This is a genomic window from Pseudomonas sp. SWI7 (assembly GCF_006351945.1).
GTDB lineage: Bacteria > Pseudomonadota > Gammaproteobacteria > Pseudomonadales > Pseudomonadaceae > Aquipseudomonas > Aquipseudomonas fulva.
This window is the reverse complement of sequence record NZ_CP040930.1, coordinates 1,950,738-2,003,350: the sequence shown is the minus strand read 5'-3', so window position 1 is coordinate 2,003,350 and position 52,613 is coordinate 1,950,738. Positions and strand designations below refer to the sequence as shown.

Annotated in this window: 68 protein-coding genes (2 of these 68 cut by a window edge); 42 read left to right on the top strand and 26 right to left on the bottom strand. The window is 60.5% G+C overall.

Going from position 1 to position 52,613, the window contains the following annotated elements; all coding sequences use genetic code 11:
• From FH041_RS09130 to cysB, 3 genes are all read left to right on the top strand, one after another.
• On the top strand, window positions 1–780 hold the 3' portion of the coding sequence (locus FH041_RS09130; RefSeq protein ID WP_110606824.1) for a putative 2-dehydropantoate 2-reductase. 174 nt of this gene lie to the left of the window's left edge; 780 of the gene's 954 nt are visible here — the last part of the coding sequence; the start codon falls outside the window, past its left edge; its stop codon occupies window positions 778–780.
• A gap of 90 nt (window positions 781–870) precedes the next feature.
• On the top strand, window positions 871–1,368 hold the full coding sequence (locus FH041_RS09125) for a universal stress protein (protein ID WP_104926060.1): 498 nt from the start codon (window positions 871–873) through the stop codon (window positions 1,366–1,368).
• 126 nt (window positions 1,369–1,494) lie between these two features.
• Complete coding sequence (gene cysB / locus FH041_RS09120; RefSeq protein WP_023536044.1) at window positions 1,495–2,469, top strand: HTH-type transcriptional regulator CysB; 975 nt, start codon at window positions 1,495–1,497, stop codon at window positions 2,467–2,469.
• Between the two features lie 53 nt (window positions 2,470–2,522).
• On the opposite strand, the gene FH041_RS09115 is transcribed toward cysB, so the two are convergent.
• The 5 genes from FH041_RS09115 to FH041_RS09095 form a co-directional block, all read right to left on the bottom strand.
• Window positions 2,523–3,257, bottom strand: coding sequence for a phosphoadenylyl-sulfate reductase (locus tag FH041_RS09115; protein ID WP_027914605.1), 735 nt, complete (start codon window positions 3,255–3,257; stop codon window positions 2,523–2,525).
• A gap of 120 nt (window positions 3,258–3,377) precedes the next feature.
• Entirely contained in the window at window positions 3,378–4,721 is a 1,344-nt protein-coding gene (pabB, locus tag FH041_RS09110) for an aminodeoxychorismate synthase component I (RefSeq protein ID WP_088522998.1), read from the bottom strand.
• 121 nt (window positions 4,722–4,842) lie between these two features.
• Window positions 4,843–5,823 carry an alpha-L-glutamate ligase-like protein gene (locus FH041_RS09105; protein WP_023536214.1) on the bottom strand — a complete coding sequence of 327 codons (981 nt, stop codon included), beginning with the start codon at window positions 5,821–5,823 and terminating at the stop codon, window positions 4,843–4,845.
• Entirely contained in the window at window positions 5,823–7,358 is a 1,536-nt protein-coding gene (locus FH041_RS09100; RefSeq protein WP_027914607.1) for an inactive transglutaminase family protein, read from the bottom strand. Before FH041_RS09100 ends, FH041_RS09105 begins: the two co-directional genes overlap by 1 nt.
• A 5-nt stretch (window positions 7,359–7,363) precedes the next feature.
• Window positions 7,364–7,900, bottom strand: coding sequence for an ATP-dependent zinc protease (locus FH041_RS09095; RefSeq protein WP_027914608.1), 537 nt, complete (start codon window positions 7,898–7,900; stop codon window positions 7,364–7,366).
• 294 nt (window positions 7,901–8,194) lie between these two features.
• Here FH041_RS09095 and FH041_RS09090 point away from each other — a divergent pair, with 294 nt between their 5' ends.
• The 5 genes from FH041_RS09090 (at window position 8,195) to prpF (ending at window position 14,977) form a co-directional block, all read left to right on the top strand.
• The gene (locus FH041_RS09090; protein WP_028686937.1) at window positions 8,195–8,911 is read left to right on the top strand and encodes a GntR family transcriptional regulator; all 717 of its coding nucleotides are present in this window, start codon (window positions 8,195–8,197) and stop codon (window positions 8,909–8,911) included.
• Complete coding sequence (gene prpB / locus FH041_RS09085; protein ID WP_028686938.1) at window positions 8,908–9,798, top strand: methylisocitrate lyase; 891 nt, start codon at window positions 8,908–8,910, stop codon at window positions 9,796–9,798. Before FH041_RS09090 ends, prpB begins: the two co-directional genes overlap by 4 nt.
• 95 nt (window positions 9,799–9,893) lie before the next feature.
• On the top strand, window positions 9,894–11,021 hold the full coding sequence (gene prpC, locus FH041_RS09080) for a 2-methylcitrate synthase (protein WP_027914611.1): 1,128 nt from the start codon (window positions 9,894–9,896) through the stop codon (window positions 11,019–11,021).
• Between the two features lie 105 nt (window positions 11,022–11,126).
• On the top strand, window positions 11,127–13,718 hold the full coding sequence (gene acnD, locus FH041_RS09075; RefSeq protein ID WP_027914612.1) for a Fe/S-dependent 2-methylisocitrate dehydratase AcnD: 2,592 nt from the start codon (window positions 11,127–11,129) through the stop codon (window positions 13,716–13,718).
• Between the two features lie 68 nt (window positions 13,719–13,786).
• A complete protein-coding gene (gene prpF / locus FH041_RS09070; RefSeq protein WP_028686939.1) occupies window positions 13,787–14,977 on the top strand; it encodes a 2-methylaconitate cis-trans isomerase PrpF in 1,191 nt (396 codons plus the stop codon).
• 143 nt (window positions 14,978–15,120) lie between these two features.
• On the opposite strand, the gene acnB is transcribed toward prpF, so the two are convergent.
• On the bottom strand, window positions 15,121–17,730 hold the full coding sequence (acnB, locus tag FH041_RS09065; RefSeq protein ID WP_028686940.1) for a bifunctional aconitate hydratase 2/2-methylisocitrate dehydratase: 2,610 nt from the start codon (window positions 17,728–17,730) through the stop codon (window positions 15,121–15,123).
• Window positions 17,731–18,134: 404 nt separating this feature from the next.
• On the opposite strand from acnB, the gene FH041_RS09060 reads away from it, so the two are divergent.
• Window positions 18,135–18,602, top strand: coding sequence for a DUF1289 domain-containing protein (locus FH041_RS09060; protein WP_023536066.1), 468 nt, complete (start codon window positions 18,135–18,137; stop codon window positions 18,600–18,602).
• 198 nt (window positions 18,603–18,800) lie between these two features.
• Window positions 18,801–20,039 carry a hypothetical protein gene (locus FH041_RS09055; protein ID WP_140174447.1) on the top strand — a complete coding sequence of 413 codons (1,239 nt, stop codon included), beginning with the start codon at window positions 18,801–18,803 and terminating at the stop codon, window positions 20,037–20,039.
• 108 nt (window positions 20,040–20,147) lie between these two features.
• Here the strand turns inward: FH041_RS09055 and queD are convergent, their stop codons facing one another.
• From queD to FH041_RS22860, 10 genes are all read right to left on the bottom strand, one after another.
• Window positions 20,148–20,504, bottom strand: coding sequence for a 6-carboxytetrahydropterin synthase QueD (gene queD / locus FH041_RS09050; RefSeq protein WP_033695042.1), 357 nt, complete (start codon window positions 20,502–20,504; stop codon window positions 20,148–20,150).
• A 63-nt stretch (window positions 20,505–20,567) separates the two neighbouring features.
• Window positions 20,568–20,780, bottom strand: a complete 213-nt coding sequence (locus FH041_RS09045) for an AlpA family transcriptional regulator (protein ID WP_132579024.1) — start codon at window positions 20,778–20,780, stop codon at window positions 20,568–20,570.
• 25 nt (window positions 20,781–20,805) lie between these two features.
• Window positions 20,806–20,982 (bottom strand): hypothetical protein, encoded by a 177-nt coding sequence (locus FH041_RS22745; protein WP_168199531.1) that lies wholly within the window; start codon window positions 20,980–20,982, stop codon window positions 20,806–20,808.
• Window positions 20,979–21,212, bottom strand: a complete 234-nt coding sequence (locus tag FH041_RS09040; protein WP_140174445.1) for a hypothetical protein — start codon at window positions 21,210–21,212, stop codon at window positions 20,979–20,981. The genes FH041_RS22745 and FH041_RS09040 overlap by 4 nt, the downstream gene beginning before the upstream one ends.
• A gap of 51 nt (window positions 21,213–21,263) precedes the next feature.
• A complete protein-coding gene (locus tag FH041_RS09035) occupies window positions 21,264–21,701 on the bottom strand; it encodes a class I SAM-dependent methyltransferase (protein WP_140175111.1) in 438 nt (145 codons plus the stop codon).
• Between the two features lie 38 nt (window positions 21,702–21,739).
• Entirely contained in the window at window positions 21,740–22,159 is a 420-nt protein-coding gene (locus FH041_RS09030; RefSeq protein ID WP_140174444.1) for a phage protein NinX family protein, read from the bottom strand.
• Window positions 22,156–22,347, bottom strand: a complete 192-nt coding sequence (locus tag FH041_RS09025; RefSeq protein ID WP_140174443.1) for a DUF551 domain-containing protein — start codon at window positions 22,345–22,347, stop codon at window positions 22,156–22,158. Before FH041_RS09025 ends, FH041_RS09030 begins: the two co-directional genes overlap by 4 nt.
• Window positions 22,344–22,637: a hypothetical protein gene (locus FH041_RS09020; protein WP_140174442.1), complete on the bottom strand. Its 294-nt coding sequence runs from the start codon at window positions 22,635–22,637 to the stop codon at window positions 22,344–22,346. The genes FH041_RS09025 and FH041_RS09020 overlap by 4 nt, the downstream gene beginning before the upstream one ends.
• Window positions 22,634–22,930 carry a hypothetical protein gene (locus FH041_RS09015; RefSeq protein WP_140174441.1) on the bottom strand — a complete coding sequence of 99 codons (297 nt, stop codon included), beginning with the start codon at window positions 22,928–22,930 and terminating at the stop codon, window positions 22,634–22,636. The genes FH041_RS09020 and FH041_RS09015 overlap by 4 nt, the downstream gene beginning before the upstream one ends.
• A complete protein-coding gene (locus tag FH041_RS22860; RefSeq protein WP_177438163.1) occupies window positions 22,927–23,199 on the bottom strand; it encodes a hypothetical protein in 273 nt (90 codons plus the stop codon). The genes FH041_RS09015 and FH041_RS22860 overlap by 4 nt, the downstream gene beginning before the upstream one ends.
• 511 nt (window positions 23,200–23,710) lie before the next feature.
• Here FH041_RS22860 and FH041_RS09005 point away from each other — a divergent pair.
• On the top strand, window positions 23,711–23,914 hold the full coding sequence (locus FH041_RS09005; RefSeq protein WP_140174439.1) for a hypothetical protein: 204 nt from the start codon (window positions 23,711–23,713) through the stop codon (window positions 23,912–23,914).
• Between the two features lie 550 nt (window positions 23,915–24,464).
• Here the strand turns inward: FH041_RS09005 and FH041_RS08995 are convergent.
• A complete protein-coding gene (locus tag FH041_RS08995; RefSeq protein ID WP_140174438.1) occupies window positions 24,465–25,472 on the bottom strand; it encodes a DNA cytosine methyltransferase in 1,008 nt (335 codons plus the stop codon).
• Between the two features lie 122 nt (window positions 25,473–25,594).
• Between FH041_RS08995 and FH041_RS22740 the strand changes: the two genes are divergently transcribed.
• On the top strand, window positions 25,595–25,765 hold the full coding sequence (locus FH041_RS22740) for a hypothetical protein (protein WP_168199530.1): 171 nt from the start codon (window positions 25,595–25,597) through the stop codon (window positions 25,763–25,765).
• 74 nt (window positions 25,766–25,839) lie between these two features.
• Here the strand turns inward: FH041_RS22740 and FH041_RS08990 are convergent, their stop codons facing one another.
• The gene (locus FH041_RS08990; protein WP_230375094.1) at window positions 25,840–26,391 is read right to left on the bottom strand and encodes a hypothetical protein; all 552 of its coding nucleotides are present in this window, start codon (window positions 26,389–26,391) and stop codon (window positions 25,840–25,842) included.
• 104 nt (window positions 26,392–26,495) lie between these two features.
• On the opposite strand from FH041_RS08990, the gene FH041_RS08985 reads away from it, so the two are divergent.
• The gene (locus FH041_RS08985) at window positions 26,496–27,110 is read left to right on the top strand and encodes a hypothetical protein (protein ID WP_140174436.1); all 615 of its coding nucleotides are present in this window, start codon (window positions 26,496–26,498) and stop codon (window positions 27,108–27,110) included.
• A gap of 97 nt (window positions 27,111–27,207) precedes the next feature.
• On the opposite strand, the gene FH041_RS08980 is transcribed toward FH041_RS08985, so the two are convergent.
• The 8 genes from FH041_RS08980 to FH041_RS08950 all read right to left on the bottom strand — a co-directional run bounded on the left by FH041_RS08980 (window position 27,208) and on the right by FH041_RS08950 (window position 30,751).
• Entirely contained in the window at window positions 27,208–27,456 is a 249-nt protein-coding gene (locus FH041_RS08980) for a hypothetical protein (RefSeq protein WP_140174435.1), read from the bottom strand.
• Between the two features lie 81 nt (window positions 27,457–27,537).
• On the bottom strand, window positions 27,538–27,702 hold the full coding sequence (locus FH041_RS22735) for a hypothetical protein (protein ID WP_168199529.1): 165 nt from the start codon (window positions 27,700–27,702) through the stop codon (window positions 27,538–27,540).
• Between the two features lie 2 nt (window positions 27,703–27,704).
• The gene (locus tag FH041_RS08975) at window positions 27,705–28,202 is read right to left on the bottom strand and encodes a single-stranded DNA-binding protein (RefSeq protein WP_023535856.1); all 498 of its coding nucleotides are present in this window, start codon (window positions 28,200–28,202) and stop codon (window positions 27,705–27,707) included.
• Window positions 28,199–28,537, bottom strand: coding sequence for a hypothetical protein (locus tag FH041_RS08970; protein ID WP_140174434.1), 339 nt, complete (start codon window positions 28,535–28,537; stop codon window positions 28,199–28,201). The genes FH041_RS08975 and FH041_RS08970 overlap by 4 nt, the downstream gene beginning before the upstream one ends.
• Before the next feature lie 19 nt (window positions 28,538–28,556).
• Window positions 28,557–28,940 (bottom strand): response regulator transcription factor, encoded by a 384-nt coding sequence (locus FH041_RS08965; RefSeq protein WP_023535468.1) that lies wholly within the window; start codon window positions 28,938–28,940, stop codon window positions 28,557–28,559.
• 190 nt (window positions 28,941–29,130) lie between these two features.
• Window positions 29,131–29,325 (bottom strand): hypothetical protein, encoded by a 195-nt coding sequence (locus tag FH041_RS08960; protein ID WP_140174433.1) that lies wholly within the window; start codon window positions 29,323–29,325, stop codon window positions 29,131–29,133.
• Window positions 29,322–29,759, bottom strand: a complete 438-nt coding sequence (locus tag FH041_RS08955; RefSeq protein ID WP_103469392.1) for a tellurite resistance TerB family protein — start codon at window positions 29,757–29,759, stop codon at window positions 29,322–29,324. The genes FH041_RS08960 and FH041_RS08955 overlap by 4 nt, the downstream gene beginning before the upstream one ends.
• A gap of 335 nt (window positions 29,760–30,094) precedes the next feature.
• Window positions 30,095–30,751, bottom strand: coding sequence for a LexA family transcriptional regulator (locus tag FH041_RS08950; RefSeq protein WP_140174432.1), 657 nt, complete (start codon window positions 30,749–30,751; stop codon window positions 30,095–30,097).
• A gap of 98 nt (window positions 30,752–30,849) precedes the next feature.
• Here FH041_RS08950 and FH041_RS08945 point away from each other — a divergent pair, with 98 nt between their 5' ends.
• From FH041_RS08945 to FH041_RS08805, 29 genes are all read left to right on the top strand, one after another.
• Window positions 30,850–31,050: a hypothetical protein gene (locus FH041_RS08945; protein WP_140174431.1), complete on the top strand. Its 201-nt coding sequence runs from the start codon at window positions 30,850–30,852 to the stop codon at window positions 31,048–31,050.
• Between the two features lie 146 nt (window positions 31,051–31,196).
• The gene (locus tag FH041_RS08940; protein ID WP_140174430.1) at window positions 31,197–32,054 is read left to right on the top strand and encodes a replication protein; all 858 of its coding nucleotides are present in this window, start codon (window positions 31,197–31,199) and stop codon (window positions 32,052–32,054) included.
• Window positions 32,044–32,856, top strand: coding sequence for an ATP-binding protein (locus FH041_RS08935; RefSeq protein ID WP_140174429.1), 813 nt, complete (start codon window positions 32,044–32,046; stop codon window positions 32,854–32,856). Before FH041_RS08940 ends, FH041_RS08935 begins: the two co-directional genes overlap by 11 nt.
• A 2-nt stretch (window positions 32,857–32,858) precedes the next feature.
• Window positions 32,859–33,155 carry a DUF1364 domain-containing protein gene (locus FH041_RS08930; RefSeq protein WP_140174428.1) on the top strand — a complete coding sequence of 99 codons (297 nt, stop codon included), beginning with the start codon at window positions 32,859–32,861 and terminating at the stop codon, window positions 33,153–33,155.
• The gene (locus FH041_RS08925) at window positions 33,152–33,580 is read left to right on the top strand and encodes a VRR-NUC domain-containing protein (RefSeq protein WP_140174427.1); all 429 of its coding nucleotides are present in this window, start codon (window positions 33,152–33,154) and stop codon (window positions 33,578–33,580) included. The genes FH041_RS08930 and FH041_RS08925 overlap by 4 nt, the downstream gene beginning before the upstream one ends.
• Window positions 33,577–34,866 (top strand): site-specific integrase, encoded by a 1,290-nt coding sequence (locus FH041_RS08920; RefSeq protein ID WP_140174426.1) that lies wholly within the window; start codon window positions 33,577–33,579, stop codon window positions 34,864–34,866. Before FH041_RS08925 ends, FH041_RS08920 begins: the two co-directional genes overlap by 4 nt.
• Window positions 34,863–35,150 (top strand): hypothetical protein, encoded by a 288-nt coding sequence (locus FH041_RS08915; RefSeq protein ID WP_140174425.1) that lies wholly within the window; start codon window positions 34,863–34,865, stop codon window positions 35,148–35,150. Before FH041_RS08920 ends, FH041_RS08915 begins: the two co-directional genes overlap by 4 nt.
• Window positions 35,147–35,464 (top strand): hypothetical protein, encoded by a 318-nt coding sequence (locus FH041_RS08910; protein ID WP_140174424.1) that lies wholly within the window; start codon window positions 35,147–35,149, stop codon window positions 35,462–35,464. Before FH041_RS08915 ends, FH041_RS08910 begins: the two co-directional genes overlap by 4 nt.
• 9 nt (window positions 35,465–35,473) lie before the next feature.
• Entirely contained in the window at window positions 35,474–35,815 is a 342-nt protein-coding gene (locus FH041_RS08905; RefSeq protein ID WP_023535490.1) for an antiterminator Q family protein, read from the top strand.
• Between the two features lie 129 nt (window positions 35,816–35,944).
• The gene (locus FH041_RS08900; RefSeq protein WP_140174423.1) at window positions 35,945–36,319 is read left to right on the top strand and encodes a putative holin; all 375 of its coding nucleotides are present in this window, start codon (window positions 35,945–35,947) and stop codon (window positions 36,317–36,319) included.
• Window positions 36,320–36,601, top strand: a complete 282-nt coding sequence (locus tag FH041_RS08895; protein WP_140174422.1) for a phage holin family protein — start codon at window positions 36,320–36,322, stop codon at window positions 36,599–36,601. It abuts the gene before it with no gap.
• A complete protein-coding gene (locus FH041_RS08890; RefSeq protein WP_140174421.1) occupies window positions 36,601–36,936 on the top strand; it encodes an HNH endonuclease in 336 nt (111 codons plus the stop codon). The genes FH041_RS08895 and FH041_RS08890 overlap by 1 nt, the downstream gene beginning before the upstream one ends.
• Before the next feature lie 163 nt (window positions 36,937–37,099).
• Window positions 37,100–37,645, top strand: coding sequence for a terminase small subunit (locus FH041_RS08885; protein ID WP_140174420.1), 546 nt, complete (start codon window positions 37,100–37,102; stop codon window positions 37,643–37,645).
• On the top strand, window positions 37,642–39,330 hold the full coding sequence (locus FH041_RS08880) for a terminase large subunit (RefSeq protein ID WP_140174419.1): 1,689 nt from the start codon (window positions 37,642–37,644) through the stop codon (window positions 39,328–39,330). Before FH041_RS08885 ends, FH041_RS08880 begins: the two co-directional genes overlap by 4 nt.
• 2 nt (window positions 39,331–39,332) lie before the next feature.
• Window positions 39,333–40,547, top strand: a complete 1,215-nt coding sequence (locus tag FH041_RS08875; protein ID WP_140174418.1) for a phage portal protein — start codon at window positions 39,333–39,335, stop codon at window positions 40,545–40,547.
• Window positions 40,534–41,175, top strand: a complete 642-nt coding sequence (locus FH041_RS08870) for an HK97 family phage prohead protease (protein ID WP_023535512.1) — start codon at window positions 40,534–40,536, stop codon at window positions 41,173–41,175. Before FH041_RS08875 ends, FH041_RS08870 begins: the two co-directional genes overlap by 14 nt.
• Window positions 41,172–42,374 (top strand): phage major capsid protein, encoded by a 1,203-nt coding sequence (locus FH041_RS08865; RefSeq protein ID WP_023535494.1) that lies wholly within the window; start codon window positions 41,172–41,174, stop codon window positions 42,372–42,374. Before FH041_RS08870 ends, FH041_RS08865 begins: the two co-directional genes overlap by 4 nt.
• Window positions 42,375–42,425: 51 nt before the next feature.
• Window positions 42,426–42,644, top strand: a complete 219-nt coding sequence (locus FH041_RS08860) for a hypothetical protein (protein ID WP_023535478.1) — start codon at window positions 42,426–42,428, stop codon at window positions 42,642–42,644.
• Window positions 42,645–42,944 (top strand): head-tail connector protein, encoded by a 300-nt coding sequence (locus FH041_RS08855; protein ID WP_140174417.1) that lies wholly within the window; start codon window positions 42,645–42,647, stop codon window positions 42,942–42,944.
• Entirely contained in the window at window positions 42,944–43,270 is a 327-nt protein-coding gene (locus FH041_RS08850) for a phage head closure protein (RefSeq protein WP_140174416.1), read from the top strand. Before FH041_RS08855 ends, FH041_RS08850 begins: the two co-directional genes overlap by 1 nt.
• Before the next feature lie 10 nt (window positions 43,271–43,280).
• Entirely contained in the window at window positions 43,281–43,463 is a 183-nt protein-coding gene (locus tag FH041_RS08845; RefSeq protein WP_140174415.1) for a hypothetical protein, read from the top strand.
• Window position 43,464: 1 nt separating this feature from the next.
• Window positions 43,465–43,956 (top strand): HK97-gp10 family putative phage morphogenesis protein, encoded by a 492-nt coding sequence (locus FH041_RS08840; RefSeq protein WP_140174414.1) that lies wholly within the window; start codon window positions 43,465–43,467, stop codon window positions 43,954–43,956.
• A gap of 1 nt (window position 43,957) precedes the next feature.
• On the top strand, window positions 43,958–44,341 hold the full coding sequence (locus FH041_RS08835; RefSeq protein ID WP_140174413.1) for a DUF3168 domain-containing protein: 384 nt from the start codon (window positions 43,958–43,960) through the stop codon (window positions 44,339–44,341).
• 55 nt (window positions 44,342–44,396) lie between these two features.
• The gene (locus FH041_RS08830; RefSeq protein WP_023535505.1) at window positions 44,397–44,870 is read left to right on the top strand and encodes a phage tail tube protein; all 474 of its coding nucleotides are present in this window, start codon (window positions 44,397–44,399) and stop codon (window positions 44,868–44,870) included.
• 68 nt (window positions 44,871–44,938) lie between these two features.
• Window positions 44,939–45,328 (top strand): hypothetical protein, encoded by a 390-nt coding sequence (locus tag FH041_RS08825; protein WP_140174412.1) that lies wholly within the window; start codon window positions 44,939–44,941, stop codon window positions 45,326–45,328.
• A gap of 47 nt (window positions 45,329–45,375) precedes the next feature.
• Window positions 45,376–45,537: a hypothetical protein gene (locus tag FH041_RS08820; protein WP_161631449.1), complete on the top strand. Its 162-nt coding sequence runs from the start codon at window positions 45,376–45,378 to the stop codon at window positions 45,535–45,537.
• A gap of 35 nt (window positions 45,538–45,572) precedes the next feature.
• The gene (locus tag FH041_RS08815; protein WP_257225425.1) at window positions 45,573–51,206 is read left to right on the top strand and encodes a tape measure protein; all 5,634 of its coding nucleotides are present in this window, start codon (window positions 45,573–45,575) and stop codon (window positions 51,204–51,206) included.
• Window positions 51,203–52,174: a hypothetical protein gene (locus tag FH041_RS08810; protein WP_140174410.1), complete on the top strand. Its 972-nt coding sequence runs from the start codon at window positions 51,203–51,205 to the stop codon at window positions 52,172–52,174. Before FH041_RS08815 ends, FH041_RS08810 begins: the two co-directional genes overlap by 4 nt.
• Window positions 52,174–52,613 carry the 5' portion of a hypothetical protein gene (locus FH041_RS08805; RefSeq protein WP_140174409.1) on the top strand. The gene runs 289 nt beyond the window's last position, so 440 of the gene's 729 nt are visible here — the first part of the coding sequence; its start codon is at window positions 52,174–52,176; the stop codon falls past the right edge of the window. The genes FH041_RS08810 and FH041_RS08805 overlap by 1 nt, the downstream gene beginning before the upstream one ends.

Here is a 52,613-nt window from a genome sequence, read left to right as displayed (position 1 = left end):
GGCAACGTGAATTGCTACGCCGACGCCGCGCAAATGCCGCCGTGCGATTGGCTATTGATAGGTGCCAAAGCCACTGGCAACCCTCAACTGGCACCGCTGATCGTGCAGGCCGCTGCACCGGATGCGAACGTGGTCCTGCTGCAGAACGGACTGGATGTCGAAGCGCAACTGCGCCCGTTGCTTCGTGCTGACATGCACTTGCTTGGCGGGTTGTGCTTCGTCTGCGCCGACCGCCAGGCGCCCGGCGTGATTCGCCATCAGGCGTTAGGCACCGTGAACCTGGGTTACCACAGCGGCCCCAGTAGCGATGGCGGACGCCGCCTGGTGGAGCAGGGGGTTTCATTGTTCCAGGCTGCGGGGGTGAATGCCGTCGGCATGCCTGATCTGGCTGGCGCACGGTGGCAGAAGCTGGTCTGGAACGTCCCATTCAACGGCTTGTCAGTGCTGCTCGATGCCAGCACGGCCCAGCTGCTGGGCGACAGCCATGCTCGCACGCTGGTGCAAGCCTTGATGGAGGAGGTGATAGGGGGCGCCGCCACTTGTGGTCATGCCATGCCCGCAGGCTACGCCCAGCAGCTGCTGAGCATGACCGAGCGCATGCCGGATTACTGGCCCAGCATGTACCACGACCATGTTCACCATCGGCCGCTCGAAATAGAAGCCATCTATGCAGCACCTCTGGCCCGCGTCCAGGCGGCAGGTTGCCATTTGCCCCGCATGGAGATGTTGTACCAGTCGCTGACGTACCTCGGTAAACGCAGTGAAGGGACCATGCGCTAGGCGCAGTCATGCATCAGCCTGGGCAAGCGAGGCGCTGATGCGCTGCTAAGCTCAAGCTTGCCCTGCCGCCATGGCAGTCGAGGAGGTCGAATGATCCGCTCTCTGCTGTACGCCACAGACCTCGGCGTCTATGCGCCATTCGTGATGCAGCATGCGCTTGCGTTGGCGCGCACATTCGGTGCCGAGTTGTACGTGATTCATGCGGTCGAACCGATGGGCCAGTTTGCTGAATCCCTCCTGCAAAGTTACCTGGATGAACACACCCTTGATCAGCTGCACAGCCAGGGCGTAGGCACGGTAATGGCCAACATCGAGCAGCGTGTACTGGAAAATTTTCGAGAAGAGCTGGGGGAGCAAGCCGATCTGGCAGTGCTCAAGGCGGTACGCGTACGCCAGGGCGACCCTGCGCAAGTGATCCTGGATCAGGCGCAGCGTCTGAGCGCCGACTTGCTTGTCTTCGGCAGCCACAGCGCCGGGGCCGGCGTGGACGTGCCCTTGGGTAGGACCGCGGTCAGACTGCTACAGCTTTCGCCGGTGCCGGTCTACATGGTCCCTTTGGCACAGCATTTAGGTCGTAGGAAGGCCTGAATTACGCTGTAGGCATATTCCAAGCTGTGTAACAAAATAGTTCTAGATTTATTGCGATTACCACTAATATAGTTATATATCGTCGCTGCCCGCTGCCGCTGACCCATGCTGAACTGAGGGAAACCTATGAAGCTTCAACAACTGCGCTACATCTGGGAAGTAGCGCACCATGACCTCAACGTCTCCGCGACAGCGCAAAGCCTGTATACCTCGCAGCCGGGGATCAGCAAGCAGATTCGCCTGCTCGAAGACGAACTGGGCGTCGAGGTATTTGCTCGCAGCGGCAAGCATCTGACGCGTGTCACCCCGGCTGGAGAGCGCATCATCAACACCGCTGGCGAGATCCTGCGCAAGGTCGAAAGTATCAAGCAGATCGCCCAGGAGTTCTCCAACGAGAAGAAGGGCACGCTCTCCATCGCCACTACTCATACCCAGGCTCGCTACGCCTTGCCTCCGGTGATCAGTGGCTTCATCAAGCAGTACCCGGAAGTGTCCCTGCACATGCATCAGGGCTCCCCGATGCAGATCGCCGAGATGGCCGCCGACGGTACGGTGGATTTCGCCATCGCCACAGAAGCGCTCGAGCTGTTCGGCGACCTGATCATGATGCCGTGCTACAAGTGGAACCGTTGCGTGGTAGTTCCACAGGGCCACCCATTGGCGAAGCTGCCCAAGCTGACCCTTGAAGCGGTGGCCGAGTACCCCATCGTTACCTATGTGTTCGGCTTTACCGGGCGCTCCAAGCTGGATGAAGCCTTCAGCAACCGTGGCTTGACGCCCAAGGTGGTGTTCACGGCGGCGGACGCGGACGTGATCAAGACGTATGTCCGTCTCGGTCTGGGCGTGGGTATCGTTGCGGGCATGGCGGTCGACGCCAAGCTGGACGGTGATCTGGTGGCCCTGGACGCCAGCGAACTGTTCGAGGCCAGTATTACCAAGATCGGCTTCCGGCGTGGCACTTTCCTGCGTGGGTTCATGTGCGACTTCATCGAGAAGTTTGCGCCGCACCTGACCCGTGAAGTGATGGCCAAGGCCATTCAGTGTCACAACAAGCAGGAGCTTGAGGCCCTGTTCGAAGGTGTCGAGCTACCGGTGCACTGATGCTTGGATGCCAGGGCCGTCAAGCGGCCCTTTTTACTGATGCCGCCCGCGTTTCAAGCCTTGGTAATCAGATTGCCGGCGTGCAAGCCGCATTCCTTCTGGGTCGATTCCTCCCACCACCAGCGGCCTTCGCGCTCGTGCTGATTGGGTAGCACAGGGCGCGTGCAGGGCTCGCAGCCGATGCTGATGAAACCGCGCTCATGCAGGCTGTTGTAGGGCAGCTCAAGCATGCGGATGTAGCCCCATACTTCTTCGCTGGTCATCTGCGCGAGGGGGTTGAACTTGTAGAGCGTGCGCTCCGGGGTGGAGAAGCCTGTGTCGACCTCAAGGGCTGCCACCTGGCTGCGCGTCCCTGGGCTCTGGTCACGGCGCTGCCCCGTCGCCCAGGCGCTGACGGTCGCAAGCTTGCGGCGCAGGGGCTCGATCTTGCGTATGCCGCAGCACTCGCCGTGCCCGTCACGGTAGAAGCTGAACAGGCCTTTGTCTTTGACGAAAGGGTCGAGCTTGCTGCGGTCGGGGCTCAGGATTTCGATGGGCAAGTTGTAATGCTCGCGCACCTGCTCGATGAAGCGATAGGTCTCTGGATGCAACCGTCCGGTGTCGAGGCTGAAGACCTTGACCTGCTTGTTCAGCTTCCAGGCCATGTCCACCAGCACCACATCTTCGGCACCACTGAAGGAGATCCACAGGTCGTCGCCGAAATGCTCAAAGGCGAGCTTTAGAATGTCCTGTGGGGATTTGTCCGCATAAGCCGCTGCCAGGGCAGCGACGTCGAAAGGTTGGCTCATCAGGCGGTTTCCATCTTGGCTGTGGCGCTGGGCGCTCGTAGTGAGGCAATGGTAACAAAAAACCTACCCTGGTTGCGGGCGCGCCGAGGTGCGTCCAGCGGTTGACGGGGTAAAACCGCCTTAGATCGCCTGCAAGGTCTGCATCAGCACCCGCACCTTGGCAATCGACTCCTCGTACTCGGCCTGCCATTCAGAGTCGGCCACCACGGCGCCACCGCCCCAGCAACTGACCTGGCCGTCCTTGATCAACAGGCTGCGGATGGCGATAGAACTGTCCATCTCGCCGCGGACATCGACATACAGCAGCGATCCGCAGTAGAGCGCTCTGCGAGTGGGTTCAAGCTCATCGATGATTTGCATCGCGCGGATCTTGGGCGCGCCGGTGATCGAGCCACCAGGGAAGCTGTCGCCGATCAGGTCCAGTGCGTCCTTGTCAGCCGCCAGCGTCCCCGTCACGCTGCTGACCAGGTGGTGCACATTGGGGTAGGTTTCCAGGCTGAACAACTCAGGCACTTTGACAGAGCCAATCTCGCACGTACGGCCCAGGTCATTGCGCAACAAGTCCACGATCATCAGGTTTTCCGACCGGTCCTTGGGGCTTTGCCGTAGCTGCTCGGCATTGCGCGCGTCCTCGGCAGCATCCAGGCCCCGCGCACGGGTGCCCTTGATCGGACGGGTTTCCACATGCCCCTTGCTGACGCGGATGAAACGCTCAGGCGAGAAGCTCAACAAGGCGCTGCCATCTGCCAATTGCTGGAACCCGGAAAACGGTGTTGGGCACGCCTGGCGAAGCGCTTGATAAGCTCGCCAGGGATCGCCTTGGCAAGCAGCGCGAAACCGTTGGGTCAGGTTGATCTGGTAGCAGTCACCTGCCTGGATGTAGCGTTGAACCTGCTCGAAGGCTGCATGGTACTGCTCGGGCGCAAGGTCACCGGTCATCGGCGCGAGCAGCTTGAAAGCCCCATTGGCCGTAGGCTCGCATTCCTCGAACAGGTGCACCAGTCGCTCACGCTCTTCACTGCCCAGGCTTGGATGGAACACCAGTTGGCTAGTACGGGTCGCGTGATCGGTCGCCAGCGCCCACGCGTACACGCCCAGTTGGGCATCCGGCAGGCCGAGGTCGTCCACCGCTTGGGTCGGCAGGTGTTCAAGCCGACGACCAAAATCGTAGCTCAGGTAACCGATCAACCCACCGGCAAACGGCAGCTCGCTCTCTGCTGGCAGCTGTGCAGGTCCCAAGGCAGCCAGCGCATCGCGCAACCGTTGCAGGAAGGCGCGCCCCGTTTCGTCCGCCAGCACCTGCAGGTGCTGCACGGGCCACGCGCTTATCAGGTCGAAGCGGCCGCGCTCTGCGCCGGGGCGAGCGCTGTCGAGCAAAATGGCACCCGGCGCGTCACGCAGGCAGGAAAAGTAGGCAGCCGGGTCGGGCTGGTAGGGCAGGGCGTACAGCGTACAGGTCGGCATCAGTAGGGACGGCGATGTAAAAGCGAGGACGGCGATTGTAGTCCGGCGCAGGCATTGCGCCTAGCGTCAGGGCGACATTCGCCATCTTCATCTTGCCGGGGCGGGTGACCAGCCCCGTTTCTCAGTGGCCGGGCCTGTGGCCGAATAGCCCTTGGGCCACGCGCACGCGTTGCTCGGCGTCTTCGGTCACACCCTCTTTGGCCAGTGCCTCAAGGTGCGCCTCGATCGCATGGGTGCGTTGCGTCAGGCCGCAATCGTTGGCGATCTGGATGTTCAGCCCTGGACGCGCGTTGAGCTCGAGGATCAGTGGGCCTTTCTCCTGATCCAGCACCATGTCCACGCCAATGTAGCCCAGGCCGCACAGCTCATAGCAGCCGGCTGCCAGCTTCATGAACCCGTCCCAAGTCGGCAGCTGCACGCCGTCCACTGCGTTGGTGGTATCGGGGTGCTTGCTGATGATGTTGTTCAGCCAGGTACCTCGCAGCGTCACACCCGTGGCCAGGTCCACGCCTACGCCGATGGCGCCTTGGTGCAGGTTGGCCTTGCCGCCGGACTGGCGCGTGGGCAAGCGCAGCATGGCCATGACCGGGTAGCCCATCAGGACGATGATGCGGATGTCCGGCACGCCTTCATAGCTGATGCTCTTGAAGATCTGGTCCGGGGTGACCCTGTACTCGATCAGGGCGCGGTCGCGATGGCCGCCGAGCGAGTACAGCCCGGTGAGGATGCTGGAAATCTGGTGCTCGATTTCTTCATGGCTGATGATCTTGCCGGACACCGTCCGATAGCGGTCTTCGAAACGGTCGGCGATGACCATGATGCCATCACCCCCGGCACCCTGAGCTGGCTTGATCACGAAGTCGCTGCGCCCGCCGATGATCTCGTCGAGCTTCTCGATCTGCTTTTCAGTCTCGATGACACCGTACATTTCCGGCACGTGGATGCCGGCTGCCAGCGCGCGCTCTTTGGTGATGATCTTGTCGTCGACGATCGGGTACAGGTGGCGCTTGTTGTACTTGAGTACATAGTCTGCATTGCGCCGATTGATACCCATGATGCCCCGGGCCTCCAGGGCTTTCCACGTCTTGATCAGGCCGAACATCAGGCGTCCGCCTTCTTCAGGAATGCCTTGAAGCGGACCAGCTCGGTCAGGCGGTAGCCGCGGTAGCGACCCATTGCCAGCATGAAGCCCACCAGGATCAACAGTACGGCCGGGAAGGTGAACACGAAGTAGACCAGCTCCGGCACCATCATCAGCAAGTGAGCCAGAGACGCGGCGAACAAGGTGCCGATGGCCACTTTCATGGCATGACCGCCGCCGCGTTCTTCCCAGGTGATCGACAGGCGTTCGATGGTCATGGTCAGGATCACCATCGGGAACAGCGCAACCGACAAGCCGCGCTCAAGGCCCAGTTTGTGGCTGAACAGGCTGATGGCGGCGATCAACACCACGACGAATGTCAGCACCACCGAAAGGCGGGGCAGCATCTGCAGCTTCAGGTGTTCGAGGTAGGAGCGCAGCGATAGCCCAAGCGCGGTGATGACGGTGAACAGCACGATCCCGAAGCCCAGCTGTGTTTCGCGGAAGGCCAGGGCGATCAGGACCGGTGTGAAAGTGCCCAGGGTCTGGATGCCGATCAGGTTGCGCAGCACCAGAATCACCAGCACGCCGATGGGGATCATGACCATGATCATGAAGGTCTGCTGGGTCTGCAGTGGCAGCCCGTACAGGGAGTATTCGAGGAAGTCGGCGTCGGTGTTCTCGTCCGTCAGCTTGGCCAGGCGGATGGCGTTCATCTCGCTGTTGTTCATGCTGAAGGTTACGTTGGCCCGCTTGCCGCCATCGACCGTGATCAGGTTGTCATCCCCGGTCCACCACAGCAGCCGATCGTTGGGCAGGCCTTGCTCACCGGTTTCGGGGTTGAAATACAGCCAGTCATTGCCGTTGAAGCTGCGCAACCACAGTTCCGGGGTTTGCGGGGTGTCGGCCACCAGGCGGATCGTGTGCACCTTCTCCATCGGCACGTGAGCGATGGACAGCAGCAGGTCAATGACCTGCGCTTTCTTCATCGGCGAGGTATCGCCTGCCAGCAGCAGCTTGACGTTGTCGTCGTTGAGGTTGTTGACGCGCTTGATGGTTTCGCTGACGAACGTCTCGACATCAGCCGAATGCTGACGAATCGGTGCCATCAAAGCTTCGGCGGCGATTTTCTCAGGGCCTTCTACTGCAAGGCTGTCGCGGAAAGTCGGGCCCTTGACCTTGGCTTTCTCAGTGCTGTAGCGCTTGGTCAGCACCAGCCGGTAGTACAGGGTCTGATTGCCGCTGGCGCGCCGAGCGGACCAGGTGACCTTGCGGTTGCCATCGGCGCGGTTGACGCTCACACCATAGTTGTTTGAGATGAAGCTTTCGTTGAGGCTCACATAATCCCGATTCAGGGGCGGCACGAACATCTGGACCTTTACCGGGTCCTTGGTGCTGGCCACAAATTCGATCTTGGCATCGATGTTCCACAGATCGTCCGTTTCATCCTCGGTCACCGGGATGCCAAGTACGAAGATCTGATAAGCCGTGACCGCTACGCCCAGCAACACCAGGACGGTGATCAGGACTTTCAGATGGAGGGTAAGAGAGCGCATCGGAATTACTCTGCTTTGGGAGCGTCGGTGGCACAGGCAGGTTTGCCGGCCGCATATTTAAGGCTTGGGTCGACCAGGGCGTCGAAATGCTTCAAGGCCTCCGAGCCGATCAACAATGGGAACTGGAAAGCGCTGCGATCGGTGAGGTTGACTTCGATGGTGCGCGTGGCCTGGCCCATGCAGATGTCCAGCTCGATGACGGGGCGCGCGGTGTAGGCCTTGCCCGATTCGGCGTCGTAGTCGCCAGCCCTGCGCTTGATCTTGCTAACGCGCGCCAGCGGGCGTTCGATGGGATGGGAATGGGCAGCGTCAATGGCCAGATAGAAACGCACCCAGCTTTCACCATTGCGCTTGAAACGCTTGATGTCGCGGGCGCTGAGCGAGGCAGTCTTGGCCCCGGTGTCGAGCTTGGCCGCCACTTCGAGGTCGAGGTCGCCAAGGCGAGCATATTCGTTCAGACCGTACACGGTCTTGCCGGCTGCCTGGCTCAGGGCCGGCAACAGGAGGAGGCTAATCAGCAAAGCAAAGGGTGTCAGTTTCATAGTCCTGGCGCGGTATTGTGCAAGGTTCGGGGTAAGGCGACTGGCAACGGCTGCACAAGCTTCCTCGTTGATCTGCCGGCACCATGCTGGCGGGGCAGACGGGCTATCCATACTCCATCGAAGGCGCGGCATTCTATCACGCCGACGTATTGACGCCAGCGGTGCGCGATCTGACACCCTGATCGGAAGCTAGTTTCTTGGAATGGTTATTGTCGACAATCAGGGATAATGTTTTGACCGGTGCATTTGGTTCAGCTAGATTGATGGCAATTATTTAGGCATGGTGTCAACAATATGCAGGTGCTTTCACCCAGTGACGCTACTGGCAACGAGGAATCGGAAACCCTGTCCGAGCATGTGTTCAGGCGGATTCAAGCGGCCATTGTGCGGGGGGACATAGCCCCAGGGAGCAAGATTTCCGAGCCGGAGCTTGCCCGCACCTATGGCATCAGCCGAGGCCCGCTGCGTGAAGCCATTCACCGCCTCGAGGGCCAGCGCCTGCTGGTTCGTGTGCCCCATGTGGGCGCACGTGTGGTTTCACTGAGCCACGCCGAACTCATCGAACTCTATGAAATCCGCGAGTCGCTCGAAGGCATGGCCTGCCGCCTGGCGGCCGAGCGCATGGGCAGGGCCGAGATCGACGAGCTGCGCCAGGTGCTGGAAACCCATGAGCGCGATGCTGCCTTTCAGGCGGGCGTAGGCTACTACCAGCAGGAGGGTGACTACGATTTTCACTATCGCATCATCCAGGGCAGTGGCAACCAGACCTTGGTCAAGATGCTCTGCGGCGAGCTGTACCAACTGGTGCGCATGTACCGTATCCAGTTCTCGGCCACACCCAATCGGCCACGCCAAGCTTTCGCCGAGCACCACCGCATCCTGGACGCGATCGCCGAGGGTGACGGCGAGTTGGCCGAGCTGTTGATGCGCCGTCACATCGCTGCGTCCAAACGCAACATCGAGCGCCATTACCAAGGCGACCACACCCCCAGCACACGAGGTGAAAAATGACCGTCAAGAGCACCCCAGGCCAGCGTTTTCGCGATGCAGTGGCCGCCGAGCGCCCGCTGCAAGTCGTTGGCGCCATCAATGCCAACCACGCCTTGCTGGCCAAGCGTGCCGGCTTCAAGGCCATCTACCTGTCCGGCGGCGGTGTGGCGGCAGGCTCGCTGGGCTTGCCTGACCTGGGCATCAGTGGCCTGGACGACGTGCTGACCGACGTCAGGCGCATCACCGATGTGTGCGACCTGCCATTGCTGGTGGACGTGGACACCGGTTTCGGCGCCTCGGCCTTCAACGTTGCCCGTACCGTGCGCGCCATGAGCAAGTTTGGCGCCGCGGCCATTCACATCGAGGATCAGGTAGGCGCCAAACGTTGTGGCCACCGTCCGAACAAGGAAATCGTCACCCAGCAGGAGATGGTCGATCGTATCAAGGCGGCGGTCGATGCCCGCACCGATGACAGCTTCGTGATCATGGCCCGTACCGATGCGTTGGCGGTCGAGGGGCTCAATGCGGCGCTGGATCGGGCGGCCGCCTGTGTCGAGGCCGGTGCGGACATGATTTTCCCCGAAGCCATCACCGAACTTGCGATGTACAAGACCTTCGCCGACCGGGTCAAGGCTCCCATCCTGGCCAACATCACCGAGTTCGGTGCCACCCCTTTGTACACCACCGAAGAACTGGGCTCGGTCGATGTGTCGCTGGTGCTGTATCCACTGTCGGCGTTCCGCGCCATGAACAAGGCTGCCGAAAACGTCTACGCGGCCCTGCGCCGCGACGGCACGCAGAAGAACGTCATCGATACCATGCAGACACGCATGGAGCTTTACGAGGCCATTGGGTACCACGCTTTCGAGCAGCATCTCGATGCATTGTTTGCACAGAAAAAAGGCTGACCTGCCAGCTGAGCGCGCTGCAGCGCCCAGGTTCAGGGGTAAGTAAGGGTTAGCCAGCCAGCATTCCATAACAAGTTCAAGAAAGGAGAAGCACCATGGCCGAAGCAAAAGTACTCAGCGGCGCAGGCCTGCGCGGTCAGGTTGCCGGGCAGACGGCCCTGTCGACGGTCGGTCAGGCCGGCGCTGGGCTGACCTATCGGGGCTATGATGTCCGTGACCTGGCCGCCCATGCCGAATTCGAGGAGGTGGCTTACCTGTTGTTGTATGGCGAGCTGCCCTGCCAAGCCGAGCTTGCCGACTACAAGCACAAGCTCAAAGGCCTGCGCGACCTGCCGCAGGCGTTGAAAGAAGTACTGGAGCGCATCCCGCGCGACGCTCACCCGATGGACGTGATGCGCACGGGCTGCTCCGTGCTCGGAACCCTCGAGCCCGAGCTCACCTTCGATGCCCAGCGCGACAAGACCGACCGGCTCCTGGCCGTCTTCCCGGCGATCATGTGTTACTGGTACCGCTTCAGCCATCACGGCGTGCGCATCGACTGCGTCAGCGACCAAGACACCTTGGGCGGCCACTTCCTGCAGTTGCTCCATGGCAAGCCGCCCAGCGAGCTGCATGTGAAGGTGATGAACGTATCGCTCATTCTCTACGCCGAGCACGAGTTCAATGCCTCCACGTTCACCGCCCGGGTGTGTGCCTCGACCCTCTCGGACCTGTACTCCTGCGTCACCGCCGCCATCGGCTCGCTGCGCGGCCCGCTGCACGGCGGTGCCAACGAGGCGGCCATGGAGCTGATCGAGCGCTTCCAGAGCCCGCAGCAAGCGTCGACCGAGTTGCTGCACATGCTCGAGCGCAAGGACAAGATCATGGGGTTTGGCCATGCCATCTACAAAGAGTCCGACCCGCGTAACGAGGTGATCAAAGGCTGGTCCAAGCGCCTTGCCGATGAAGTGGGCGACACGGTGCTGTACCCGGTGTCCGAAGCCATCGACAAGACCATGTGGGAGCAGAAGCGCTTGTTCCCCAACGCCGACTTCTACCATGCCTCGGCGTATCACTTCATGGGCATACCGACCAAGCTGTTCACCCCTATTTTCGTCTGCTCGCGGCTTACCGGCTGGGCAGCGCATGTGTTCGAGCAACGTGAGAACAATCGCATCATCCGTCCGAGCGCCGAATACACCGGCGTCGAACAGCGTCAGTTCGTGCCGATCGAGCAGCGCTGATGGGCGCCCACCCCGCGCAGGTCTTGTTGGCCTCGCGGGGTGGCCCAGCATGTCTGCCCGCACGCGCACCCTTGAACGCCATCCGTGACCGAGCCTGATAACGATATGAATACTGCCTACCGCAAAGCCTTGCCAGGCACCGACCTGGATTATTTCGATGCCCGCGCTGCCGTCGAGGCCATCAAACCCGGCGCCTATCAGGGCTTGCCCTATACCTCGCGCGTGCTGGCCGAGAACCTGGTGCGCCGCTGCAGCCCCGGTACGCTCCAGGCGTCGTTGGCCCAGCTGATAGAGCGCAAGCGCGACCTGGATTTCCCTTGGTATCCGGCCCGGGTCGTCTGCCATGACATCCTGGGTCAGACCGCGCTGGTCGACCTGGCCGGCTTGCGCGATGCCATCGCCGACAAGGGCGGTGACCCTGCCCAGGTCAACCCGGTGGTGCCCGTACAGCTGATCGTCGATCACTCACTGGCCGTCGAATGTGGCGGCTATGATCCCCAGGCGTTCGAACGCAACAGGGCCATCGAGGATCGCCGCAACGAAGACCGCTTCCATTTCATCAACTGGACCAAGAAAGCGTTCAAGAACGTCGATGTCATCCCGCCTGGCAACGGCATCATGCACCAGATCAACCTGGAGAAGATGTCGCCCGTGGTACACAACGATCACGGCGTGGCCTACCCGGACACCTGTGTCGGCACCGACAGCCACACCCCTCATGTGGACGCATTGGGCGTGATTGCCATCGGCGTGGGAGGGCTTGAGGCCGAGAACGTCATGCTCGGGCGCGCCTCCTGGATGCGTCTGCCGGAAATCATCGGCGTCCAGCTCACCGGCAAGCTGGCGCCCAACCTGACGGCAACCGACTTGGTATTGGCCCTGACCGAATTTCTGCGCAAGCAGAAGGTGGTCGGCGCCTACCTCGAATTCCATGGAGAAGGCGCCCGTGCTCTGACGCTCGGCGATCGCGCCACCATCTCCAACATGGCTCCAGAATATGGCGCCACGGCGGCCATGTTCGCCATCGATCAACAGACCATCGACTACCTGCGTCTGACGGGCCGCGAGGAACAGCAGGTCGCACTGGTAGAGACCTACGCCAAGGCCACGGGTCTATGGGCCGACAGCTTTGCCGACGCAGTCTACGAGCGCACTCTGGACTTCGATCTCTCCAGCGTAGTGCGCACCATGGCGGGCCCCTCAAACCCCCATGCCCGGGTGGCCACCAGCGAGCTGGCCGTCAAGGGGATTGCGGGTGCCTGGGAGCAGGTACCCGGGCAGATGCCGGACGGGGCGGTGATCATTGCAGCCATCACCAGCTGCACCAACACCAGCAACCCGCGCAACGTGATTGCCGCCGGGTTGCTGGCACGCAATGCCAACAGGCTGGGGCTGGCGCGCAAGCCTTGGGTCAAGTCATCGCTTGCTCCTGGATCCAGGGCTGTACAGCTGTACTTGGAAGAGGCGGGCCTGGAGGCGGAGCTCGAAGCGTTGGGCTTCGGCATCGTCGCTTTTGCTTGCACCACCTGCAATGGCATGTCCGGCGCCCTCGACCCGACCATCCAGCAGGAAATCATCGACCGGGACCTGTACACCACCGCGGTGCTGTCTGGTAACCGAAACTTCGATGGCCGTATTCACCCGTATGCCAAACAGGCATTTCTGGCGTCCCCACCCTTGGTCGTGGCCTACGCCATCGCGGGTACGATCCGTTTCGATATCGAGAAGGATGTGCTGGGTGTGGCATCGGATGGGCGGGAAATCCGCCTCAAGGATATCTGGCCCAGCGATGACGAAATCGATGCGATGGTTCGCGCTGCGGTCAAGCCCGAACAGTTCCGCAAGGTCTACATTCCCATGTTCGCCGTGGAGCAGGACCACGGGCCCAAGGTCGCGCCGCTGTACGACTGGCGTCCCATGAGCACCTACATCCGTCGCCCACCCTACTGGGAAGGCGCCTTGGCTGGGGAGCGCACCTTGCGTGGCATGCGCCCACTGGCGTTACTGCCGGACAACATCACCACCGATCACCTGTCGCCCTCCAATGCCATCATGCTCGACAGCGCAGCGGGAGAGTACCTGGCCAAAATGGGCTTGCCTGAAGAAGACTTCAATTCCTATGCCACCCACCGTGGAGATCACCTCACGGCTCAGCGCGCCACCTTCGCCAACCCCAAGCTGTTCAACGAGATGGTGCGCAACGAAGATGGCAGTGTAAGGCAGGGCTCGCTGGCACGCCTTGAGCCCGAAGGCCGAGTCATGCGCATGTGGGAAGCGATCGAGACCTACATGCAGCGTAAGCAGCCGCTGATCATCGTGGCCGGTGCCGATTACGGTCAGGGCTCTTCACGCGACTGGGCTGCCAAAGGGGTTCGTCTGGCAGGCGTGGAGGCCATCGTCGCCGAGGGGTTTGAGCGCATCCACCGCACGAACCTGGTGGGTATGGGCGTCTTGCCCCTCGAATTCATGCCAGGTACAGACCGTAAGGTACTGGGCCTGGATGGCAGCGAAACCTATGACGTGATCGGCACCCGTACACCGCGCGCCACCCTGACCCTGGTGGTTACCCGTCGCAACGGAGAGCGTTTTGACGTACCGGTGACCTGTCGCCTGGATACGGCCGAAGAGGTGTCGATCTACGAAGCGGGCGGTGTGTTGCAACGTTTTGCCCAGGACTTCCTCGAAGCGACCGTTTAACGCGACGTGGCCGCATTGCGGCCCTAGGCGCCCCCCCTGGCTCGGGCCCATCCAAGAGGCTTCAATTAATGGCACATGCACCTCAAATCAAGATTCCGGCCACTTACATCCGTGGCGGCACCAGCAAAGGCGTGTTCTTCCGTTTGCAAGATCTGCCGGAACAAGCGCAAACGCCAGGTCCGGCACGCGATGCCTTGCTGCTGCGGGTAATCGGCAGCCCCGACCCCTATGGCAAGCAGATCGACGGCATGGGCGGGGCAACGTCCAGCACCAGCAAGGTCGTGATCCTGTCCGCCAGCGAGCGGCCTGATCATGATGTGGACTACCTGTTCGGCCAGGTCAGTATCGATAAGCCTTTCGTGGACTGGAGTGGCAATTGCGGCAACCTTTCCGCGGCAGTAGGTGCGTTCGCCATCGGCAGTGGCCTGGTAGACCCCACGCAGTTAGCCGGCACCGGTGTCGCCACGGTGCGTATCTGGCAGGCCAACATCGGCAAGACCATCGTGGCTCATGTGCCGATGGACAACGGTCAGGTGCAGGAGACCGGCGACTTCGAGCTTGATGGCGTGACGTTCCCGGCCGCCGAAGTGCAGCTGGAGTTTCTTGATCCGGCTGCCGACGACGATGGAGAAGGCGGGGCGATGTTCCCTACCGGTAACCTGGTGGACGATCTGGAGGTGCCAGGGGTTGGCACCTTCAAGGCTACGTTGATCAATGCCGGTATCCCAACGGTGTTTCTCAATGCAGCCGACCTTGGCTACAGCGGTATGGAGTTGCAGGATGCCATCAATGGAGATCCGGCTGCCCTGGAGCGGTTTGAGACGATACGGGCCCATGGTGCGCTGCGCATGGGGCTGATCGAGCATGTAGAGCAGGCTGCCGCCCGCCAGCATACCCCCAAGGTAGCATTCGTGGCGCCGGCACATGCCTATCTCGCCTCAAGTGGCAAGCAGGTCAGGGCGGAAGATATCGACTTGCTGGTGCGCGCCATGTCCATGGGCAAGCTGCATCACGCGATGATGGGCACTGCTGCAGTCGCGATCGGCACGGCGGCGGCCATCCCGGGGACACTGGTAAACCTGGCTGCAGGCGGCGGTGAGCGCAGTGCAGTACGCTTCGGGCATCCATCGGGCACCCTGCGGGTTGGTGCAGAAGCACGCCTGATCAATGGGCAGTGGTCGGTGACCAAGGCCATCATGAGTCGTAGCGCTCGCGTGTTGATGGAAGGCTGGGTGCGCGTTCCTGATGATAGCTTCTGACAGGCGTGCTCGCCGCCGCCTGGTCACGTTCACGAAGGCGTCTGCAGGTCTTTAGCAGGTGCCCGACCGTTTGAAATGGCAAAAAAAAGCCCCAGCATCACTGCCGGGGCTTTTTTCATGCAGCCAGTCGATGGCTGCCTGGCTTACGCCTGGACCACTGGGATCTTGGCGTTGGCGGCCGCTTCGCGGAACTCGGCGATCTGGTCGAAGCTCAGGTAGCGGTAGACGTCGGCAGACATGCTGTCGATGTCCTTGGCGTACTGCATGTACTCTTCGACGGTCGGCAGCTTGCCGATGATCGAAGCCACCGCAGCCAGCTCGGCCGATGCCAGGTACACGTTGGTGGCGTCGCCCAGGCGGTTCGGGAAGTTACGGGTCGAGGTCGACACCACGGTCGAACCGGTCTGGACTCGCGCCTGGTTACCCATGCACAGGGAGCAGCCCGGCATTTCCATCCGCGCACCGGCTTTGCCGTAAATGCCGTAGTAGCCTTCTTCGGTCAGCTGGTGTGCATCCATCTTGGTCGGCGGGGCCAGCCACAGACGGGTCGGAATACCGCCCTTGACCTTTTCCAGCAGCTTGCCAGCGGCGCGGAAGTGGCCAATGTTGGTCATGCACGAGCCGATGAAGACTTCGTCGATCTTCTCACCCTGTACCGAGGACAGCAGGCGAGCATCGTCCGGGTCGTTCGGGGCGCAGAGCACAGGCTCCTTGACGTCGGCCAGGTCGATTTCGATGATTTCGGCGTATTCGGCATCGGCGTCGGCCGACAGCAGTTCAGGGTTGGCCAGCCAGGCTTCCATGGCCTGGGCGCGACGCTCCAGGGTGCGTGCATCGCCGTAGCCTTCGCCGATCATCCAGCGCAGCAGGGTGATGTTGGACTTCAGGTACTCGGCAATGGCTTTTTCCGGCAGCTTGATGGTGCAACCGGCAGCCGAACGTTCAGCCGAAGCGTCCGAGAGCTCGAAGGCCTGCTCGACGGTCAGTTCGTCCAGGCCTTCGATTTCAAGGATGCGACCGGAGAAGGCGTTTTTCTTGCCCTTCTTCTCGACGGTCAGCAGGCCTTGCTGGATGGCGTAGTAAGGGATGGCGTGCACCAGGTCACGCAGGGTGATGCCAGGTTGCAGCTTGCCTTTGAAGCGCACCAGGATCGACTCTGGCATGTCCAGCGGCATGACGCCGGTGGCGGCAGCGAAGGCTACCAGGCCGGAGCCTGCAGGGAAGGAGATGCCGATCGGGAAGCGGGTGTGCGAGTCGCCACCGGTACCCACGGTATCGGGCATCAGCATGCGGTTCAGCCAGCTGTGGATGATGCCGTCCCCTGGGCGCAACGACACGCCGCCACGGGTGCGGATGAAGTCTGGCAGGGTATGGTGGGTGGTGACGTCGATTGGCTTCGGATAGGCCGCGGTGTGGCAGAACGACTGCATCACCAGGTCGGCGGAGAAGCCCAGGCAAGCCAGATCCTTGAGTTCGTCACGGGTCATGGGGCCAGTGGTGTCCTGGGAACCCACGGTGGTCATCTTCGGCTCGCAGTAAGCGCCTGGGCGAACGCCCTGGCCTTCCGGCAGGCCACACGCACGGCCGACCATCTTCTGCGCCAGAGTGAAGCCCTTGCCGGTGTCGGCAGGCTGCTCTTGTTTCTTGAACAGGTCCGATGGGCCCTGGCCAAGCTCGGCACGGGCTTTTTCGGTCAGGCCGCGGCCGACGATCAGAGGGATACGGCCACCGGCACGCACTTCGTCGAGCAGCACTTCGGTCTTGAGCGCGAACGTGGTTACCAGCTCATCGCTTTCGTGACGGCGTACTTCACCTTTGAACGGGTAGACGTCGATCACGTCGCCCATGGCCAGGTCGGTGCAGTCGAACTCGATCGGCAGGGCGCCGGCGTCTTCCATGGTGTTGTAGAAGATCGGGGCGATCTTGGTGCCGAAGCAGAAACCGCCAGCACGCTTGTTTGGCACGTACGGGATATCGTCGCCGAAGAACCACAGCACCGAGTTGGTGGCGGATTTGCGCGAAGAACCGGTACCCACCACGTCACCCACGTAGGCGACCGGGTAGCCCTTGGCCCTGACTGCTTCGATCTGAGCCAGCGGGCCCACCGAGCCTGGTTGCTGAGGCTCGATGCCGTCGCGGGCCATTTTCAGCATGGCCAGGGCGTGCAGCGGGATGTCAGGGCGCGACCAGGCATCTGGGGCAGGGGACAGGTCGTCGGTGTTGGTTTCGCCAGGCACCTTGAACACGGTCAGGGTGTATTTCTCGGCGATGGCCGGGCGCGAGGTGAACCACTCGCCGGCGGCCCAGGATTCCAGCACGGCCTTGGCATGAGCATTGCCGGCCTTGGCTTTTTCAGCCACGTCATGGAAGGCATCGAACATCAGCAGGGTGTGCTTGAGCTGCTCGGCCGCGACGGCGCCCAGCTCGGCGTCATCCAGCAGCACAACCAGCGTCTCGATGTTGTAGCCGCCCTGCATGGTGCCCAGCAGTTCGGTGGCGTGCTTGCGATCGATCAGCGGCGAAGTGGCTTCGCCCTTGGCGAGAGCCGAAAGGAAAGCAGCCTTGACATAGGCCGCCTCATCGACGCCAGGCGGTACGCGGTTGGTGAGCAGGTCTACGAGGAAGGCTTCTTCGCCGGCCGGCGGGTTTTTCAGCAACTCGACCAGGCCTGCAGTTTGTTCGGCGTTCAGCGGCTGGGGCACGATACCCAGCGCGGCGCGCTCTTCGATGTGTTTGCGGTAGGCTTCAAGCACAGTTATTTCCCTCATCAGTGGCCCCTTTAAGGGGTCCGGGACGCTCATCCGGCATTCCTTGCACCCATGCGCCGTCATGGCTTCTTGGGCCGCCTGGCCAGGGTCGCAAGAAATCCTTGCGGAAGCTGCTTTCAAAGTTTTACGCCTGCAGAACGAGTATCTGATGAGGGCTGGCTCGGGCCTGCGGGGATGCAGGCCCGGACCAACGTCGTTCTGCCGGATCAACTGTGCTCGTGACGCTTTGAAAACAGCTTCCAACGGACATTGTTGCCTTCGAAAAGGCCGGATGATTCTACGGTATAAATCGCTGGAAGGTAAGGCGGCGATGATGACTTTAGCGGGTGACCCTGGTTAGACAAAGGGCTAACATGGCCGCGTACTCCACCTTCAAGCCGTTGTATTTCATGTCCAACAAGTCCATCAAAACGCCCTGCGTCGGCCTGTGTTCCACGGTTTATGGGGACACCGTATGCCGGGGATGCAAGCGATTCCACCATGAGGTCATCCACTGGAATGGCTACGACGATGCGCAGAAACGCGCGGTTTGGTTACGCCTGGAGCAACTGCTGGTTCAGGTGATGATGGCCAAGCTTGAGGTGTTCGACAAAGGCGTGCTGCGCCAGCAACTGGAGCAGCGTGCCATACGGTATGTCGAGCAGCAGTCCGAGTACTGCTGGGCCTACCAGCTCATTGCCAGGGGCGCGCGCATGATTCGGGATTTGGAGGCCTACGGCATGGCCTTGCTGCCCGAGTTCCGCGACTGGGAACTGCCGCAACTGCGCGATGCGATTGATCGTGAGTTCTTTCTGTTGTCAGAGGCGCATTACCAGCGCTACATCGCGCCATCGTTTCTCAACAGCGCGTTGGAGTAGTCGTCTTCTCCTCTACTTCGCTGTTTGGCCCTCCACTAGCGTCGAGCTTGCGATTCAAGGGGGACCTCGGTCAGTGCCAGCGGGGGGTGAACTCAGGTCGATCGATTCGACATTCTTGATGTAGAGCGCTTCCTTCTGCAATGCGCGGCCGGCGTTGCTTAGCGTTTAGCTCACATTGCGACCCAAGAGTGAGCCATCATGACCGACTACATTTATCGTCCTGAACTCTCGTTTCTTGCCCGCTGCTGGTGGCAGTTGACCGACGAGCTGATTCAGCCGGATCGATGGTGGGACTACCAGGACAAGCTTGCCCCTATGTGGCTTCACGTCGGCGGGGCCGGTATCCACAACGATCATTGGTATAACTACTGGCGAGCTGAGCCCGAGGGAAAGGGGCCACTGCAACTGGCGCCAGAGGACTACACCAAGGACGGCCACCGGTATGGCGAGCTGTTCTGGTTCGGTGCCTACGTTGCTGCCTCAGGGGAGGATGGGGCGAAGTTGTGCTACGAAATCCGGCCTTACGACAGCGGGTGGCGGCCGTTGAACCGTATCCTCTACAACAATCCCTCTACGGTGTCGGGGTACGTTGCGGTCAAACGCGCGAATGAGCCAAGCGCCGGGCAGCCGCGTCTTTCCAATCCCACCCATTTATGGTCGGTGCAGGCGATGAACTACGCCGGTATCAAGCGCGGTGCGCGAATGTGCAACCTGATTCTGGAGAATGCCCAAGGGCATCGCGTAAGGCGCTATAAAGAAGCAGACGCATCGCTCATCAATACCGTACGCGGCGAGCCTGGCCGGATAGCACTGGAGATTCTCGACTATGGTCATCAGGCTCGCGAGTGGGCTTGGGGAACGGCGCTGGAAAAGGCGCGTGCCAGGTACAGATTTCAGCCTCAATACAGCTTCATTGGACGTGCCTGGTGGCGGCCTGACGGTGAATCAACCGCAGGAGGCCTGGTAACGGCAAGGTTCGACGAAGGCAGCGAGTGGTCTCCCAGAGCTGGGCTAGTGGTCGAGACGAATGATTTCTTTGGGAATCGCTGGAACATCGCCGAATTTCGCATGGCATGCGACCACTTTTGGTTTGCCGCCTACAGCGATGGGAACAGCCATGTCTATGAGCTATGGCCGCTCGACAGTCACGGCAGGCGCCTCGACTTTACCCTAAGAGAGCAGCGCGGTTGGACGACAAGCCTGGCCAAGCGCTGGACCAGCCAGCGAGCGCTCCCAGACTTTCTCTGGAAGCTCGAAGGACTTGATCCCAAAACCTTGGACGAAGGTACATCTGTCCTCAATGTGCAGTTGCAGCACTTGAGCGGCAGACCTGCGACGTTGCTGTGGCCCCAGCATGGCCGTCGGTTGATCACGGGCCAGCAAGGGCAGCACGGTTCGCTAACGATTCATGTGCTGGAGACGGCTGCCCGCTGCTGATCGGGTGGAGTTGGATCGGGGCAGGTTCGCTGCTGGGCCCCCAGGACGCCGGACCAGGCAAGGCGTTGTGGGCGTGAGCATCAGCGCTTGACGAGCCTGCCTACGGGCTCAGTCCCCGCTGTATTCGCAACCACTGGTGCACGTCTCGTGGATACGCACCTTGGACAGTTCTGGCAGCAACGGTTTGACCTGATCCCAGATCCATTTGGCAATGACTTCGCTGGTGGGGTTTTCCAGGCCAGGGATGTCGTTCAGGTAGTTATGGTCGAGCTGCTCGTAGATGGGTTTGAACACCGCCTTAATTTCGGCGAAGTCGCGAATCCAGCCGGTATGCGGATCGAGTGGACCCGTCAGATGAAGGCCGACCTTGAACGAATGCCCATGTAGACGCCCGCATTTATGGCCTTCGGGCACATGGGGAAGGCGGTGGGCGGATTCGAACGTAAATTCTTTGAAGATTTCCACTGGTGAACCTGTAAAGCTGGTGGGATAAGGGCTTGAGCGCGATCTGGCTTTCCAGTGTACTGCTCAATGTACTGATTGGTCGTCGCTGGGGGTTAGAGAGGTCATCCACTGAGTGATGTCCGACTGTCGCCAGGCGACCGAATTGGGTCCTATCTTAACCTGTTTCGGGAACGTCCCTTCACGGATTCTTCGATAGACGGTGTTCCGACCCATGCCCGTGACGTGCAGCACCTCGTCCAGGCGGAGCAAGCGATCAATGTTTTCTGAGTGTCGCATTGGGTGTCTCCTTTATATAGACGGGTCACGCCAGAAAGCGGTGTCCGACCTTCGCCGAGCGAGCGGCTTCCTCGGTGCGGAACATGAGCTTTGTTTTGCTGATGCGGCCTTCGCCGTCGTACTCAACATCGACCCACCAATGGCCGAACATGCGGTACGGCTCGCTGAGGATCTTCGTGACGTAGCAGTCGATCAGGTTCATGGATGGTCGCCTCCCTCAACAATTGAATGCTCGACGGTTCGCGAGCGGGGATCGGCATCACCCAGGAAAACCATGTTCAGCGCGGTTTCCTGCAGATTTCCCACCTCATCGGTGCCTTCTTCGTCCTCGGATAGCACGGGTAGGGCCTGGTGGCGGATCATGTCGATGCTCAGGCCCTCGGGAATGTCGAACCTGGTGGTGATGGTGGTCTTGACGGTTATGACAGACATGGCGAGTCCTCGCCCGCGCATGCCGGCGGGCTTGAGTTGTAAGGGGAGGGGTTAGGCTGTGGGGCGCTTCATGAAGGTGATCCAGTGCGTCTTTTCGCGTTTACCGGACTTGTGGCCAAACAGGGGTTTCTCATCGGTGAGGGCCAGCAGCTCGCTAACCAGTACCTGGGTTTCGTTCCACTTGAAGATCAGGATCCCCTCGGGCTCAAGCACGCGGAAGCACTCGGCGAAACCCTGACGAATGTCAGCTCGCCAGTCGCTTGTGAGCACCCCGTACTTGGCGCGCATCCAGCTGTCCAAACCGGCCCGCGTGAGGTGCGGCGGATCGAACACGACCAGGCGGAAGGTTGAGGCCTCGAAGGGCAGGCTACGGAAGTCCATCAGCACATCGGGCTCAACCTTCAGTACGCGGCCATCGCAGAGCAGGTGCTCTTCGTCTCGGATGTCACCGAAGAGGGCACGCTGGTCTTCCTTGTCAAACCACATCATGCGGCTGGCGCTGCAGGGGTCGAGTACCTTTGCGATGCTCACGTCATCAGCTCCTTGGGCACCCGGACGGTATCGTTGAACACTGTCGCGACTACAGCCTGACAGGCAGCAATCAAGGCGGTATTGCAATGCTCGGTGGTGTACTGATCGCCACCGCTGTAATAAACATCCCCAAACCACCGTTCAGACAGCTCGGTGCCTTCCATACCGTCGTGAGCTTCTGGAATGAGCGCAACCTGGTACTTCTCGATCAGCGGCCCACCGAGTGCCCAGGCCTCCCAGGGGTTATACCGCTCGCAGCGCTCAGTCGCCTCACCCCGATAGATGGCGAACACGCGCCAGCCGTTGCCGTACTGGGGCGGCTCGAGGTGGAGAGCCAGGTCCTCGGCCATACCCACCGCCCAGCCAAGCGCTTCGCCCGCCAGGTCGCCCGTCTTCACTTCGATCAGGTCGGTCATGGCTGGGCGCTCGGCGGTAAAGGGAGAGGCATCCAATGGGTGGCATCCGGGTCGTACCAGAAGCACCATCCGACATCGTCGTCCCAGAGGTACTCTGTGATAGCGATCTCGCCGGAATCGCAGACGATCAGATAGTCGCCTTTTTCATTAGGTGGCAGCCTGTCGCTGCACTTGATCCATTCGCTCACAGCTCATACCTCTCATCAATCCAGCGCCCAGGCGCCATAGCGGGTGTAGGTTCGGGTTGGGTTTCGTGCGGGGAGAGCTGGCGCTCGTTGCCGGCCTGCAGCTGGCCGTCGGGGATACAGCTGATGCCGCCTGGACCGCCGTCGTAGTACACGTAGCAGGTCACTCCTCGCTGGTCATCGTGGATACGATTTACACCAATTTTTATGTTGGCAGACTTCGCAATCCGCACCGATTCGGTCGCGCTGGCGCCGGTGGCCAGCAGCAGGAGGCAGAGGGCGAGGCGGGTCATGGCTGCACCTCGGCGTTGTAGCGCTTGTAGTCCTCGCCGAATTCCCAGCAGTAGGTCGCTGGCCACGCGCCTGGTGTGCCTTCCTCGACGAAAACGTATCGATGTGCAAACTCGCCCGAGCGATCCGGCACCGTCTTGCACCATTTGTGCTGCGGGCCGCCCAGGAACCGGGCCGGGCACTCTTTGACGGCCTCAGCCATGAATGCCTCAAGGTCGTGGTGACCCTTGCTCATCGCGATGTAGGTGTCGCTGCCGACGCACTGGATGTCCAGCGGATAGTGTTTCAGCCTCATGGCGTCACCACTCGACGACCCCACCAGCATGAGGGCCCGGCGTCGGTATCGTAGATGGCCAGGCAGAACCAGCCTTCACCATCCGGCTTGCTGGGTTCCCAGTAGCTGCAATCGGGGTCGCCAGACTCGAAATAGCGTTCTACGATGTCCTCTGGTGCGTCGGTTTCTAGTTCGACTCGGACCACCTCAAGTCCCTGCTGGGCGACCCAAGCCTTGCTTTTCTCGACGTCACCTTCGTCGAAGTCGGGCAGATCAGGGTGCTGAAACATCCCATATTCGTCACGGCGCACAACTGCGTGCTTGATCAGGCTCTGGCGGTCGAGGCGTTCGATCTCAGCAAGGATCAGTGCACCAGCTTTCACCAGGTCGCGGCGGCGATCTTCGCTTGGCTTGAATGTCTCCGGCGCCCACGGCCAATCTGTGCTCATGGTGCGAGGCTGACCTGCCAGACGTGCGTATACGCTCGCCGCCCTGGCCAGTTCGCCACTGGTGTAACCGTCATCGCGATACAGCGAATAGCCTTTGTTGCTGACCTGCCGCTGGCGCTCCAGCACGACATCCTGCGCCGCGCGGTTGAGGGTGATTCCACTTTTCTCGGACACGGTTATTCCTTGGCCGCCATATCGCGGCAGTGAATAGAGGGAAGAGGGGTTACAGCGGGAAAGAGTACAGATGTGCTCTTAGGGCATTTATTCAACTTGCGCTTTAACTTAGTGTCACAATGGATGTATAGGGATATCGGCACGAACCTTCGGGCCAGACCTTTAGGACATAAATCCGATGCTTAGCAAGGAAAATTTTCGCTACGCAGCTCACCGGCATCTGCTCGAAATGGATGCATCTAACTCCCAGCTCAGGCGTCTAGTTTCTGACGGCGAGACTTCCGGCGATCATTGGCAAAACGCGGTGGCGTGGCATCAAAACGCTCACGATGCTTGGGTCATCTTTCTGGGCGATAACACTCAACCTGCAGTTTTAGCCTGAACCAAATTCGCAGAGGGATCTGCGATTCTCAGTTTTTGATCCTGCTTAGATTTCCCCGACAGCACGGCCCTAGTAATGGAGCCGCCTGAACTAACCAAGCTTCTTGTTCGTGCCAAATGACGTTGGTGGGTTCGCCGCTCACACTTTCCCAGTCGCTGCGAATGTCGTCCGCGAAATGGTCCCGGTCGGCCTAGAACTTCAAGGCAGCACGCAGCACCTCAACCTCAGCGTCATGGGGTCATCGGTCCCAGCTCAACAATCCGCAGCCCAGTCTCAGATGCGTCCCTCTCTGCCTCTTCTTTGGTCCACCAGAAGGCAGTACCAACCATCCAGGCTATTGGGTCGTGGTGGGGCTGTGTGGTGGGATTGGCGCTATTCCAAACGCTTAGAGTTGGCGCCGTTGCGCCGCAGCTTTCACACTCAGGTCCGCGCGTGCCGTCGCCGCGCAGCCATCCTTCGGGATCAACCCGTCCGGCGCAGAACGGGCACGGCAAGTTCTCTGTGTTGCTGGATCGGTTTTCTTTGGGCATGGGATACCTCGCCTGGGGCGTCATAGGGTTTCGAGATAGGCGGCTATGAAGTGCGCCGCCGCTTCAGCATTGATGGCGTTTCCGTAGGCGCGCAGGCGTCCCACTCGGCTGGTAGCCCCATGAGCCAGCGGGAATGTGCCGGGTTCAACTGGCCGCCACTTTCCATCCCGGCAGAAGATCCAGTCAGCATCTGCCCACAGGCCGTTAACCGGGCCGGCTGGTCTGGCGGCAGCCAATGGGCCACCTGCATCCCAAGATCCGTCACAGTCGCAGTACTGCGGCCCATCGCGATCTTCCGTTGCATGTGCTGCTCGGGAGTGCCGCCCGGCTGATTTGCTGTCGGTGTGGCCCAGCCGCTCAGCACCGCCGCATGATTCAGTGTGATATTCGGCGTCGTGAAGTCCTGCGACGGCTTTCTGTTCGAATCGCAGGCCGTTGGGCTCGGCCATCCTGCCGAAAGAACCTGATGACAGAGCTGCACCTGGCCAGGACCGTTTCGATTCCCCAGCTTGGCGTCGACGGTGTTTGGACTGCGCCACCCAGTACGTCCTGTCTCGGATGTGCGGGGCACCGACGCCCGCAGACGGGAACGCGACAGCCCCGAAGGCATAAGCCATGGCTTCCACGTCAGCTTGTACAAGGTCGAGCCAAGGCTCTGCGTCCTTGCTTGCAACCTGCTCTCCAAAGACGATTGCAGGCTGGCACTCGCGGATGAGCCAATGGAAATGGGGCCATAGGTGCCGCTTGTCATCAAACCCAGCTCCCGCGCCTGCCGCGCTGAAAGGTTGGCACGGACAGGAACCGGTCCAAACAGGTCGATCATCTGGCCAGCCGGCGCGACGAAGGGCGTAGGACCAAACGCCGACGCCTGCGAAGAAGTGGCATTGGGTGTAAGGCTTGAGGCCATCGGGGTGCACATCCTCGATCGAGCGTTCGTCTACGTCGCCAGGCGCGATATGGCCCGCGGCTATGAGGTTGCGGAGCCACTGCGCAGCGTATGGGTCGATTTCGTTGTAATACGCAGCCATACGGCTCCTCGCCGCGCAGGCGTTATCGTTGAATAGGGGAAGGCGCTGGCGGGCAGCGCCATGTTTTGCCGAGGGCGTCGATGTTTGATATAACGCCGGACCATTTCACAGGAGGGAACCTCATGAAACGCACCGTCATCGGCGCAATCCTTGTCGCCGTCACTGCGCTGTCGCTGAGCGGATGCTTTGACTCAGAAGACGAGCAGAAAGCTAAGGCGCAGCAGGAATCCAGTGACAAGCTCTGGGACATCCCTAAGCCAGATCGGAGCAAGGACAAGGGCTTCACGCCCTGATTTTTCTGCTGCCATCGACGCCGCCGATATAGGGTGGCGTTTTCGTTTGAGAGCTCGCTGGCAGCGCCGGAGGGTCAGGCGGTTGTGCGCGCGTTGAGCACGCGCTGGCGGGCTGTTTCGTACTCGCTGCTGACAATCTCCACCAGGCCTTCGACATCGCCGTCAGCGGCCTTGCTGCCCAGGTTTAGATACACAGTGTCGCCGTAGGTGAAGCACACCCCGCCGCTGAGCCAGATCCCGCCACGCTCCACGCCGATGGCCTCCCACATTTCGTCGCGGTCGATATCTTCCGGGCAATGAGCTTTCCAGAGGTCATCGAGGCGCTGATGCTCAGCCTTCTCGGCCGCGCGCACCTCTTTGTCCGTGCCCTTGGCATGCTTGGGCGCCCGGCGCAGCGAGCGGTAGCCGTACTCGTCTGGCCGGCACCAGTGCACGTCCAGGTCGCGGCTGGCGCTGAGCTTGATGCCGCCCACGTAGTTGCGGGAGCCGCTGTACATCGGCGATGCATCGGCGCCGAAGTGTTGGCCCAGCTTCTCGCGCTGGGCGTTCCAGGCGGCTTTCTTCTCGTCCCAGGCGCGTACTGCGGCCAGGACCTTTGGCGATTCGGTCTTGTAGAAGTAGCTCATGGCTTTCTCCATGCATGCGCCGCCTTCCGTGGCCGGATGCGGCATGGTGGCAATTTGGTGGTTATTGAGTTTTGATGGTGTGAACTGAATCCGGTGAGCGCCCCATGACCTTCAACTTGACCCCGCTGCAGACTTCACTTTTGTCACTGGCTGCAGTGAAAGCCTTTTTGTCTGATGCGCTGCGACCAGCGAAGGCTATCGTTCGACAGGATCTTCGCGATTCGCTTGCTTCATACCTGATGATTTCGGTTCACTCTTTCAATCAGGAGTGGAAGCGATTCGAAGGCTTGGGAAGAAACGATTTAGTAGTGCGCGAGACCCTTCGCATAGCGTCACCGCTCGTTCGAAGGATCAGATCATGGAAGAGAATCAGCAAGCTCCGTTCTTCTGCTCTGGCTCATGAGCCCTATGACGCTTTGAACGGCAAGCTCGTTGACATTAGGGAGCTGTTTGGTCCCGGAAAAGCTCCTTCGGAGTTCTGGGAGCAGATGCTGTTGGCAGAATGCGCTGTTTGGGCTATTTCGGTGGCCCTGCAACGACACGATCATGAGCGTCGGCTAGCCGTCGCCCAGGTTTATAGCGAGGGCCCGCACAAAATCGAGCGTTGTGGCATCGCCTCCGCTGATGAATTCAACGATCACATGGATTCTTTCCGCGAACAGATCGTCCGTGCCGATGAGCGCTTGGCACCGTTGTTTGAGAGCTATAGAGCTCGCTAGGAATGACGAGACTAAAAGAGCCGTTCTATGGCGTAGGTGTTCCTCCGCAGCCGGATGCGGCATGGTTGAAATTGGTTTGTGTTGTCACGGCAGGCAGTCACGAAAGCTTGATTAGCGCCGCCAGCTGCTTGTCCGGGAGTCGATCAGCGCCGTGGATCAGGCGCGAAATCAGGTCCTGCTCTTCCTCGATCCCGGCTCGGGCCATCGATCGTATAAGCGCGTTGTCCGTGTTGTGGTATAGGTCCGTGACAATGCGTCGTGACAACAAAAGGGCTTCGCGCTCTTCCTTCGTCAGCTTGTCCCGCTCGCGCTGGTCTTTCTTGCGCTGGGTTGGCGTCTTCGCCATTGCTGATACCTCCCAAGCCGCTGGGCGGCAGATTGATGTACTGCTGGCGCCGACGCTGCTGCACTTTCGTTCGGATGGATCTCAAGGGCTGCAGGTCTCGATTGGCGTTTTCTTTGTCGAATCGGAAGGCATGACCAAGAAGAGGCGCCTGTTGCCGCGATAAACACCCCAGGGCTTGCCTGTGGACTTCGCCATGGCGGCCGCATACTTCACGGCCGAGACGGGTTGGGAAATGGTTGCGATCATGGTCATCCTCCTGCGAGGTAATGCATCGGCGCGAACGGTATGTCGTCGTCGAAGCTATCGCTATTCGGTGGTGCTGCCTGCTGGCTCGTCGACTGCCGCGCCTGGCGCTGTTGCTGAGGCTGCCTGTCAGGCGGATACCCGGCTTGCTGGCCCTGCGGTCGGCTGCCCAGCATCTGCATCGTGCCGTTGATGTCCACGATGATTTCCGTGGTGTAGCGCTTGATGCCATCTTTCTCCCACTCGCGGGTTTGCAGCTTGCCCTCGATGTAGCACTGAGCGCCTTTACGCAGGTACTCGCCTGCAATCTCGGCAACTTTCCCGAACAGGGACACACGGTGCCACTCGGTGCGCTCCACCTTCTGGCCTGAGCGCTTGTCCAGCCATTGCTCGCTGGTTGCCAGGCTGAGGTTGGTAACCGCGTTGCCATTGGGCAGGTACCGCACTTCCGGATCCTGGCCGCAGGTGCCTACCAGGATGACCTTGTTTACTCCGCGGCTCATGACTGCGAGACCGCCGCAGCGATGATGGACAGAAGCATCAGCAGCGAGCCCCAGCGCGTTGCGCGCTCGCCGTTCGGTTGGGCCTTAGCGACGGCAACAACGGGCAGGGTCTTGGCTTCGATAGCGCGCTCCAGGCTTTCCGCATAGCGAACTGCTTGTGGGTAGCTGGTGTTACGACCGTATACGCGGTTGTTGGCGGAAGAAACGACAGCCCAGCCTTTACCGCTCTGCGTGACGAAGAAGCGTGACTTGCTACGGAAGGCCTCGGTGGCCGTGATGACTTCCTGGCGCAAAGCCTCGAGCTGGTCCTGTTTGTTTTGGATGGCTGCTTGCATTGGGGTGGTCCTCAGTGGGTCAGGCGTGAAGTTCCAGGCTTTCAGCCCGGCGAAGGATTCGAACTTGCGCAGTACGGCGCTCAGGGGCGCGGCGGTCGCGGCGCATCGGGTCGTTGTCGTTGATGACCGAGTGCATGGCGATGAGGCCGGCCAGCACGATGCAGAGCGGGCTGATGATCTGCTGGCGCATGGCCTTGGTGACCGCCTCGATGCGGCGCCCGGCTTCCAGCTTGAACAGCGCAGCCTCGATACGGTTGGCCACGGTGCCGGGGGTGACCGCCATCTGCCGCGCGATCTCTTTGGTGGTCAGGCCCTGGGCAACCCAGAGCAGTGCTTCCAGCTCGCGAGGTGCCAGCGTCTTGCCGAGCTGGCCGGTCCATGAGCCGCAGGTGATCGTTTCCATGATGTCTCTCGGGGTGGGTGGCTGCATTGGTGTGCGATCTGGGGGATCTTCCAGGCGAGGCCTGCGAGGCCCTGTAATCGTTCCCCATTTACTCGGGGCGGCCCGCCATTCAGTTTCAGATCACACACCGATGCAGCCTGGTGATGGGGAGCCAGGTAGATCGGGCAGTTTCCGTCAGGCTGACGCGGTGCTACTGCTGGGTGCGCAGTTCATTGCGGGGCACCCATCCGCTGCTGGTCTTCACCATGCAGCCGACGAATGCGGCGTAGCGGGTGTCGCGCTCAGTCTGATGGCCGTACCAGGCGCAGGTCCCGTAGTCGATGCCGCGCATGACCAGCCACAAAACGGCGACGGTCATGATCGCGAACGATCCGATTCGGATCACAGGTAGTCCTTCAGGCTGAGCCCCATCAGCTTCGCCGACTTCTCAAGGACGGCCATTTCCTTGTCGTCGATGTCGCCAGAGGCTTCGGCGATGGTCAGCATGACGTTGATAACGATGGCCGCTTCCTCGGGCGAGTGGGCCAGATCCTTCAGCTCCTTCTCGGCGTTCATGCGCAGGATGCGATGGCCGCCGTCGTGGAAGTCCTTCTCGGCGCGGTCCATTGTATTGGACAGCTCCGGCCCAAAACCCTTGAGCTGAGGTGTGTTGGCGATCAGCTTTTCGGTTTTCTTGATCTCGTCTTCGCCGATCTCGCCGTCGGCGGCTGCGACATAGAACGCGCCATAGACGATCGCCTGCATCAGGTCGCGGTTTTGAACCACCTGCATCGCAGCGCGTGCTTCACGACCCTTCTTGCCGAACAGTTTTCCAAGCATGGGATGTTGCTCCGTGGGGTTGATTTCCCGTCTGGCCCTGTCGCCAAGGCCAGCCAGTGAAATCGGTAATGCTCAGCAAACCTGCGGGCCGACATGTCGAGCGAGGAAGCTTGCTGTGTTTCGTACTGTCCACCAGGGCTCAACGGCCGGGTTCACTCGGCGCCTGGTGGCTCGTCTGCTGATTGTTAAAGAGCGGGCTGCATCGAGCGCTATGCGTTTCGATGAAGAAACTATACGAATCCTCATAATTATCGTCAATACGCTTTTGCATAATTTTATGCGAGACACAAAAAAGCCCGCGTTTGCGGGCCTTGGCTGAACGGGAGCGGGTGCGGTCAAATCATGAAGATGGACTTGGGCATTTTTCCATCTACGACTGTGCCCACTATTTCCCAGGCATCGTCGATTGCCTTCATGGGGTAAGCGGAGTTCAGTGGCTTAAGAAATAGCTCTCCAGCGTCTCTAACCAACTGTTTGAAGGTTGCTTCATTGGTGTCAATCATCCGAGCGACAACAAACTGACCAGGACGGGGCTCAATGTCTGGAGCGACAAGAATCAAAGAGCCTTCAGGAAATGAATGCCCGGTTGGGCTGGTCATGGAGCTGCCAACCACTCGCAGCCAAAACGCATCCTCCCCGGCCCACACATCCGACGTGTGCCTGGGGCATGCAGAAATATTGCCCACCTCACCAGCCTCTCTTGCATTTCCCGCCTGAACCCAGCTGATCTCTGGGTAGGCAAATGATCTATTTGGTTGCAGTGCAGCAGTGATATTGGACTCTTCCGAGGCGTTAGTGCCGAACATCAGCCAGTCCGGAGATACGCCGAGCGCTTTGCCTAGCCCCTCGATTGTCCCGCGGCGCGGGCTTGCGCTTTCGCCGGAAAGGATCCGGTTGATAGTTGGCTGCGGGACCTTGGCCTGCCTGCTTAACTCGCTTTCGCTGAGGTTCAGCTCCTTCATTTTGGCCCTAAGCCGATCCGCGACGCTCATACCCGTTCTCATATGCGTTGACGTATTGCAGCGATTCTATTGCATAGCGCTATGCTTGTTCGTATGATTGCCCATGCGAAAACTCATAGGATTCTTCCATGACAGTTCCAGAGATGTTGAGCCGTTTGTTCCAGCTTGGGCTGTCGCAGGCTGATATCGCCAAGCACTGCAGCACCACACAGCCCACCATTTCCCGAGCGTCTAACGGCTCTGCTGTTCGATACGAACTCGGTAAGTCCATCGAAAGCCTGCTTGAGCAACGTGAGCGTCAGGTGGACTCCTCAGAGGTCGCCGCGTGATCCGGCCGGCGAATTGATTATCAGGGGCGCGCTGTTTCCCCCATAGATGACCGAAACACCTGCGAATCCATCCAGTACCGGATCGCAGGCGAAAAAAAACCGCCTTGCAGGGCGGCTTTCTCTACAGCTTCAAACGAGATCAGAGCATGACAAACATCGTCCCACTTGACAAGTCCAGGGGGTTCACCCGGATGGACAACGAGCTCATGGATGGCCTCTTGGCTATCGATCTTCCGGCACGAGAAATGAAGATCGTGCTGTACGTGGCCAAGGCCACCATCAACTTCGGCGCGGGCGCTCAACGCATACCAGCTACCGATATCGCGAAGGCCATCAACGCTCACCCGGACACCGTGTCCAAAGCCGTTTCCAGCTTGCTGCGTCGTCGCGTGCTGTTTCGTGAGGGTGGCGCTCGTGGCCATATCGGTGTCAATGACCCGAGAGACTGGGTCTATGTCACTGATCCGAAACAGACCAAAACAGCCGACTCGGCTCAAGTGGTCCGAATCGGATCAGAGTCGAAACAGACCAAAACCGCCGAGTCCCTTCTTTATTCTAAGAAACAAACCCCCTATGTAAATCTTCCTACGGAAGATATTACATGCCCCCCCGGCGAAATCGACGAGCCTCCAGCCAAGGCCGATCGCAAGACCCCATTCGGGAAGGCCGCCATGCTGGCCGACAACCCCCACGGCCTGGATGAATCGCTGATCGCTGATTACCTAGCTGTCCGCAAAGCGGCCAAGGCTACGGTTAGCGCTCGGATCTGGTCCCGCCTGAACGCCAAGCTCGAGCAGTGCAAGGCCTTCGGTATCCAGCCTGCCCAGGCCTTGGAGATCGCGGTGGAGAACGGCTGGCGCGGCTTCGAGGTTGAATGGGTCACCAAGCGCGTTGGTGGCCAGACGCCTGCCAAAGCCAACCCCAATAGCCGTCATCACGGCTTCAACGAGCGCGACTACACCGCTGGCCTTGCCCCGCGGGAGGACGGTACCTATGCGATCTGAATCGGTGATCACCATGTCCGAGGTGAAGAATGCCGCTGGCTTTCGTGTTCAGCCTGCTGAGTGCGAACAGCACGGCCCCTTCGAGCAGCGAGTGACCCTGTTGATGGGGCGTGAGATCGTCGGCCGCTGCCCAGACTGCGAGAAGATCGCAATCGCCGAGCGCGAGGCCAAGCAGCTGGCTGAGGAAACGCGCCTGAAACGTGAGGCCATGAGCCGCAAGCTTGGCTCGGCGCTCATCCCGAAGCGATTCGCTGATCGCACCTTGGCCAACTACCGGGTCGAGCACGAGGGCCAGCGCAAGGCCCTGGCCTACTGCACGCGGTACGTGGCGGCGTTCGATGAGATCCAGCGCACCGGGCGATGCCTGATGCTGTTGGGCCAGGTCGGTACCGGCAAGACCCATCTGGGCGCTGGCATGGCCAACGACTTGATGCGTAACACCTCGGCTACCGCCGTGTACCGCACGGTAGGCGCTGTCCTGCAGGCCATCAGAGCGACATACGACCGCCACAGCGAGCAGTCCGAGGCCGACATCCTGTCCAGCCTGATCGAGCCGTCGCTGCTGGTGCTGGACGAAGTCGGCGTCAGTAAGGAGCAGCCGAGCGAATTCGAGCTGACAACCCTGTTTTCGATCATCAACGGGCGCTACGAGCAAATGCGCCCCACGGTCGTGATTTCCAACCTGGAAGCCAGCCAACTGCGCCACGCCATGGGAGAACGGTGTTACGACCGCCTGCGCGAGGGCGGCGGTGTGGTGGTGCCGTTCCAGTGGGAGTCTCACCGTGGCAAGGAGGAGTTCTGACCATGCGGCAAACCAAGCTGACCAGGGCTGCGCGCGGCCGGGAATGTCAGGTGCGTATTCCGGGTGTGTGCAACGGCAACCCGGAAACCACCGTTCTCGCGCACTACCGCTTGGCTGGCACCTGCGGCGTCGGCAAGAAGCCGCACGACCTGCAGGGCGCCTGGTGCTGCAGTGCGTGCCATGACGCTTGCGACGGGCGCAGCAAGGCCGTAGATCGCGAAACAGCCCGGCAGTATCACGCCGAGGGCGTCATGCGCACCCAGGCGCTGCTGCTCAACGAGGGGGTGCTCATCGCATGAAGCCGGCAACCGTGTCTGGGTTCAGCCCCAAGAAGCCCCGGGCCAAGCGCGTAGACCGCGAGGGACTCGAGCAGGCCACCCTGATGACCGAGATCAAGCTGCGCTATCCAGAGGTTTACGCGAATCTCCATCACACCCCGAATGGTGGCCATCGCAGCTGGGCCGAAGCCAAGCGGCTTAAAGCCCAAGGCACCAAGCCTGGCATTCCCGATCTGCAGCTGACGCTCGCCCGTGGCGGATATTTCGGTCTGTTCATCGAGTTCAAAGCCACCGTTGAACCGGCAGATGTCTCGCCTGAGCAGTACGCCTGCATCGAGCGGCTGACTCGCGAGGGTTACCTGGCGGTCGTTTGCTACGGCCATTTCGACGCCATGGAGTGCTTGCGAGCCTACATGGCCCTGCCCAAAACCGAGGTAGTGCAATGACCAACACCGCTGCTGTGAAGATCAGCGATTCCGAGATCCGCCGCCAGGCCGCCGGGTCGGCAAGAGACCTGCGCAGCCTGGCCAGCAAGGGCCTGTATTTCCGTTTTCACCGGTCCCGCGATCGAGGTTCCTGGTACCTGGTCATCAAGGGGAAATGGCACCGGATCGGCTCATACCCAGAGCTGAGCGCCGCCAAGGTGGCCGCTGCGCTGCCGGATATCCGCCTGCGCCTGGAAGCGGGCGAGGGCTCTAGCCTTTCGAGCTGGGTGCTGACCGGCGAGCTACTGACTTGGTTTGCTGAGCGCATGACCCGGGATCGGAACCTTTCTGGCAAGCGAAAGAGCACGGCGGCGTCGGCCATCAAGCAGCATCTGGTGCCGCGCCTTGGGCAGGTGCCGCTGGCCCAGATCGACAAGGCGTTGCTCGACCGGGAGCTGATGTGGCCGCTGCAAGAGACCCTGTCCATCGACTACGTGCGGTTGGTCTTCCAACTGCTGGCCCTGGCCTTCCGGCAAGCCTTCAAGCTGCGCTACATCAGCTCCAATCCCATGGCTGGCATCCGCTTCGGGGACTTCTCGAAGGCCAAGGTCACGGTCAAGCCATCACGCCTGCGTGGTGTGCACCTTGAAGATCTCATGAGCCGCATGAAGGGCGCCCTGGCCAACCGGCCACAGCATGGTGTGCTGGCTCTGATGATGCTGTGCCACGGTACCCGACTGGGCGAAACCCGCCTGGCCCGTTGGAGCCACATCAGCCTGGCCGAGCGTGAGTGGTACATCCCGGCCGAGCACACCAAGACCGGCGTGCAGCACCGTTTGCCCCTGACCGACCAAGTGCGGTTCCTGCTGATGGCCTATCGCGAGATCCAGCGCAATCAGGGCTATGACGGCGAGTTCGTTTTCCCAGGGCGCCAGGGCAAACCCATGAGCGAAGCCAAGGCATCGGCAGTCTTCACGGTCATGGGGCAGGGTGAGTGGACAAGCCACGACCTGCGCAAGCTGGCCCGCACAGGCTGGGCTGATCTGGGCGTTGACCACCTGGTGGGTGAGCTGCTGATCAATCACGCCATGGGCCACAACGTGAAGGTGTACATCCAGTCCGACATCATGGCCCGCAAACGCGAGGCGCTGGAGCAGTGGCATGCACACCTTGATCAGAAGGGTTTCGAGTCGGTTCACGGCTTGACCGGCGATAGATCGACGGATTCAGGGATTCTCTCGCGGGCCGCAGGGCGTGCGGGCTTCGGGGCACTTCCGGTATCCACCATAAGCGAGGATTCGAAATGACCAGCGAAGAACAGTTCATCGACCTGGTCCGCCTTGAACAGCTGGCAGAGTCCGCGACCAAGGGTGAGTGGAAGTGCGCCAAAAGGGCCGATGGTCGGTTCTGGCACATCGGCAATGGCAACCAGGCGATAGGCGCCACTCATGCTGCCAGCAGCAAGTGCAACCCTGTTCAAGCCGCAGTGTTTGAGGCGAATGCTCGTTTCATTGCTGCGGCTCACCCGGCCGTGATCCTGGCTCTGGTCGCTGAGATCAAAGCGCTACGGTTAAAGGTGGATGGTCAATGAAGAAGACCCACGGCCCAGCGTTACGCAAAGAGCGGATCGTCTTGGCTCAGTGTCCAGACTGCAACGGAAGAGCAGTGATAAAGGGCGTCTTCTATGAGTTGCCATGTGGCCGCTGCAATGCATCGGGATGGCTGTCGGCCGTCAATGGCGAGCCGTTGCCGCTGGAAGAGCTTGTAACGCAGTTGGGCCTGCGAGTGCGCGAGCTGGAGCAGCAGGTTGATCGCCAGCGGCCACCACGCACTGAAGGTCCAGCTGCACAGTACGAATCGAACAACCGCCGCGGCGCCGGCGGCACCAACTACACCGGGGATTGAGGGGAAGATATGAGCCACTTGGAGAGAAGTGCAGAAGAATTGCTCGAGCATTGGGGTCGCTGGGTTGTGCTGGGCTCCGGCGTGTCCTGCTGCGCGTCGCGTGAGAACACCATCCTCGACCCGGTCATCACCGACGACGAGGCCCTGTTCATAGATCGCCTGGTCGGCCGTCTGTTGCAGCGCTATGCAGAGTGCGGGGCGGTGATCATGAAGTACTACACGTCACGGGACACCTCGCTTCGTGAAGTGGGCAAGAAGCTGAAGTTCGGAGAGGAGAAAACAAGGCAGCTCTGGAAGGCCGGTGTTGCTTGGGTTGATGGTGCGCTTGATGTTCGTCGTGAAGCCGCTTGACATCCCCGGTCCTCATCCCTATATTTCGTGTTACTTTGCGGTAGGTGCGCGAGAGCAAACTCGCCATCACCAGCAGCCACCTTGAAGCCTCGGCATATGCCGGGGCTTTTTCGTTTCTGGAGTACCTACATGGCCGAGCCAAGTACCGGCGCCCTCGCAGTGACCGGCGTACTTGCCAGCGTCGGCCTGGGCGCTGCCTTCCCGGAGCTGGACCTTGCCACTTTGGTCGGATCCTTCGGTGGGTCTTTCTTCTACGTTGTATTCGCCAGGGACATGAGCACTTGGCGCCGGATCGGCTACCTGCTGACCGGTTGGATAGGCGGTTACTTTGGTGCCGCAGAGGTGATGGGTCGTGCCTGGACCCAGACTGCCGGATTCAGTGCTTTTGTCTGCGGCGTTCTCTGCGTGGTCACGTTCTCCGGTCTGTTGGAGTGGATGCAGACTGGCCGCATGCCAACCTGGCTGCAGTGGGTATTCCGCCTGCGGGCCAGGAAGGAGGGTTGAATGGCTGCTGTAATCCAGGCCGGGCTTTGCGCCGTCATCTTCGTGATGATCGGTCTGCGCTACCGGCCGTATCCCGATGCCCGCTACAAGCTTGGCGTCTCACTCATGGCTTGGGCGGCATGTGCGGTTACTGGCATGCAGTGCGTCAGTCTCATCGGCCGCATATTGCTTCACGATGAGTTCGCCGACGTGTCCTGGTTCAATACAGCGTTCTACCTGTTGGCTGCCATGCTCGTCTGCCGGGCCAAAGGGAACGTAGCCAAGATCGTGCGGGTTGAATGATGGCCAGGCTCAAGACAGTGGGCTTTCGCATTCAGGAAGGCACAGATAGCAGGGTGAAGATGGTGACGCCTGGTAGCTGGCGTAGCGGAATGACCAGCTCCCAGCGTGGCTACAACTACAAATGGCAGAAGGCTCGCGAGCGGTACCTGTTGGAGAAACCTTTGTGCGTCTACTGCGATCGCTTGGGTCGAGTCACCGCTGCATCAGTGGTTGACCATGTGATTGCGCATCGCGGTGATATGACGCTGTTCTGGGACCAGAGCAACTGGCAGCCGCTATGCAAACCATGCCATGACTCGGTGAAGCAGGCCGAGGAAGCTTCCGAAATCTTATAGCGCCATAAAAATCTTATTTTTCTAAAAAAAAAGCACGGCGAAGGCTCCAGACCGAAAAATCGGGTCATGGACCGGGGGGTGGTCAAAATATAGCCATTCTCACCTAGCTAGACCGCTCCCGACCCCACGTACAGATTTTTTTCCCCCATAGGATTTTTGTTAAATGGCTTTAACATCCCGCAAGCGCGCTTTTATCGCTGCGCTGAGGGAAGGTGCGTCCAATCGGGACGCAGCTGTAGCGGCTGGCTATTCCGAGAAGACCGCGTCTGCGGCGGGGTCTCGGCTGGTGAAGGACAAAGACGTAGCAGCCGAGTTGGCCAAGCTCCGCGCCTTGGGCCTGATGCCTCCAGATGTTAAAGCAGATGTTAAAGCGCATGTTAAAGCCAGGCCCGAGCCGGAACCCTCGACACAGGCTGAGCCAGCGCCCGAACCTGCCTCCGCGAAGGACGACCAGGGCGCCCCGGATCCTGGCGGCTTCGACCTGATGCGGGCGCTGCTGCACCGCGACCCTAAAGACTACCTGCTGTCGGTGATGAACGACCTGGAGTCAGAGCCGAAGCTGCGTGTTGATGCAGCCAAAGCCCTGATGCCTTTCGTACACCCTCGCAAAGGCGAGAGCGGTAAGAAGGATCAGGCCCAGGCCAACGCCGATAAGGCAGCCACCGGCAAGTTCGGCACCCGCCGCGGCCCGCTGCAGTCGGTGAAATGATGGAGTGGTCAACCGCCTGCACTGACTGGGAGCAGCGCATTGTTGCCCGCGAGAGCCTGATTCCGTTCGAGCCGCTGTTCCCGGGTGAGGCTGAGGAAGCCCTGGACGTGTTCGGTGCGTTGCGCATGGTGGACGCCACCGGCAGCCCGTTGATGTGCGAGACGGTCCGGACTTGGGTGAATGAGTTCGTGGCTGCCATCTTCGGCGCCTACGATCCTGACTCCGGGCGCAGAATGATCAGCGAATTCATGCTCCTGATCAGCAAGAAGAACGGGAAGTCAACCATCGCCGCAGGCATCATGCTGACAGCTTTGATCCTCAATTGGCGAGCTTCGGGCGAATTCATCATTCTGGCGCCGACTAAGGAAATTGCGGACAACTCCTACCTGCCGATCAGGGATATGGTGGCGGCGGACGACGAGCTCAAAGCCTTACTGAAAGTGCAGGACCACCTACGCACCGTGACCCACCTGCAGACCAAGGCCACCCTCAAGGTGGTCGCGGCGGACAGCGAGACGGTTTCGGGAAAGAAGGCTATCGGCGTCTTCGTCGACGAGCTCTGGGTGTTTGGCAAGCGCGCCAATGCTGAGGCCATGTTGCGCGAGGCCACTGGCGGGCTGGCATCTCGGCCTGAAGGTTTCATCATCTGGGCCACTACCCAATCCGATGCGCCGCCGGCCGGGGTATTTCGGCAAAAGCTGCTATACGCCCGCAAGGTGCGTAGCGGGGAGATCGAAGACCGATCATTCCTGCCAGTGCTGTATGAGTTTCCCAAAGCCATGCTCGATGATGGCGCGCACCGGGATGCATCCAACGCTTACGTCACCAACCCGAACCTTGGCTTGTCGGTCGATGAGGCATTCATCGAGCGCGGGTACGCCCAGGCGCAGCTGGACGGCGAAGAGTCGTTCCGCGGTTTCCTGGCCAAGCACCTCAACGTCGAGATCGGCCTGGCGCTGCTGTCTGATCGCTGGGCGGGTGCGGATTTCTGGGAGGAGCAGGCCTCTGAACTGTGCCGCACGCTGGACGACTTAATCGAGCGCTGCGAGGTGATCGATATCGGCGTAGATGGCGGCGGACTGGATGACTTGCTGGGCCTGGCAGCAGTCGGGCGTGAGCAAGGCACAAGACGCTGGCTGACCTGGACGCACGCCTGGGCCCATCCGTCAGTGCTGGAGCGGCGTAAAGCCGAGGCGCCGCGCATCCGCGACTTCGCCAAGGATGGGCACCTGACTCTGGTTGAACGCATCGGCGACGACATTGAGGCAGTGGCGCAATTGGTGGCACAGGTCGAGCAGGCCGGCCTGCTGGACAAGGTCGGGCTCGACCCGGCCGGGGTCGGCGCGATTCTCGACGCCCTCGAAGCTTTTGGGATTCCGCGCGAAAAGATCGACGGCATTTCACAAGGCTGGCGCCTGGGCGGGGCAATCAAGACCGCCGAGCGCAAGCTCGCTGAGGGTACGCTGTTGCACGGCGGCCAGCCAATGATGGCTTGGTGCTGCGGTAACGCAAAGGTAGAGCCGCGCGGCAACTCGATCCTCATCACCAAGCAGGCCAGCGGCTCGGCCAAGATCGACCCGCTGATGGCGCTCTTTAACGCGGTCACGCTGATGGCGCTCAACCCCGAGGCGAAGGGCGGCATGGACAACTACCTCAACAACGGCTTCTTCGACCTCATAGGCTGACCATGGGATTCAAATGGTACAACCCCACGACCTGGGGATTTTTCGGGTACACCGACCCGGCCACGGGAAACTACGTGGAGTCAGACCTCGAGGTGGGCGGCAAGCAGACCAAGGCCGGGGTGCGCATCACCGCCAGAACGGCGCTGTCGATCAGCATGGTCTGGTCCTGCGTCAAGATCCTTTCCGAGTCACTCAGCGGCCTGCCGCTCAAGCTGTACGACGACAAGGGCGGGGGCCGGGAGCTGGTCAGCGGTAACGACCGGATGCTCAAGCTGCTGCGCAAACCCAACCCCTACATGACGATGCTGAACTTCCTCAAGTTCGTGGTCGTGAACATGGCGCTGCGCGGCAACGCCTTCGCCTTGATCGAGCGCAACGGCAAGGGGGACGTAATCGGCCTGGTTCCGCTCAACTGGAGGTCGGTCAAGATCGATACAGACGAGGACCTGCTGTACATCGTCACGCCGAGCGAAGGCGATCCTTTCCCGGTGTCACCAGAGCACATGTTGCACTTCAAGCTGTTCAGCCTGGACGGCATTGTCGGACTTTCGCCGCTTGAGTACCAAGCAGAAACCATGGGCCTGGCCAAGGCTGGCCAGCAGTGGTCGGCCCGCTTCATGAGGAAGGGCGGATTCACCGGTGGCTATGTCATCTACGACGGCTTCCTGAGCGATGCGCAACAAGCTCAGGTCCTGAAGCGTTTCCCCGATGTACGCAAAGCCGATACGGATGACATCGGCAAGATGGCGATCCTGCAGGGTGGGCCGAAGATCGTCCCGGCCGGGATCAGCCAGAAGGACGCCCAGTTCATCGAGTCGCAGCAGTTCCAGGAAGAAGCCCTGGCCGGCATTTACGGCGTGCCGCTGTGGCTGGCCAACCGTGCGGGCAAAACCTCGATCATGGGCTCGAACCTTGAGCAGCAGCTTATCGGGTTCATCACCTTCGGCCTCAAGCCCTACATCGACACCATTGAAGACGAGCTGAACAGCAAGCTGTTTGGCAGCACCGCTCGCTTCGTCGAGTTCGTGGTCGAGGGGCTGCTGCGCGCAGATAGCGCAGGCCGTGCCACGTACCTGGGTGCAGCGCTCGGAGGTTCAGGCGGCTCTGGCTGGATGACCATTAACGAAGCCCGCGCCAAGGAAAATCTGCCTCTCTTGGAAGGCGACGAATACAACCGGGTCACCCGGTGGGAGGTTCAGAAAAATGGCGACTCTTGAGGTTCCAATCGAGCTCAAGTCGGTTGACGACGCGGGCAACTTCGAAGCCTACGCCGCCGTGTTCAACAACGTGGACCTGGGCGATGACGTGATCATGCCTGGCGCTTTCACGCGAGTTAAGGCGATGCGAAACGGCAAGCTCAAGCTGGCGCTGTATCACGATCTGACCCGCTTGGTCGGCGCTGCGGACTACATCCAGGACGACCATGGGCTGCTGCTCAAAGGCCAGGTCAATCTCAATGTGAGTTATGCCCGCGATGCCTACGAGCTGATGAAGGCTGACATCCTCGACAGCATGTCGATCGGCTTCAACACCATCAAGGCAGATTTTGAGGATCGCGCAGGACGACGTGTGCGCCTCATCAAGGAGGCCGAATTGTGGGAGGCCTCCTTCGTACCGTTCGGCATGAACCCGGAGGCACAAGTCCTCAGCGTCAAATCGGACATCAGGCTTTTCGAGAAGGCCCTGCGCGAGCGTATGGGCCTCTCGCAGAAGGAAGCGGCGGCAGTCGCTTCGCTCGGCTACACCGCGCTGCGCCGTGACGGCGGCAGCGAGGCCACGGCGATCGTGGATGAGCTGAAAGACATTTCCACACTGTTCACCACCCATTTTGGAGCATCGCAATGAGCGAAGTGAAAGAGCTGAAAGACTCCTTGGAGCTGCAACTGAAGAGCGGCTTCCAAGGCCTGCAACAGAAGTACGACGCTGCAATCAGCGAAATCGAGAAAGGCAACCAAGTCACCACTGATCTCAAGAGCCAGATCGCCAACCAGAAGGGCGAGCTCGAGCGTGTCATCGAGCAGGTGCAGGACCTGGAGCAGAAAGGTGTGAAGCTGCGCGGCCAGCCAGGCGAGGGCAAGAGCTTCATCGACCTGGTCAAGGGCCACGACAATTACAAGGGTCTGCAGCAAAAGAGCGTTAGCACCGCCGAGATCGAGGTGACCAAGTCCGATCTGGCCAGCATGAAGGAGATGAAGGTCACCAGCGCGGGCATCGTAGCGCCGATCTACGATCCAGTGATCCAGCCTGGCCTGCGTCAAGAACTGCGTATCCGCGACTTGCTTACTACCATCCCAGTCACTGGCCAGAACTACACCTACTTCCGCGAGAACGTGCACACCCGCGGTGCCAAACCCGTGGCAGAGGGCGGTCTCAAGCCAACCAGCAACGTGACCTTCACCACCGAAACCGATCGGGTGAAAAAGATTGCAGTGTGGATGCCGGCCACCGACGAAGTGCTGTCTGACGTGCCGCAAATGTTTGCCTACCTACAGCAGCTGCTGCGATACGACCTCAAGCTTGAGGAAGAAGCGCAGATCCTCAAAGGTGATGGTACCGGCGAGAACCTGCCCGGCCTGATGACCCAGGCCACCACCTACAACACGGCGCTGAGCAAGGCTGGCGACACTGCCATCGACTTGGTGCGCCGCGCGATCTACCAAGTGCGCAAACAGTCGCTGATGTCTGCTGACGGCGTGGTGATGACTGAGCTCGACTGGATGAACATCGAGCTGCAGAAGGATGGCGAGAATCGCTACCTGTTCGCGAACCTGCAAGGCCTGGTGACCCCGGTCCTCTGGGGTCGTCCGGTGATCACTTCCGACAGCATGGATGAAGGTGATTCCGACGCAGGTGGCGAGTTCCTGGTAGCCAACTTCGCACGCTCTACCACCCTGTTCGATCGCATGTCGTTCCAGTTCAAGATGGGCTTGATCAACGACCAGTTCATCCGGAACGAAATCGCGCTGCTGGTCGAGGAGCGCCTGGGGCTGGGCGTTCGCCGCAAGGAAGCTCTGGTCAAGGGCAACTTCCCCGCAGCCGCTTAACCCATCAGTCAAGGCCGGCATTTCGCCGGCCTCTTTGTTTCAGGAGGCACTATGCACATCAAAGCTCTGTGGGGTTTCGTCGGCAACGCCGAACTGCTCGGCGCCGACTCGGCCAAGGTCAAGCGCGGCCAGGAATTCGAGAAGGCCGACGACGAGTATGCCCACACGTTGCTGGGCAAAGGCCTGGCCGTTGAGCTGGATGCCAGCGGCAAGCCCAAGTTGGCCAAGCCCAAGGAAGCCAAGCCGGCGGCCCCGAAAGAGGCCAAGTAAATGCTCGACTTAGCTACCGTGAAGCTGCACTTGCGGGTCGACGGTGACGATGAAGACGCTCTGATCGGCGGGTATGTCGAAGCCGCGAAGGCGCACGTCGAGCAGCACTGCGACCGCAAGCTAGTGGAGGCCGATCCGGTTGAGCCCGAAGAGATGGGCTTGACCGGAGACGTCGAGCAGGCGGTCCTGCTGCTAGTAGGTCACTGGTACGCCAACCGCGAGGCCGTTGCCGTGGGCACCATCGCCACGGCCATGCCGCTCGCCGTCGAAAGGCTGCTCTGGTACAGGAAGCGATTCTGATGAGAGCAGGCCCACTTCGACATCGATGCTCTCTGGTGCAAGAAACCCTGGTGCCAGATGAGGGTGGTGGCCAGGAGAGAGGCTGGGTATCTATTCGAGACGTTTGGGCAGAGATCCAGCTGCCTACTGGCCGCGTGGAGTCAGTCGCAAACCAGCTCCAAGCTGCAATCTCGGCTGAGATTCGAGTCCGTTACGCCCGTGACTTCAAGGCGGGCATGCGCCTGGTTCATAAGGCCACCGGCAATACCTACCTGATCGAGGCCCCCCTGGCCAGCAATGAGCGCGACATGCTCCGCTTGCTGTGCTCCAGTGTCACCAACCCCTGAGGAAAAAATGATGAAAGTACGAGCTCTGGCCAGTCTCTCTGGCCCAATGGGTGAAAAAGCGATCGGCGAAACCTTTGATGTGAAGGCAGAGGAAGGGCGCACCCTGATCGAAAACAAACAAGCGGAAGAGGTCACCACTGCCCCCAAGGCCGCAGATAAGCCCAAGGCAGCAGCGGCGGCAAAGGGCGAGTGAAGTGGTCCGCCGCTCGCGCCTGACGGGCGATATCAGGCTCCGCAAAACGCTCCGGGCCATCCACCAGACCGTAGACAACGAGGTGAGAGGCGCCATGCAGGAAGGGGCCGAGAAGATTCTGGCCAGTATGAAAGAGTTCGTGCCCAAGGATACCGGTGCTGGCGCCGCAGCTTTGACTGCCTATGTAGCCCCCAGCGGCCTTGACGCTCAGATAGGCCTGCGTGGCAAGAAGGCGAATCGCCGGTATTTCTACCTGCGGTTCCTGGAGTATGGCACCAAGGGCAACTTCAAGGGCCAAGAGAACGGTCGGCGAAAAGGAAGGGCTGCCAACAAAACGGATGGCAGCAACTGGTTCGGTAAATCGCCAGATATTCCTGCCATGCCTGCCCACCCTTGGCTGAGGCCTGCGATGGACGTAAACCGCGAGGTTGTTATCGCCGATATCAGGGCGGCCGTCGGTCGTACGCTCGACAGGGCATCCAGAGGACAGTGATATGGCAGATCCAGCGTGGGCCCTGCAGGTGGCTCTGCGTGCTCGACTTGTGGCCGGACTGCCATGCCCAGTGCATGACGACGTGCCCGACAACTCTCCGTTTCCTTACGTAACTTTCGACAGCGCGATCAGCGACGCGGCGGATTTCTTAGCCAGCCGTAAAGACCAGCGCTTTCTGTATCTTTCGGTCTGGAGCCAGTACCAAGGCCAGAAGGAGGTGCACGAGATCATGGCCAAGATCGACGCCCTGCTTCACAACCAGCCGCTGGCACTCACAAGCGGTCATGTTATCGGCATGCAGGTCACGCGTAAGCAGACCAGCCGCGAGCCTGATGGCAGGACCTACCAAGGTGCAGTGACGCTGCGCGTACTCACCCAACACTGATCTACCCCTGAATCCGCCGCGTTGCGGCATATCACCTGTCCCAGGAGGACTACCCATGCCTGTTACTACCGCAGCCGGCACGAAGATTTTCATCGGCCCGCGCCTGACCGCAGATCTGCCCAAGGACGCGGCCGCTGCCCTGACCTTGTTGAGCGGCATTACCTACACCGAGATCGGCGAAGTCGAGAACATCGGCGATTACGGTGATGAGGTGGGTGACGTCACCTTCGCCTCTCTCGCCGCCTCCCGAACCCGACACCTCAAAGGCCTGGCCGATGCCGGATCTGTCGACCTGTCCATCGGTCTGCTCGACGACGATGCGGGCCAGCTAGCGCTGCAGGCCGCACAGAAAGACCGCAGCCGCTTCGATTACCCAGTGAAAGTGCTGTACGAAAGCGGTGTCGCCGATTACTTCGCCGCCAAGGTGATGTCGTCCCGCAAACAGGTCGGCGGCGCCGAGGATGTTCTCAAGCGTACCGTGACCATCGGCATCAACTCCGAGATCTACGAAGACCAGCCGGACCCGTAACGTCCGGCTGAGGCGCTGCTACTGGCCGCGCCTCCTTCGCTCAAACTCCATAATCCAAGGAACCCGCAATGTCCAAGACCAATCATGGCACCGTCGTCGTCGAAGCCGGCAGCGACAGCTTTACCCTCAAGCCCACACTTCGGGCTGTTCGCGCTCTGGAGAACCGTTTCGGCGGCATTCTGCCAGCCATGCAAGCCCTGGGCGCGGCCAACATCACCGCCACCGCATTCATCATCGCCGCCGGCGCCGGTATCGACACCAACAAGCGCAAAGAGCTCGAGGCGGTCGAGGAGGCTGTGTTTGAGGGCGGCGTGAACAAGGTCGGTACCCAGGTACTGCAGTTCGTGAAGGCACTGCTGAATCCAGGCGGCAAGACCGATGAAGAACTCGAAGAGTCGCAGGGAAACGAACCGAGCGACCTGGCAACGGCAGCTACGTCGACGAGCTCTTCGGAATAGCAACCGGATGGTTGGGTTGGTCACCGCACGACGCATGGGATACCCCAGTGGTCGAGATCATCCTGGCCTGGGAAGCGAAAGCTGACTTCCTGAAGAAAACCAATCCGTTCGGCCAGCCGGAGACGCAGCCCTCCAAGGCGGCCGTGGCAAAAGACCTTCGGCGCGGCCTGAGAGGGGCTGCTGCGTCTCGATCGGCGGCTAAAAGCTGACCCGCCCAGGCGGGTTTTTATCGCCCGGGGGCAACATGGCAGATACTGACGTTCAAGGCATGCTGGTACGCATTGAGGCCACCACGGCTCAACTGCGCCAGGAGATCGCACGGGGTGAGTCGGCGGTTGCGTCAACGTCCAAGCGGATGGATTCGAGCCTTGCGCGCGTAGACGACGCATTTGATCGTGTAGGTGCCAGCGCTCAGAACGCCGGGGGCCTGCTCAAGAGCGCCCTAGCAGCGGCGGTCGGTGCTGTTTCCGTGGGCTCGATCCTCAAGGCAGCCGACTCCTACTCCCAGATGTCGGATCGTATAGGCCTGGCTACCAAGAGCTTCGGCGAGTACAACGCCGTCCAAGATCGCCTGCTTGCCACGGCGAACCGGACCTACCGGCCGCTGGAGGAAGCCCAGGAGCTATACATCCGCACAGCGGATAGCCTGCGCTCGATGGGGCTCAGCGCTGATGAATCCATGGACGTCATGGATAGTTTCAGCTACCTGTTGGTGACCAACTCGGCTTCTGTCGATAAAGCCAGCTCAGCCATCGATGCGTATTCCAAAGCGCTGCAGACCGGAAAGCTCGATGCGGACGGCTGGCAGTCCATTCTCGCGGCAATGCCGACCGTGGTGGACACCATCGCTGAGGCAACTGGCAAAAGTGCCGAAGAGATCCGAAGCCTTGGGGCGCAGGGAAAGCTTAGCCTCGACATCCTCACTGAGGGTCTACAGAAAAGCGCTGCTGCAAACGGCCTGCTGGCTGACAGCATGGGAGTTGCCGTCCGCGATGCCCTGACGGCGCTGAACAACGCTTTCACCGTCTACGTGGGTCAGCTGAATGAATCAACTGATCTCACTGGAGTGCTCGCGTCCGGGATATCGGTGCTGGCCGATAATTTCGGGACTATCGCCGAAATCGCGGGCGTTGCCGCTGCCGGTGCTTTGGCTGTATACGCCCGGTCATTGGCCGCTTCTGCAGCAGGGTCTGTGCTCGCCACGAAGGCGGCTATTGAAGATTCCATGGCGCGTCGTGCGCAGGCGGCCACTGTGCTGCTTGCTGCCCAGGCAGATCAGCGGAAGGCCCAAACCGCCGTTTTCTTAGCTGAGAAGGAGCTGGCGGCTTCCAAAACTCGCATCAGCGGCATGGCAGTGGAGAAGCAGCTTGCGCTACAGCTCGCTGAGGCTCGTATGGTTGAGGCTCGCGCCACGGCCGCCGTGGGGGCTGCACAAAGCGCAATCGTCGGCACCGGTCGTACATTGCTCGGTTTGCTTGGCGGTCCTGCTGGGATTGCGCTGCTGGCGGTAAGTGCCGCGACTGCTTTCCTAACCCTGCGGGACAGCACCGGCTCCCTCGAGAAGAAGCTCGGCGATTTAGCCGATCCAATAGACAAGCTCGCTGAGCGTTTCAACAAGCTCAACAGGGCGACGCAGTCCGTTACCCTGCGTGAGCTTCAGGCAACAATTGCAGACACTCAGGACAAGCTGACCCAGATGTCTGGGGCGATGGCTGACAAGTTTGAATCCGACCTGCGCAACATGGGTGCCGCGGGCGCTGACGGGTTGATGGCCAGCCTGGTGAAGTTGCCGGCTGAAGCTCAGGCTGCGCTGGACTTGGTGCGCAAGGCATCGAAGGATCAGGCCGCAGGCATAACCGTTGACTGGAAGGCGGTGGCTGATCAACTGCGTTTGATGCCAGGCGTTACGGAGCAGATGGCGCGGACCTTGGAGTCCAGCCAGCAGCCCGTGGCCGAGCTGAGTGCGCTTCTGCAGAATCAAAAGCAAGCGTTCTCCGAGCTGACTGGTGCTACGGATGACAACACCCGGGCGGAGCGTGAGAATGCGGCTGCCAAGGCATCGGCTGCCGGCGAAGGTCAGAAGTACCTTGAGCAGCTACAAAAGCAGCTGGCCACGGCCCAAGACAAGACGGCGCTCCAGGCTGCCAACCGGTTCATCGAAGAAAATAAGCTGCTCACTGATGACATGGTTGCTGCAATCCGCTCGGCGGCTGCGGCAAAGGATGCGCAGAAAGCTGCTGATGAAGCGGCGACCAAGGCCACGAAGAGTGCCACGAGTGCAGTCAAGGAGGGAGCCACCGAGGCAAAGAACCAAGCCAAGGCTCTTTCTGACCTCAAGACCCAGGCTGGCCTGGCGATCGCCTCAGCTGAAGGCTTATCAGCGGCCTACCTTGCTGGAGCCGATCGTTCTCGCGAGTTCGCTCTGAAGCAGAAGGTCGAAGAGGCACTCCTGCGGTCTGGCGCCGCCGCGCGCGCCGAGGTCACTGCTGCGATCTCAAAGCAGATGGCTGCTGAGGACAAATTGGCGGTCAGCAAGCAAGCGTACGACCTTCAGCAGGAGGCGAACGACCAGACAGCCTTGGCGAAGGCCACGCTCAAAGGCGCCGCCGCACTTGCTGAATACAACGTACACAAGGCAATGAAGGTTTCCCTTGGCGGGAAGGATATTGCTCAGTCGAGTGCAGAATATGAAGCGCTGATGGCGGCAACTCGCGCCCAGCTTGAAGCGGTCGAAGTGGCCAAGCAGGCTTCATCAGCGGGATCGCTCATGGACCGCCTGTATCCCGAGCAAAAGCTGCTCAGGGACTATGTCGAAGACCAAAAGGCGCTCAACGCAGCCATCGCGCTGTACCCCGAGAATGCTGCTGCCTACCAGGAAGCCCTGGCCAAGCTCGGCAACGAGTATGAGGTCAACCGCAGCAAATCCACGGTCTGGGGGCAGATGACCGAGGGTGCGATTGACCGCGTCGACCAAGCGTTTGCCAATGCCTGGTCCAACATTGGTAGTGGAGCCAGTTCGCTATGGGATGACCTAGTGAAAGGCTTCAAGCAGACACTCGGCGAAATCGTCCACATGCTGACCACCAAGCCGCTTCTGGCTTCAATCAGCAACTGGTTGACTGGCACTGACAATGGTCAGGGCCTTTCCTCGGTATGGGGCAAGCTGCTCGGTAATGGGTCAAGCGGGGGTGGCACTGGGCAGCTCAGCTCTTTGGCGAGCACAGGGAACATGCTCTACAAGGTGTACAGCGCTATCACTGGCGTGGGCTCGAGTGTGGCCTCCGGGTGGGCGTCTGGAGGTTTGAGTGGGGCCATCAATGGCGGCTACAGCTACTACGCCAACCTGTTCAGCGGCCTGACCAGCAGTCTTTCCAGCGGATTTGGCAGCGTTGTGAGCTCGATCTTAGGGTCGACCAGCTCGCAAATCGCGGCCAACGCAGCCACCTCGGCGGCGCTTCAGGGTGCGGTTGCCCAGGGCGCAGCCACCGTCGGCAGCAGCATCGGGATTGGGGGAGCGGCCTATGCCGGCGCCGGCACCGCTGCAGCAGGTGGGGCAGCCGCAGGGGTGAGTACTGGGCTCATGGGGCAATTGGCGGCTATGGCTTCCAACCCTGTTGGGTGGGTCGTGGCGGCCATTACTGGCGCCTATCAGAGCGGCAAGCTCTATGATCAAGGCGTGAGATTCAAGACCAGTGAGGTCACAAATCTCGACCTGGTTAAATACGACCCTCTGGCCAAAACCATGCTCGCCAGCCTGGGCCTGACCGACAAGATCGCCTCCAAGCTGGTGGGCGGCAAAATGGCAGCCATGCTCACCGGATCGACACTGGCTTCGGCAGTTCTGGGGAAAGTCAGCTCAGCTCTGTTTGGTGGTAAGTGGCAAACCAAGGATGGCGGTTTCGAGCTGGGCGTGAGCGACGGCGACTTCCAAGGTTGGGAGTACATCTACCAGAAGAAAAAAGGCGGGCTGTTCAGCTCGAGCAAAAAACGCACGCAGTATTCTGCGCTTAATCCTGAGTTCATGGCAGCCCTGGAGCAGACCTATAGCGAGACGCAGGACAGTGTCGTCGATTTACTGGCGCGAATCGGAGTTTCGGTAGGTGAGGGTGCTTTCTCTGGCCTGACCATCGCTCGCAAGCAGATCTCGACCAAGGGCCAAACCCAAGAGCAGATCCAGGCGGCTATCAATGATCTGTTCAGTGGTTTCGCTGACCAGATGGTCACTTACCTCGATCAAGGTTCAGGTGGCTTCGGATACAGCTTTGCCGAGCTTGGCCAGCGTATTGCCACGTTCGAGAGCTTCAACAAGTCGTTGGAGCTCATCGATGTGGCCATGCTCAAGCTGTCTCCGCATTCGATGGAGCTGGCTAACGCCATGGTCACCGCGGCTGGCGGCATTGAGGCCTACACGGAGAGCCTCAATGGGTACTTCGGGGCTTTCTTCAGCGAGTCCGAGCGGGCCGACAAAACGCTGGCTGCTCTGCGACAGCAGTTCAAGGACATGAACGTCACGCTGCCGGAAACGCGGGAAGCGTATCGCAAAATGGTCGAGGCCCTAGACCTCACCACCGAGGCCGGGCAGGGCATGTACCTGACTTTAATCGGGGCGGCAGGCTCGGCAGCGCAGGCGTACGACATCCTCGAAAAAAAGGCGGCCCAGGCTGCTCAGGCTGCTCAGGAAGCCGCAGATGCGGCTGCCGCCGCGACAGCGAAAGCAGCACAGGAGGCGGCTGACGCAGCTGCCAAGGTGGCCGAGGCTCTACAAGATGGCGTCAATTCAGCGTTCAGCTCTGTGCAGCGGGCAGTAAATGCCCAGAAGTCTGCGCTCACCCAGGCATACGATGCGCAAGTTGCTTCGCTGAACGACATGTCACAGACGGCACGCAAGAACGTCAGCGACCTCACAGCTGTCAGCTCAAGCTTAGGTAATGCGCTGAAATCGCTGCGCGGTGATTCTGATGATGCAGTGAAGGTGCTGCGAGCGCAGGCTTTGGCCACGCTTGGCAGCGCCCTGGCCACGGTGAGGGCGGGTAAGTCTCTAGCTGCTGTGAGCGGCCTAGATGATGCGCTGAGTGTTGTCAGCCGCAACACCACAGACGCTTACGCATCCCTCGAAGCGTACAACCGCGACCAGGGGCGCACAGCGAACATCGTCAGCCAGCTGGAAGCTGCGAATGGCAAGCAGCTGAGCGCGGCGGAGAAGTCCGTCCAGAGCTTGCAGACCCGGATCGATCAGGCCAAGAAGTCCTATGACCTGCAGATCGCTCAGTACGATGCACAGCTGAGCCTGGCGCAGGCGCAGATTGATGCGCTGAACGGCGTGGACAACTCGGTGGTTTCGGTCGCCTCTGCTGTCGACAGCCTCAGCCATGCGATCACTGCTGCTCTTGCGGTGAAAGCGGCTGGAGCCGCACAGCAGAACACCTCCGACAACAACGTAGCTTTGCTGCGTGCCGTTTATCAAACGGTGCTTGGTCGCGACCTGGATGCATCTGGGCAAGCTGCCTGGACTACTGCCCTCGCCAATGGATCGGTCACCTACGCCAATCTCATGGATACGATTGCCAAGGCCGGCGCGGCGAACGGCGAGACCATACGCGTGCCGGGTTATGCGAGCGGCGGCAGCTTTGGTGGTGGCCTGCGCTTGGTGGGGGAGCGGGGCCCCGAGCTTGAAGTCACAGGTCCAAGCCGGATTTACAGCGCCGATCAAACGGCCGCAATGCTTGGTGGTGGCCAGGGTGGGGTTACTGCTACGGAGGTGCGCGAGCTACGCGCTGAACTTAAAGCTGCGCTATTCGCCATTGCCAAAAATACCCAGAAAGCAGCCAAGAACACTGATCTTCTGCCACAGAAACTGGAACAGGAGCTGTACCCGTGAGGATCATTGAGCCTGTCGACATCACCCCGAGCATGGCGGTGATGGAGGCGTTTCTTGTTGAGCCCAATGCTGAGCCCCTGGTGGCTCAGGTTGGGCAGGCTTTCCAAGTTGCGTCGATGCTGACCAATGTGCCAGAGGCTGACAACCCATTGTGGGTATCGACGACATCCTACGCGGTCGGCGATGTAGTGATGCTCGATCATCGAAACTATGAAGCACTGGTGGCCAGCAGCAACAAAAGCCCCGCCGGCAAGCCTACAGATCCGCCTACCTGGTTGGATCTGGGCCCAACGAACCGATGGAGGATGTTCGACGACAAGATCGGTACGGTCACAACCAATCCTGAAAGCATTTCGCTGACCATCGCCCCTGGTCGGGCGGTTGATTCATTGGCCTTTTTCGGCCTGGATGCCGCATCGATCTACGTTCGAGTGGTGGACCCCTATCAGGGGATCGTCTATGAGTCGAGCGTCTCACCGGTTTCCACCGATGGGATAAACGACTGGTACGACTACTTCTTTTCGCCGGTGGAGGTGAACGAGGACTTCGTGCTGCTGGATGTTCCTGTAGGCAGCTATGGATCCATCGACATCACTGTGGCAAAGCCATCGGGCATCGCTCGAGTTGGTGCGCTCATTCTGGGTAAGGCCGCGGTTCTTGGCGAAGCGCTCTATGGAACCTCGGTCGGGATCACGGACTACAGCCGCAAGGAGCGGGATGATTTCGGCAACACAGTCATCATTGAGCGCGACTACTCCAAGCGTGCGGAATTTGACGTGATGGTACCTACCAGCATGGTCTCGCAAGTGCAGCGCTTGCTCAGCAAGTATCGGGCTAAGCCTCTGGTATGGATTGGAGAGGCGAGCTACCAGTCGACAATCCTGTACGGCTACTACAAGGAATTCAATTTGGTCATCAGCGGCCCGACGGCGTCGGACTGCTCAATTTCTGTCGAAGGACTCATCTGATGGCGACACCAACTATCACGCCCTTGCCGGAAGCCCCCAGTCGGCAGAACTCGGCCGGCACGTTCGCTACGCTCGCCGACAACTTTATGTCTGCTCTCCCGCAATTTGCGGACCAGATGAACCAGTCCATTGATTACATCGGCGACCAGGCCGAGGCGGCAGCCGAAAGCGCTCAGCTTGCCAGCAAGAACGGCGCGGCGCAGGTTGAACTGGCTGCACAGCGGGCGGCATCAGCATCGAGGAGTGCGGAGTCTGCTGGCCAGCAGGCCGCGGCTGCGAAGGCTCAGGCTGACGCTGCCAAGGGCTACCGTGATACAGCCCAGTCTGCAGCAGCCGCCGCGCAGGGGGCGGCTGGCCTCCCTGCACTGACTGGCAAGGGTGGGCTACCTCTGGTGGCTAAGCCAGATGGTTCTGGCGTGGAATACACCGGCAGCCTGAG

What these genes read in the sequence shown, in the direction of transcription:
- FH041_RS09125 (WP_104926060.1), top strand. Translation starts at nt 871, where the DNA reads ATGATCCGCTCTCTGCTGTACGCCACAGACCTCGGCGTCTATGCGCCA.
- cysB (WP_023536044.1), top strand. Translation starts at nt 1,495, where the DNA reads ATGAAGCTTCAACAACTGCGCTACATCTGGGAAGTAGCGCACCATGAC.
- FH041_RS09115 (WP_027914605.1), bottom strand. Translation starts at nt 3,257, where the DNA reads ATGAGCCAACCTTTCGACGTCGCTGCCCTGGCAGCGGCTTATGCGGAC.
- pabB (WP_088522998.1), bottom strand. Translation starts at nt 4,721, where the DNA reads ATGCCGACCTGTACGCTGTACGCCCTGCCCTACCAGCCCGACCCGGCT.
- FH041_RS09105 (WP_023536214.1), bottom strand. Translation starts at nt 5,823, where the DNA reads ATGTTCGGCCTGATCAAGACGTGGAAAGCCCTGGAGGCCCGGGGCATC.
- FH041_RS09100 (WP_027914607.1), bottom strand. Translation starts at nt 7,358, where the DNA reads ATGCGCTCTCTTACCCTCCATCTGAAAGTCCTGATCACCGTCCTGGTG.
- FH041_RS09095 (WP_027914608.1), bottom strand. Translation starts at nt 7,900, where the DNA reads ATGAAACTGACACCCTTTGCTTTGCTGATTAGCCTCCTCCTGTTGCCG.
- FH041_RS09090 (WP_028686937.1), top strand. Translation starts at nt 8,195, where the DNA reads ATGCAGGTGCTTTCACCCAGTGACGCTACTGGCAACGAGGAATCGGAA.
- prpB (WP_028686938.1), top strand. Translation starts at nt 8,908, where the DNA reads ATGACCGTCAAGAGCACCCCAGGCCAGCGTTTTCGCGATGCAGTGGCC.
- prpC (WP_027914611.1), top strand. Translation starts at nt 9,894, where the DNA reads ATGGCCGAAGCAAAAGTACTCAGCGGCGCAGGCCTGCGCGGTCAGGTT.
- acnD (WP_027914612.1), top strand. Translation starts at nt 11,127, where the DNA reads ATGAATACTGCCTACCGCAAAGCCTTGCCAGGCACCGACCTGGATTAT.
- prpF (WP_028686939.1), top strand. Translation starts at nt 13,787, where the DNA reads ATGGCACATGCACCTCAAATCAAGATTCCGGCCACTTACATCCGTGGC.
- FH041_RS09060 (WP_023536066.1), top strand. Translation starts at nt 18,135, where the DNA reads ATGTCCAACAAGTCCATCAAAACGCCCTGCGTCGGCCTGTGTTCCACG.
- FH041_RS09055 (WP_140174447.1), top strand. Translation starts at nt 18,801, where the DNA reads ATGACCGACTACATTTATCGTCCTGAACTCTCGTTTCTTGCCCGCTGC.
- FH041_RS09045 (WP_132579024.1), bottom strand. Translation starts at nt 20,780, where the DNA reads ATGCGACACTCAGAAAACATTGATCGCTTGCTCCGCCTGGACGAGGTG.
- FH041_RS22745 (WP_168199531.1), bottom strand. Translation starts at nt 20,982, where the DNA reads ATGAACCTGATCGACTGCTACGTCACGAAGATCCTCAGCGAGCCGTAC.
- FH041_RS09040 (WP_140174445.1), bottom strand. Translation starts at nt 21,212, where the DNA reads ATGTCTGTCATAACCGTCAAGACCACCATCACCACCAGGTTCGACATT.
- FH041_RS09035 (WP_140175111.1), bottom strand. Translation starts at nt 21,701, where the DNA reads ATGATGTGGTTTGACAAGGAAGACCAGCGTGCCCTCTTCGGTGACATC.
- FH041_RS09030 (WP_140174444.1), bottom strand. Translation starts at nt 22,159, where the DNA reads ATGACCGACCTGATCGAAGTGAAGACGGGCGACCTGGCGGGCGAAGCG.
- FH041_RS09020 (WP_140174442.1), bottom strand. Translation starts at nt 22,637, where the DNA reads ATGACCCGCCTCGCCCTCTGCCTCCTGCTGCTGGCCACCGGCGCCAGC.
- FH041_RS09015 (WP_140174441.1), bottom strand. Translation starts at nt 22,930, where the DNA reads ATGAGGCTGAAACACTATCCGCTGGACATCCAGTGCGTCGGCAGCGAC.
- FH041_RS22860 (WP_177438163.1), bottom strand. Translation starts at nt 23,199, where the DNA reads ATGTTTCAGCACCCTGATCTGCCCGACTTCGACGAAGGTGACGTCGAG.
- FH041_RS09005 (WP_140174439.1), top strand. Translation starts at nt 23,711, where the DNA reads ATGCTTAGCAAGGAAAATTTTCGCTACGCAGCTCACCGGCATCTGCTC.
- FH041_RS08995 (WP_140174438.1), bottom strand. Translation starts at nt 25,472, where the DNA reads ATGGCTGCGTATTACAACGAAATCGACCCATACGCTGCGCAGTGGCTC.
- FH041_RS22740 (WP_168199530.1), top strand. Translation starts at nt 25,595, where the DNA reads ATGAAACGCACCGTCATCGGCGCAATCCTTGTCGCCGTCACTGCGCTG.
- FH041_RS08990 (WP_230375094.1), bottom strand. Translation starts at nt 26,391, where the DNA reads ATGAGCTACTTCTACAAGACCGAATCGCCAAAGGTCCTGGCCGCAGTA.
- FH041_RS08985 (WP_140174436.1), top strand. Translation starts at nt 26,496, where the DNA reads ATGACCTTCAACTTGACCCCGCTGCAGACTTCACTTTTGTCACTGGCT.
- FH041_RS08980 (WP_140174435.1), bottom strand. Translation starts at nt 27,456, where the DNA reads ATGGCGAAGACGCCAACCCAGCGCAAGAAAGACCAGCGCGAGCGGGAC.
- FH041_RS22735 (WP_168199529.1), bottom strand. Translation starts at nt 27,702, where the DNA reads ATGATCGCAACCATTTCCCAACCCGTCTCGGCCGTGAAGTATGCGGCC.
- FH041_RS08975 (WP_023535856.1), bottom strand. Translation starts at nt 28,202, where the DNA reads ATGAGCCGCGGAGTAAACAAGGTCATCCTGGTAGGCACCTGCGGCCAG.
- FH041_RS08970 (WP_140174434.1), bottom strand. Translation starts at nt 28,537, where the DNA reads ATGCAAGCAGCCATCCAAAACAAACAGGACCAGCTCGAGGCTTTGCGC.
- FH041_RS08965 (WP_023535468.1), bottom strand. Translation starts at nt 28,940, where the DNA reads ATGGAAACGATCACCTGCGGCTCATGGACCGGCCAGCTCGGCAAGACG.
- FH041_RS08955 (WP_103469392.1), bottom strand. Translation starts at nt 29,759, where the DNA reads ATGCTTGGAAAACTGTTCGGCAAGAAGGGTCGTGAAGCACGCGCTGCG.
- FH041_RS08950 (WP_140174432.1), bottom strand. Translation starts at nt 30,751, where the DNA reads ATGAGCGTCGCGGATCGGCTTAGGGCCAAAATGAAGGAGCTGAACCTC.
- FH041_RS08945 (WP_140174431.1), top strand. Translation starts at nt 30,850, where the DNA reads ATGACAGTTCCAGAGATGTTGAGCCGTTTGTTCCAGCTTGGGCTGTCG.
- FH041_RS08940 (WP_140174430.1), top strand. Translation starts at nt 31,197, where the DNA reads ATGACAAACATCGTCCCACTTGACAAGTCCAGGGGGTTCACCCGGATG.
- FH041_RS08935 (WP_140174429.1), top strand. Translation starts at nt 32,044, where the DNA reads ATGCGATCTGAATCGGTGATCACCATGTCCGAGGTGAAGAATGCCGCT.
- FH041_RS08930 (WP_140174428.1), top strand. Translation starts at nt 32,859, where the DNA reads ATGCGGCAAACCAAGCTGACCAGGGCTGCGCGCGGCCGGGAATGTCAG.
- FH041_RS08925 (WP_140174427.1), top strand. Translation starts at nt 33,152, where the DNA reads ATGAAGCCGGCAACCGTGTCTGGGTTCAGCCCCAAGAAGCCCCGGGCC.
- FH041_RS08920 (WP_140174426.1), top strand. Translation starts at nt 33,577, where the DNA reads ATGACCAACACCGCTGCTGTGAAGATCAGCGATTCCGAGATCCGCCGC.
- FH041_RS08915 (WP_140174425.1), top strand. Translation starts at nt 34,863, where the DNA reads ATGACCAGCGAAGAACAGTTCATCGACCTGGTCCGCCTTGAACAGCTG.
- FH041_RS08910 (WP_140174424.1), top strand. Translation starts at nt 35,147, where the DNA reads ATGAAGAAGACCCACGGCCCAGCGTTACGCAAAGAGCGGATCGTCTTG.
- FH041_RS08905 (WP_023535490.1), top strand. Translation starts at nt 35,474, where the DNA reads ATGAGCCACTTGGAGAGAAGTGCAGAAGAATTGCTCGAGCATTGGGGT.
- FH041_RS08900 (WP_140174423.1), top strand. Translation starts at nt 35,945, where the DNA reads ATGGCCGAGCCAAGTACCGGCGCCCTCGCAGTGACCGGCGTACTTGCC.
- FH041_RS08895 (WP_140174422.1), top strand. Translation starts at nt 36,320, where the DNA reads ATGGCTGCTGTAATCCAGGCCGGGCTTTGCGCCGTCATCTTCGTGATG.
- FH041_RS08890 (WP_140174421.1), top strand. Translation starts at nt 36,601, where the DNA reads ATGGCCAGGCTCAAGACAGTGGGCTTTCGCATTCAGGAAGGCACAGAT.
- FH041_RS08885 (WP_140174420.1), top strand. Translation starts at nt 37,100, where the DNA reads ATGGCTTTAACATCCCGCAAGCGCGCTTTTATCGCTGCGCTGAGGGAA.
- FH041_RS08880 (WP_140174419.1), top strand. Translation starts at nt 37,642, where the DNA reads ATGATGGAGTGGTCAACCGCCTGCACTGACTGGGAGCAGCGCATTGTT.
- FH041_RS08875 (WP_140174418.1), top strand. Translation starts at nt 39,333, where the DNA reads ATGGGATTCAAATGGTACAACCCCACGACCTGGGGATTTTTCGGGTAC.
- FH041_RS08870 (WP_023535512.1), top strand. Translation starts at nt 40,534, where the DNA reads ATGGCGACTCTTGAGGTTCCAATCGAGCTCAAGTCGGTTGACGACGCG.
- FH041_RS08865 (WP_023535494.1), top strand. Translation starts at nt 41,172, where the DNA reads ATGAGCGAAGTGAAAGAGCTGAAAGACTCCTTGGAGCTGCAACTGAAG.
- FH041_RS08860 (WP_023535478.1), top strand. Translation starts at nt 42,426, where the DNA reads ATGCACATCAAAGCTCTGTGGGGTTTCGTCGGCAACGCCGAACTGCTC.
- FH041_RS08855 (WP_140174417.1), top strand. Translation starts at nt 42,645, where the DNA reads ATGCTCGACTTAGCTACCGTGAAGCTGCACTTGCGGGTCGACGGTGAC.
- FH041_RS08850 (WP_140174416.1), top strand. Translation starts at nt 42,944, where the DNA reads ATGAGAGCAGGCCCACTTCGACATCGATGCTCTCTGGTGCAAGAAACC.
- FH041_RS08845 (WP_140174415.1), top strand. Translation starts at nt 43,281, where the DNA reads ATGAAAGTACGAGCTCTGGCCAGTCTCTCTGGCCCAATGGGTGAAAAA.
- FH041_RS08835 (WP_140174413.1), top strand. Translation starts at nt 43,958, where the DNA reads ATGGCAGATCCAGCGTGGGCCCTGCAGGTGGCTCTGCGTGCTCGACTT.
- FH041_RS08830 (WP_023535505.1), top strand. Translation starts at nt 44,397, where the DNA reads ATGCCTGTTACTACCGCAGCCGGCACGAAGATTTTCATCGGCCCGCGC.
- FH041_RS08825 (WP_140174412.1), top strand. Translation starts at nt 44,939, where the DNA reads ATGTCCAAGACCAATCATGGCACCGTCGTCGTCGAAGCCGGCAGCGAC.
- FH041_RS08815 (WP_257225425.1), top strand. Translation starts at nt 45,573, where the DNA reads ATGGCAGATACTGACGTTCAAGGCATGCTGGTACGCATTGAGGCCACC.